Raw genomic sequence first — 57,671 nt, 5'->3', positions numbered from 1 at the left:
GTGATTGGTTTATTACCAAAAATGAGCTGGTCGGTTTATTATCTTTCTGATTCTAAATTGCCCAATCAGCAACCGAACATCTATAAAGTCATAAAAAATTGCCGTGATGGCTCACATAGTCATGCTAAAACCAATCAAGCGATTATTAGCAGTTATATGAGTTATAGCGACTGGCAAGAGGATTTGATTGCTTATAGTCAGGCTCATAACGCAGATGATACTTATGATAAGGATTCTCTGTCGATTGAAGATCATGATAAGCAGCCAAGTTACCATCATGGCTTGATAGGTTTTATTGGTTATGATATTGCCGCTTATGAGCTTAGCCCAGCCGCTAGGATAAAGCTAGCAGCGCAGCCTTGTGCCAGCTTAGGGCATTATGATATTTATCTAACGCCAAATGCTGAGCAAACGAGCTGGCAGCTCACTATAAAAGACAGCGTCACTGATACTGATGACGAACAAAAAGGCGTACTGGTTAAAGCGCTTATCTCATATTTAGATATAATGGATAAGGAATTATCTAACCAAACATTAGAAAAGTCAGTGCTCGAAGAATCATATAAAACAACGCCTTTATTATTAAATGCGCAATGGAGTAAGCGGGATTATCAGCAAGCCTTTGAGCAGACGCAAAGCTATCTGCAACAAGGTGACTGCTATCAAATCAATCTCACCCAACAATGGCAAGGCGCTTTTAATCAAAGCCCTAATGATAATGTTACACCGATGCTTATGGATTATTTACCTGCCTTGCATCGTAATACCCATGCGCCGTTTGCAGGGTATTTAGCGGTTAATGATTTTACTAGTGAAATCAGCGTTAATACGCCAGACCATCAATTTGAATTATTAAGCTGCTCGCCTGAATTATTTTTTACCTTTATTAAAGACGATAATACTGGCAAGCACCATATACGCACCAAACCTATTAAAGGTACGATGCCGCGTGGGTTAAATACTGAACAAGATAATGCTTATAAACAGCAGCTTATTGATAGCGAAAAAGACCGTGCCGAAAACGTCATGATTGTCGATTTGCTACGTAATGATTTGGGCAAATATGCCAAGATTGGCAGCGTCAAAGTGCCGCAATTATTTGCGATTGAGAGCTTTAGCAATGTACATCATATGGTCAGCACCATCACCGCTGAGCTAAAGACAGATACTCACCCGCTTGCCGTATTGTTTGGCAGTTTGCCCGCCGGTTCCATTACAGGTACGCCAAAAAAACGCGCCGTTGAAATCATTTCGGAGTTAGAAGGTGCAGCGCGCGGTGCTTATTGTGGCACATTAGGTTATATGAACTTTGATGGTAGCGGGCAATGGAATGTATTGATTCGTACTTTGCAAGCAAATACCTTATCAAATCATAAGCTAGGGAAAAAAGAAAGACATGTTAGCTTATGGGCAGGCGGTGGCATTACCATTGCTTCTAACTGTGATGCTGAATATCAAGAATGCCTTGATAAGGTTGGTAACCTTTTAGGCGTTTTAACTCAAGACAATAGCGATAAATAAACTTCAGCTTTATTTAAAAGATGAAGAAAAAACCAATAAAAAAGCCTGCTCAACATGACGTTAGCAGGCTTTTTTATTTATATATAGTAGACGCACTTTAAAACAGACACAGTGCGACTGTGATGAATTTTTCGTAGCCTCTGTGATAGCAGCAAGCAAGGAAAATTTATACCAGTCGCACCTAACTATTAACGTATCGATTTTATTTTGAGCTGACTATAACTTTACGATTCGAGGTTAGATTATCAAACTATAAATCGCAAGCCTCTTATCACTTAGCAACATTACTCAGTAACGCTTTCAGCTTCTGCTTGCAACACTTTTAACGCATCAATTAAACGCTGATTCTGCGCTGCTGTACCAACGGTAATACGTAGATACTCATTGATACGTGGTTTATCGAAGTGACGCACGATAATACCTTGCTCGCGTAACGTACTGGCTACCGCACTTGCCTCACCATCTTTTGGACGGGCAAATACAAAGTTGGCGTGCGATGGCAGCACCTCATAATCGAGCGCCGTCAGCTCGGCGGTGAGCGCTTGGCGTAAGTCGATGACTTGCTGGCAGGTCTGGGTAAAATATTCCACATCTAAGACACTGGCGGTCGCTCCTGCTTGCGCCAACTTATCGAGTGGATAGCTATTAAAGCTATTTTTCATACGTGTCAATGCTTCGATTAATGACGCATTACCAAACGCCATACCGACACGTAAACCGGCAAGCGAGCGTGATTTTGAAAAGGTTTGGGTCACGAGCAAATTATCAAACTCATTAATCAGGCTAACCGCTGACACTTCTGTATCCAAGCTACCCTCTTCTTTTTGCGCAAAATCGATATAAGCTTCGTCAATCACAATCACTGAATTTGAGTGCTCACCAGCAAGCTTACGAATATCAGCAAGCGATAATAACAAACCAGTTGGAGCATTTGGATTGGCGATAATAATACCGCTACAAGGTTGACGATAGGCATCGGGGTCGATACTAAAGTCTTCTTCTAGGGCAATTGGTACCAGTTCAATACCAAAAGTATTGGCATAAACAGGGTAGAAACTATAGCTAATATCAGGCGCTAAAACAGGGCGCTCTTTGAGGAAAAAGCTGGCAAATACCAACGCCAATACTTCATCAGAGCCATTACCGACAAACACTTGATTGATATCAAGGTTATATAACTCGGCCAAGGCAGCACGCAACTCATCAGACTCAGGTGCAGGATATAAACGCAGGTCATCCGCTTGCTGCTGTAAAACCTTTGCGATTGCCTCGCCGACTTTTGGTGAGGGCGGAAATGGATTTTCATTGGTATTCAATTTGCACAAATTTTCATGTTGAGGCTGCTCACCAGGAACGTAAGGTGACAAGTTACGCGCTTTAGAAGACCAAAGTCTGGTGTCTATCTTTAACTCACTCATAAATTATCCTACTATTAGCCATATCATTATTAGACATCTTTATTAAATATAATTTGTAAATATAGTTCTTAAAAATCAGTTGTTAAATCTATCTCGTAAATACAGTCATTAAACATACATGCTTAAAAAAGCTTCTCAAAATAGAACTCAAAAGCAAATCCTACATCAGTCTATAGCTGTTATTGATAACGATAACGGGCTGAGCGCGCATGGGCTTCTAAGTCCTCACGCTGCGCTAAAATATCGGCTGTTTCTGCCAGCGGCTTACTACCCGCCTCACTGCAATAAATAATCGATGATTTCTTTTGGAAGTCATAGACACCGAGCGGCGAAGAAAAACGCGCCGTACCAGAGGTTGGCAACACATGATTGGGCCCTGCACAATAGTCACCAATCGCTTCAGGCGTATGACGTCCCATAAAGATAGCACCAGCATGACGAATATCATCAAGTAACGCATCAGGGTTATCGACGGACAACTCTAAATGCTCAGGAGCGACACGATTAATCACCGCCATACCTTCCGCGCGGTCTTTAACCAAAATCAGCGCGCCACGATTTTTTAGGGAATCACGGGCGATATCAGCTTTTGGCAACTCTGCCAAGGCTTTTTCAATCTCAGCAGCGACTTCTTTAAGCTGCTTACTAGATGTAGTCACAAAGATAGCTTGGGCGATACGGTCATGCTCTGCTTGTGACAATAAATCCATCGCCAACCAATCAGCGCGATCTTGCGCCTCGCCTTCTGCATAGACCAATACTTCAGAGGGGCCGGCAATCATATCGATACCGACTTGACCAAATACTGCCCGCTTTGCCGCAGCGACATATTTGTTACCAGGGCCCGTGATTTTGTCTACAGCCGGAATCGTTTCGGTACCGTATGCCAAGGCAGCAACGGCTTGCGCACCGCCAATGGTAAAGACACGGTCAACTTGTGCCAAATGCGCCGCGGCCAATACCAATGGATTGAGCACGCCTTTTGGCGCTGGTACCACCATGATAACCTCGGCAACGCCAGCTACTTTGGCAGGAATCGCATTCATCAATACAGAAGACGGATAAGATGCCAAGCCGCCGGGCACATAAATACCGACGCGATCAAGCGGCGTGACTTTTTGACCTAAGCGATTGCCAAGCTCATCTTCATATTGCCAAGTTTCTTGCACTTGGCGCTCATGGAATGTTTGTACGCGTGTCGCTGCGGTCATTAAAGCCGTTTTGACGGTATCGTCAAGATTGGCAAACGCTGCAGCAAGTGCCTCTTTAGTCAGCTCTAGCTCTTGTATCGTCGTCGCTGGATGCTGATCAAACTGTTGGGTCAAGGCCAGTACCACGCTATCGCCACCATGACGTACTTTTGCAATGATATCGTCAACGGTTTTTAGTAATTCAACATCGTTCACGGTTTCAAAAGCAAGCAGTTGGGTCAGTTGACTGTCAAAATCAGCATCTTGAGTACTTAGTTGGCGCATGACTTAATCCTATAGTTGAGCATGAAATACGGCTATAAAGAATAGATGGGATAAAAGGGCAAATGGGAAAATAAAAAAGGCTGGTATCCCAGCGTATTTATGGATGGCTGACTCAGATTATACTGAGCTTTTATTTTCTGGCAAGCAAATACAACAAAACCAGTTTAGCACGCTATATCTATCCTAGAGCGCCAAACTGGTTTAAAATTTTGTATAACCGTGCTTGATATTATCAATGATTGCTAGCGTGTGATAAGCGCGTTGCATCAGTACCAAACAAGTATTGGTTTAAGAAGCGCTAGCAATACTGTTTTTAAAACTATCTAAAATCGGCTCAAGCAGGGCAAATTTACGCTTATAGCTGACTTGATTGACAATCAGGCGTGACGACACATCGCAAATATGGTCGCGCGCTTCAAGTCCATTGGCGCGTAGCGTATTACCAGTATCGACGACGTCAACAATCAAGTCACCCAAACCAACTAATGGTGCAAGCTCCATCGAACCATACAGCTTAATCACATCGACTTGCTGACCTTGGCTGGCAAAGTAAGCACGAGCAACATTGACGTATTTAGTCGCAATACGCAGACGACGATTTGGCAGCGGCGCACCTTTAACACCAGCGGTCATCAGCTTACACTGAGCAATCTGCAAATCTAGCAATTCATAAACGTGATTGGCACCATGCTCAAGTAACACATCTTTACCCGCCACGCCAAAATCAGCAGCACCGTGTTCAACATAGGTTGGCACGTCACTGGCACGCAAAATTAAGACACGTACATTTGGGTTTGAGGTTGGAAAAATAAGTTTGCGCGACGCTTCAGGGTCTTCTAATAATTCGACACCAGCAGCACGTAACAAAGGCATCGTCTCTTCTAAGATGCGACCCTTTGATAGCGCAAGTGTCAAACCTGAAAACTCATCATTTACTTCGTTTAATAAGCCGTCAGTTGGAAGGCTATTGCTTGCTTCAGTCATAATGACTCGTGTCCGTGTACAGTTAGTTGCCTTACTTAAAAGGCATTATTAAGTTTAATAAATAGACGTAAATACCAATAACAGCGGCTAATTAACCATTCTAGTCGTTGGTATTAATGCGTTCGATATTGACCCCAAGGGCGCGTAGTTTTTCTTCGACATGCTCATAACCACGATCAATATGGTAAATGCGGTCAATCAAGCTCTCGCCTTCAGCAGCAGCAGCAGCCATCACCAATGACATCGACGCCCGTAAATCCGTTGCCATGACAGGAGCAGCAGTGAAGCATTCAACCCCTGTGACGACAGCCGCATGACCGTCTACTTGGATAGACGCGCCCAATCGGTTAAGCTCAGGCACGTGCATATAACGATTTTCAAAGATATTTTCGATAAAAGTACTGGTGCCATCGGCAAGACAAGCAATCGCCATCACTTGCGCTTGCATATCGGTTGGGAAACCTGGATGCGGCTGGGTACGGATATTAACCGGTAATGGGCGACCTTTCATTTGTGCACGAATCCAATCATCACCGGTGGTAATAATCGCCCCCATGTCTTCAAATTTTTCTAACACTGGCGTTAATAAAAGTGCCGAGGTGTTTTTGGCCAATACATCACCGCGTGTCATCAAAGCGCCAGCAAGGTAAGAACCTGTTTCGATGCGGTCAGCTACCACCGAATACTCACAACCATGCAAGCGCTCAACGCCTTCGATGGTCATGGTTGCAGTACCAATACCGCTGATTTTAGCACCCATCGCTACCAACATATTGGCCAAATCGACCACTTCTGGCTCAAGCGCGCAGTTACCAAGCACTGTCGTCCCTTTGGCCAATGCGGCTGCCATAATAACGTTTTCAGTACCGCCAACCGTTATCATATCAAAAGAGAAGTTACAGCCGATAAGCTTGCCGCCTTTTGGCGCTTGCGCTTTGACATAACCATTCTCAACGCTAATCTCAGCACCCATGGCTTCAAAAGCTTTTAAATGCTGGTCAACAGGGCGTGAGCCGATAGCACAGCCGCCCGGTAATGACACTTCGGCTTCACCAAAACGTGCCAGCAAAGGGCCTAAGACTAAAATCGAGGCGCGCATGGTTTTCACCAAATCATACGGCGCATAAAAATTATCGATATTCTTGGTATCGCAGGTGACAGTATCGCCCTGCTTTTGAATATCAATGCCCATGCCACCGATCAATTCAATCAAGGTGCGCACATCTTGTAGCGATGGCACGTTATGCAATGTCGTTGGGGTCTCGGCCAAAATCATAGCGGCAAGTAAAGGCAAAGCGGCATTTTTGGCGCCTGAGATCGTGACTTCCCCTGCGATACGACTGCTACCGGTGATTAAAAATTGATCCATAAGGTGACAACCTAGCGATAAGTATAAAAATGATGAGAAACCAGAAATGATAAAACCCGCAATATAAAGTGCCGGTGCGACAATTTCAGGTCATAGATAAAAGTCATAGGTAAAAAGAATTAGCCTTGAGATTGAACGTCCCATTCGGCTGGCGTTAAGGCTTGAATATTGAGCGCATGAATATCACCGCTCGCAATCTTGTCGTTTACCAAAGCGTAAACAGCCTGCTGGCGTTGTACGGCGCGCTTGCCTTCAAAACTGGCATCGACCACCCGTACATCAAACTTGGTACCTTGATTGGCAGCTTGAATAAAAGCATCTGGGAAGTGAGTTTGTAGAAATGCAATCAAATCGTCAGCGTTCATGCTCATAGAATATTCTGCCTTAAAGTTTAAATAGGGTATAGGATTAAAGTAACGTCATTATAACAAGAGTTTGACCATCTTACAGTACTGTCTTACGCAACTGCGTTTAACTATTTATCATAGCGGCAAACGTACTGTAATCAATGAGCGCTAACTATTTGTGACATTAACTACTTAAGGGTTTTATCAAGATAGCTGAGCACTTGCGCGCGCACATCATTGACCCAGCGTAATGGCGGTGCCATCGCACCGATACTGGTCGCATGACTGGCGCCTGCGATTTCGCCTGTTTCCACTTTAACGCCCGCCGCTTTTAATGCCTGTGTCATTTTAGTGGTATTGGTCACATGGACGATTTTGTCTTTTTCGGCAGTCAATAATAAATACGGTGGCTGCGCACCTTTAATTTGGCGGTCTGGCATCACTGTCTCTGGCGTCGCATCTGATCCAAAGGCAGTTCTACTACTGAATTTACGAAAGTCATAGCTATAAGGGCCTGCAATGCCAATTACGGCGGCAATATCTTTTGGCTTTACCCTATAAGGTGCTAAAAAATCTTCATTGGCGACGGCAGCAACCGCGTTAAATGCACCCGCAGAATGTCCTATCACCGCCAAACGCTTGGGGTCAGCGTGGAGGCTCTTGGCATTGTTATAACTCCAAGCGATGGCCTGCGCGGCATCTTGCACGTAATCAGGATATACATGCTCAGGGGCTTTACGATAATTAATCACTGCGGTGACATAGCCCGCTTGCGCCAAGCTTTGACCAACAAAGGCGTACTCGTCTTTGTTACCACTTTCCCACGAACCGCCATGGACAAAAACCACCATCGGATAGCTGTCATTAATAGCGTTATCATCAGTCACGTTTTTTGACTTCATGGCTTTTGTTAAAGGTTTAGGATAATAGATATCTAAATCTTGGTTGGGCTCATCGCCATACAAAATATTTTTACTGACACCAACACCGCCATTTGAGGTGATACCATTCACGATAGCCAGCGCCGATAATGCCTGTACTTGCTGAGTTGCAAGCGCAATGCCGCCAACGGCCAATGCCGCCGTAACGCCCACGCTGATACGTTTAGGCTTGCGACTCTTTATTTTCCCCGTTTGCACAGTTTGCACAGTTTCTAAAGTCTCTTTATTTAAATCCGTCATCGCCAGCAGTCCTCTTATCGGTCAATCATTAATATAGCAGTCGTCGGTTTATACTTGATAATAAAACGACTGTTTTATTCAAGCTATCGTTTCTATTTTTACGGTCTATATCTTACTGGCTGGCTAGGGATTTATCGTGCTGTTCCTGTTATGACTGTTTAGGGTTCTTGTGCTTGTAATCGAAACAGCTAGTTAGGGATTTTTATAAAGGTCAATATAAGGACTCGATGACGGCTGATTGACGGGCGTACCATCTTCGTTGACGATAATCGGCGTGGCATTAATCGTTGGATCTACAGCTGCCGAACTTGCTAGTGCTGGCGCAGCGCCACTTTCAACGACTGGTATGGCCGCAGGATTGGCCAAATTATTTTCATACATGATGTCATCATCGCCTATCTTTACCCCTCTATCATCAACGACGGTGGTCAGTAGCACCAACTCTGTGATGCCGACGGTATTATTGGCAATATCAATCAAGTGGCTTTGCTGCGTTGGTGTCATACGCCCCATAATATAAACCACGCCATCATTGGTCACCGCCTTAATCTGCGAGGCTTTCACACCATTACTAGAGGCGACTTTTGCCAGTAGTTTAGAGGTAATATAACCATCGTGGACGGTTGAGCTATAGCCCCTTGAGGCACTGACGTTAAGCTCATTATAGACATGACGCACGTCTGGCATAGAGCTGACGACTTTTTCAATTTCTGCTTTGATGGCTTGCGTTGGCACTTCACCGGTGAGCAGTACTTCACTATTAAAGCTATCAATGCTCATACGGCTGGTTTGCTGTAAATTTTCTTGCAGACCATAGACGTTAATCTTGACGGTATGCTCAATACTGCGATCGAGCAGACGCTGCGGAATGGTGCGCTCTGTCATCGGTACGCCATACGTACCTTCTGTACTATTGGTTAAATAGTTGGTGGTACAGCCAGTCGCGGCGATGCTGGTCAGTAGCATCACGCCAATCGCCTTGCGGCGTGATGAGCCAAAAATAGCAGTGCGCAAATGCATCCGTGTCATGATTTACCTCTTAGAACATGATGTAATAATTAAATGATGAATAGTGCTAATAAGTCGTAGTGAGAGTAATACGACTTCGCTTCAATTAATAATTTTTAGTTCAGCTACTTTACTGAATTTTTACGCTAGGCGGTTAGGCTTTTGGTAACGACAGCGTGATGCTGGCATTTATTTTACCGTTTAATTCAACCTTTAAATCCATGTAACTTTAAATCCACTTAAGCTTTCAAACTACTTAAGCTTTTAAACTACTTAAATCCTCAAAAATCTTATTACTATGATTACCAAGCTGAGGCGATAAAAGCGCCTTGTAACCATTCTGCTTGCGTATTTATTAACGGTGCTTGATTGGTATCATTCATCTTATTTTTATTATTGGCATTAGTATTGGCATGGGTATCATAGGCAATCACATCAAACCGACAGTCATAGTCACTATATTGAGGATGCTGCTGCAAAAAATAACGCGCCGCTTTGATAATCTTATTTTGCTTATTTTTTGTCACGCTAAGGGCGGCATCACCAAATCCTGAACGCTGCCGTTGCCGCACTTCAATAAAGATAAGCGTCGACCATGCCTGCCCTTTTTCTAGCATAATTAAGTCAAGCTCACCCACTTTTGGTTGCTGCCAATTTTGCGCCACCAATATCAAGCCTTGCGCTTGTAAAAACTCACGCGCGTCGTGCTCAAAACGGCTGCCTTGACGCTGTGTCGGTGAAGTAAGGGTTAACGGTTTGTCATTTGCCATCACGTCTATGGGCCAGCTGAACATTTCAGAATTATCATAGCACATCATGCTAAACTAACCACTTTCGCGTTCTTATGCTGATTGACTTTTTATTTAAATCAGCCTTTTATAGCGCCACACATTTTTACTATTCGTTTTTAATACTCTTTCTTCATACTTTAATAGTCTTTCTTAATACTCAGAGGTTTTCATGTCTAGCCCTACCGCGATGCCAGCTTGTCTTTATATCGTTGCCACGCCGATTGGTAATTTGAGCGACATGACACCGCACGCAATCGATACCCTAAAGCAGGTTGCTATCATCGCCTGTGAAGACACCCGCACTTCAGGCAAGCTGTTATCACATTTTGGTATCCATACCAAAGATACGAAAGAAACTATTGCTAACGATAGCGATAGCGATAGCAATACCAGCACAACTGACACTGTAAAAGATGCTGATAGCGCTACCAAGCAAAAAGGTCATAATAAGCTTTGGGCCTATCATGAACATAATAGCGCCATTCAAACACCCAAAATTATTGAGATGATTCAGCAAGGTCATTCGGTTGCGCTGATTAGTGATGCTGGCACGCCGCTGATTAGTGACCCCGGTTATCAATTGGTACAAGCCGCCCATGCTGCTGGCGTTCGCGTCTCCCCTATTATTGGTGCCTCTGCTGCTATTGCCGCACTATCCGTTGCAGGATTGCCCTCAGACCGCTTTAGCTTTATTGGCTTTTTACCAGCCAAAACCCACGGTCGCCAAAAACAATTAACGGCTCTGAATGCACGTACCGAAACCTTGATATTTTATGAAGCGCCGCATCGTATTATTGCCAGCTTAGAAGATATGGCTGCTATTTTTGGGGCAGAGCGCGAAGTGACGTTTTGCCGTGAATTGACCAAAACCTTTGAGACCGTGCATAAAAGCACGCTTGGCGAATTGGTTGAATTTGTTAAAGCCGATGACAATCAGCAACGCGGTGAAATTGTCGTCGTCGTTGCTGGGGTAAATGTGGCGCAAGACGATGACGATATCAGTATTCATGATAAATTATTACAGCGCTTACTAGAGGATTTATCGGTTAAAAAAGCGGCTGCCTTAGCTGCCGATATCACAGGCGTCAAAAAGAATGCGCTCTATCAGCGCCTCCTTGAGCTACAAGCAGAATAATTTTTACTATAAAAAAATAAGCGGAGCACTGAAAAATTAAGTACTAATAAATTAGCAAAGCATTGATAAATTAAGCACTGAAAAATTCATTGAGGAGAGAGACATAATGTACGATGTGATGGCGATAGGTAATGCATTGGTTGACCACGAATATCTGCTGTCAGATGCAGCGCTAGAAGAAACTGACCTGACCAAAGGCAATATGACGCTGGCAGGACTCGAAGAGCAACAGCAATTATTGGCGTATTTTAAGCTGGCCGAGATTGCGCCATCAAAACAAGCGGGCGGCGGCTCAGCGGCCAATGCGATGTATACCTTTGCAAGTTTGGGCGGTAAACCTTTTTATGCCTGCCGCGTCGGCGATGATAAACAAGGCAAATTTTATCTAAAAGATTTGCATGAAGCAGGCGTTGCCACTTCCCCTCAGTCAATCCATGCAGGCGGTGTGACCGGTTCGTGCGTGGTGGCAGTGACAGAAGATGGCGAGCGTACCATGCAAACCTTCCTTGGGACTTCAAGCGATATTACCGCGGATAACGTCGACTTTGAGGCACTAACCCAAGCAGGCTGGTTATATTTAGAAGGTTATCTGGCGATGTCTGAAGGTATTCAGCCCGCGATGACCCAACTGCGCCAACAAGCAGGCATCCATGGTGCCAAAATCGCCGTCAGCTTTGCTGATCCTGCGGTGGTAAAGTTTGCCAAAGAAGGTTTACTTAATATGCTTGGCAATAAAGTCGCGGTAATATTCTGTAATAGTGAAGAAGCCAAATTATTCACCGATAAAAAACAGCATAAATCGGCGGCGCGAGCTTTACTTGAACATTGCCAAACGGCGGTTGTTACCGATGGTCCAAATGGCGCCATCATCGCCCATAAGCCAAATGATGAGTCTGAGATTGAGATTTATGAGATTCCGACGCCAGCTGTTGCCAATGTTATTGACACCAATGGCGCTGGTGATAACTATTCTGGGGCGTTTTTATATGCTTTATCACAGCATTATAGCTTGCCAGAATGCGGACGACTTGCCAGCGAAGTAGCCGCACAAGTGATTCAGCAGTTTGGTCCACGCTTATCATCACAAGAGTATCAAGATATCTCGCGCCGTGTTTTAACTGTTTAATCATCTAACTGTCTTAGACCAATCTTTCATAATAAGTCGCTTATAAAAAAGCCCATATCCTAAGATATGGGCTTTTTAGTATTCATTTACAAAGCAGAAGAAAGCAATTGCTTAACTAAGCAGCGGCAAGCGCTTGCTCTAAATCGGCTTTGATATCTTCAATGTGCTCAATACCAATCGATAGACGGACCATATCCGTACTGACCCCAGCATTCTCTAGCTCTTGCTCGTTAAGCTGACGATGGGTAGTGGTTGCTGGATGACAAGCGAGTGATTTAGCATCACCGATATTAACCAAGCGCGTAATCAGTTGCAGCGCATCAATAAAGCGCGCGCCTGCTTCCAAGCCACCTTTTACCCCAAAGGTTAAAATAGCGGATGGCGTGCCTTTCATGTATTTCTTAGCAAGCTCATGCTCAGGATGGTCTGGCAAACCGGCATATTTCACCCAAGCAACCTTATCATGGTCGCGTAGATATTCGGCAACCGCTTGAGCGTTTTGAACATGACGCTCCATACGTAAACCCAGTGTCTGTAAGCCCTGTAAAATACTAAAAGCATTAAGCGGGCTAAGTGCCGCGCCGGTATTACGCAGTGGCGCGACGCGAGCACGAGCGATAAAGGCCGCTGCGCCAACGTCCTTGACGAAATTTACGCCATGATAGCTTTCATCTGGGGTGTTTAATAGTGGGAAGCGCTCAGGGTAATCGCCCCAAGGAAAAGTTCCGCTATCAACAATCGCCCCGCCAATCGAAGTACCGGTACCGCTCATATATTTGGTTAATGAATGAATGACGATATCAGCGCCAAACTCAAATGGACGGCATAACGCCGGAGTCGCAACCGTGCTATCAATCACCACTGGTACGCCATATTCATGCGCGATATCACTTAGTGCTTGGATATCAACAATGTTACCTAATGGGTTACCGATACTTTCCGCAAAGACCATCTTAGTTTTATCATCGATTAAATCACGAATCGCTTCCGGGTTTTTATGGTCAAAAAAGCGGACTTCGATACCTTGACGCGGCAAAGCATGCGCAAATAGATTATAAGTGCCGCCATATAGCGTTGATACCGCGACGATATTATCGCCCGCTTCACAAATGGTTTGAATGGCATAAGTGATGGCCGCCATACCAGACGCTACCGCAAGTGCGCCAATACCGCCTTCAAGTGCCGCAACACGCTCTTCTAATACGGCGTTGGTTGGGTTCATGATACGGGTATAAATGTTACCAGCAACTTTTAGATCGAACAAATCTGCGCCATGCTGGGTATTATCAAACGCATACGAGCTGGTATGATAAATAGGCACGGCAACCGCTTTGGTGGTTGGCTCTACAGTATAGCCGGCGTGAATTGCCAAGGTCTCAAGACGCTGGGTATTTTGCTTAGCTGGTTGTCCATCACTCATAATGTGCTCCTATATATTCGTTAATTATTAAATCAAGATTTTATGATTAAAAAATGTTTTAAAAAATTCATACTAAGATATCTATCACTAAACGACAGTCATAATAAAAAAGCAACAATCATAAAAAAAGCTGAGTTAATCATAACCCAGCTTCTTTATTAAAAGAATAGCAAATTTCTCATCTCTTAATGACAAATATTCATAAGCAATATTTATAAGCAATGAAACTAATAAGCATATTCCTAGGTGATATCGGCGCTATTTTTATAACGATTCGTCAATTTTTATTTATAGTAAGCGTTTTCCGTACGGGTATGATCGGTCTCATCAATCACTTGCGTCAGCTCTGGAATCTGCTGTTTTAACTGTACTTCAACGCCTTGACGTAACGTCATATCAACCGCTGAACAGCCTTGGCAACCGCCACCGAACTTTAATACGGCGGTCAGACCAACGCCTTCTTCATCAATCAATTCAAGCAGCTGTACGTCACCGCCATGCGCGGCCAAGCTTGGGTTAATCTCAGACTGCAAGACATAGTTGATACGCTCTTCGACACTGGCATCGGCACCGACTTTTGGCACTTTTGAGTTTGGCGCACGGAATGTCAGCTGCCCACCGAAACGGTCTTTATTATAATCAATCACCGCATCTTCTAAATAAGGGACCGATGCCGCTTCAATAAATGCCGAAAAATTGTCATAAGTAAATTTCAAATCAGCGCTGTCTTCTTCGCCCGGCTGATTATAAGCCATGCAGCACTCGGCGCGCGGCGTACCTGGATGTTCAACAAAAATACGCACACCGATACCATCTGTATCTTGTTTCGCCAGTAAATCTGCCAAATAACCTTGCGCGGCTTCAGTGATGGTGATGTTACTTTTGGCTTCCGTTTGCTCAGTATCTAACGCTGACTCGTAATCGGCAGCAGGTTCTACTTGAGTATCAGTTGGATTGTGTTCACTCATAATGCTTCCTATGTGTTATGACACAAGCGTTATATTGGTCACGTCTACTGTGTCGTCAATGTCATGTGAGGGTGGGATAAATGAGATTATCCATCATCTTGGTATAGGGTTTTATTGCTTTAACCGTCATGACGGTTCGTATTTATTAACGGTTATTAGCAGTTATTGGCTCTATTATAGCGCACTTAACGCATAATTCCGACCGTGCTACTGCGATTTAGTAGTGGCCTGACTGCTACCTTAATAATCCATTTATCGTAACTGTCCATTCTATATTAAGACCGCAAGCCAACTTATCAAGTTTAAAGCGCTTATTTAATGATAATCAGCATTTTACATTTATTAGCCCTATCCATGTACTTGGTCAACAAAAACCATTTAAAGTTTTTCAAAAGCCATAGCCTCATGAACGCATCCGTTCAATTTTGACGTAAGCAAATCAAATAAGCCTCTTGATTTAATATATAATTTTATATATTATAATTAAATATAACAAAAACTTTCGAATTCAATACCTAGCCTATTGCATGATTGAAATAACCGTTCAAGAAAACGTAGCAGTTTTTACCTAAAAGTACGTTTGCATTGAACTCACATTCAATAAACCACACTTGCACTTTATAAGCGTTTTAATCCGGCATAAAGAGGAGCATCCATCCCATGACTAAATCATTTAAAGACATCACTAAACACGTTTCAACCAATATGGCAAAATTACACAAGCATATTCCTGAAACCAGCAGAGCCTTCTCGCAGCTCGGTGCAGCGGCAACCGCAGATGGCGTATTGGACAAAAAAACCAAAGAGCTGATTGCCCTCGCCTTAGCGGTTGGCGCGCGCTGTGATGCTTGTATCGGTTTTCATACCAAAGCATTGGTACAACTTGGCGCCACCGAGCAAGAAGTCGCTGAAACCTTGGGCATGTGTGTTTATATGGGCGGCGGTCCGTCAATGATGTACGCCGCCGAAGCCGTTGCTTCCTTTAATGAGTTTAGTAAAGACGCTTAAACCTTATTCTTAATTCGCTTCATTGTTAAAAAACTGCCAGTGATTAAATCCATCACTGGCAGTTTTTTTGTCTATACGATGCTGATAGCTCTCATATCCTAGATTCATACCTGTAGATTCATTCATGTCTGTAGACTCACAGTTATGGAAGCATAACTATAAATGGCTAAGTTGTGCTATAACTTAGCCATTACGGCATTTATATACTAATAAGCATGGCCCAAGTTTAAGAGAAAATCTTTATGATGACTGAGAATCTAACGTTAGTGACGACCAAAGATAAGGTGCAAATCGCTGTTTGGGAGATATTCGATAGTCAAAAAACCCATCAATGTTCTAATGTTGATACTAACAATGGCTCTGCTAGAAATGACACTGTTAAAAATAACACTGCTAATCAAGGGCAAAACATTTTCTTAACGCATGGTACTTTTTCAGATAAAAACACCTGCTTAAGAATCGCTGAATACCTAGCTGAGCTTGGCCATCATTGTTATATCATGGAGTGGCGCGGTCATGGCGCAAGCTCGTTATCAAAGGACAAATTCAACTTTGAAACCGTCGCAACCTACGATTTTGCTGCCACTTTCGATTATTTATTTAATGAATTAAAGCTCAGCAATTTACACTGCGTCACTCATAGCGGCGGCGGTGCTTGCTTAACGATGTTTTTAATCCAAAATCCGCATTACATCGCTAAAATCAATAGCCTCAGTATGTTTGCTTGCCAAGTTTATGGTGCAATAGTCAATCCGAAGAACTATTTTAAAATAGTCGCTGCTAAACTATTTACGCGTATAGTCGGCTATATACCTGCCAAAAAACTCAACATGGGACCCATTAACGAAAGCCATCACACCATGAATCAATGGTACGAATGGAATTTGCGTAAAAATTTTCACAGCAGTTTTATTAAGCAAAGTGATATAGATGCTGCTGGTGTCAAAGACAGCGCTTTTGATAATCATAACCGTCAAAAAAATGCTACTCAGTTAACGGATGATGACTGCTTTGATTATCGACAATATATGGCAAAGATTACTACACCGATTTATGCCATCAGCGCCAAGGGTGATACATTCATCTCGCCTTCTCAAGGCTGCCAGTCACTTTTTAACGATTTTAACAATCCTGATAACGTTTTTCGCGAATACTCAATTAATAATGGCAACTTAGACGATTACACCCATAGCCGTATCTTAAACAGCCGTCCTGCCGCCAAAGAGATTTGGCCAACGGTTACTGCGTGGATTGATAAGCATGCCAATTAAAAGAGTCTTATATTTATCTGTCTGAACAAACTTGAATACAGGTAATAGCCAATGGTGATACCCCTCTAAACATCTTTGCACTTGTCAGCAACTCCCATGCTGTGTCAGTATTGGCGGCATTACTTTTTTTAATCAATGAAATATCAGTAGTAGGAAAGTGGCGTATATGAGCGATTCAGCAGAGCAGCATGCAGATAAAAACAAACACTATCGTTATTTGGTATTTATTGGGCGCTTTCAGCCGTTTCATTGCGGTCACAAAGCGGTGGTCGATGAAGCCTTAAAACGTGCCGATAACGTCATTATGCTGATCGGTTCTGCCAACCTACCACGTAGTCTGCGTAATCCGTTCAGTGTCGATGAGCGCGCGACGATGATAAAAAACGCCTACTCGCCAGCAGAAGCGGCACGTATCCACTGCGTTGCACTCGACGATGCACTCTACAATGACACGCGCTGGCTGCAATATGTGCAAGCGGGTGTCAAATCGGTCACTAGCGACTTACAGACGGATATTGGGCTGATTGGTCATTCAAAAGACAGCTCATCGTATTATTTGTCATTATTCCCAAGTTGGGCGTCGGTCTCTGTGCCCAATTATCACAATTTATCCGCCACCCCTATTCGTGACAGCTACCTAATGGGTGCCACGCCAACGCCTGAGCGCACCCCTGAGTCGACCCGCAACGTCCTCAATGACTTTAAAAAGACTGATATTTATCAAAACCTGCATGAAGAAGCGGATTTTGTCGATAAATATAAAAGACAATGGGAATCTGCGCCCTACCCACCAACCTTTATGACTGCTGATGCCTTGGTCGTCCAATCAGGGCATATTTTATTGGTTGAGCGCCGTAGTATGCCAGGGCGCGGGCTGTGGGCATTACCGGGTGGCTTTTTGAATCCAAAAGAAACTTTATTTGATGCCTGTATCCGCGAGCTACGCGAAGAAACTCGCCTTAAAGTCCCTGAACCGGTGCTACGCGGCTCTTGTCATAGTCAGCATACCTTTGACGACCCGTACCGCTCGGCACGTGGGCGCACGATTACTCAAGCCTTTTACTTTCAGCTTAAAAACGACCCAAAAGGCTTACCAAAAGTAAAAGGCGGCGACGATGCTGCCAAGGCTTTTTGGCTACCGCTTGCTGAGCTTGATGCGACTATGATGTTTGAAGACCATTATGCAATTATTACTAAAATGGTTGGTTTATAGAATTTCATCAGACGGCTATTCAATCTTTTATTGACAATTTTTCACGCCAGCGCCGATAGACGGCAATGGTTTAGCGCCGCAACTGTTATTTAAAAAACAGCTACGGCATCTCAAAGCAGAGGAGTTCTGTGATGTATACCAGCAATTTAAACAATTTAATCTTAAATAGCGACAGCTATAAAACCTCACATTGGGTGCAATATCCAAGCGGTAGTGAGTATCTGTCTAGCTATATCGAGGCGCGTAAAGGCGATTACGATGTGGTGTTTTTTGGCTTGCAAGCCTTTATTAAAGAATACTTCAGCACGCCTATTACCCATCAAGATATCGATGAAGCCGAAATGGTCATTCAGGCGCATGGCTTGACCTTTAACCGTGCTGGTTGGGAGCTGATAGTCGATAAGCATGGCGGCTATCTGCCACTGCGCATCGAAGCCATTCCTGAAGGCAGCGTCGTTCCGGCATCCAATGTGGTCTGCCAAATCATCAATACTGACCCTGAGTTTTATTGGCTACCAAGCTATATCGAAACGGCGCTATTACGGGCGATTTGGTATCCTTCAACGGTTGCGAGCGTCTCGCACTATTGCAAAGGCATCATACGTCAGGCACTAGAAAAATCTGCGGATAATACCGAGTCGCTGATTTTCCGTTTGCATGATTTTGGTTCACGCGGTGCTTCGAGCCAAGAATCTGTGGCACTTGGCAGCCTTGCGCATTTGGTGAACTTTGCTGGTACTGATTCGATGACGGCTTTGGTTGCCGCTAGCCGTTGGTATCACATGGATAAAGAGATGCCAGCCTTCTCTATTCCTGCCGCTGAGCACAGTACCATGACCGCTTGGGGCCGTGATGGAGAAACCGCCGCCTTTGCCAATATGATTGAGCAGTTTGGCGGCGCTGGTAAGAGTTTTTCCGTGGTATCTGACAGCTATGATTTATGGAATGCCATTGATAATATTTGGGGCGGCAGCCTAAAAGAAGACGTCAAAAATATGGGCGGGACTTTAGTTATTCGACCTGACAGTGGCGATCCTGCTAAAGTGGTTCGCGAAGCCTTGGAGCGCTTGGCAGTAAAATTTGGTACGACCATTAATAGTAAAGGTTATAAAGTGCTGCCTGATTATGTACGGGTCATCCAAGGTGATGGTATCAGCCCGCAAAGCTTGGGCAAAATCATCGATGTGATATTGAAGGCAGGTTTTAGCGCCGACAATATCACCTTTGGCATGGGCGGCGGGCTACTACAGCAAGTCAATCGCGATACCATGAGTTGGGCGATGAAAGCCAGCGCCATCTCTATCGACGGCGTGTGGACCGACATTTATAAAGACCCCGTCACTAGCCACTCAAAACGCTCGAAAAAAGGCCGTTTGGCGCTGATAAAGAACAGCAACGGAACGTTAGAAACTATTAAAGCTGATAATTTATCGACAGCAGAAGATAACCTATTACGTGATGTATATATCGATGGTAAATTACTTATTGAAGACAACCTCACCGCTATTCGGGAGCGAGCAGGATGGTAGCTACTAAGAAAATGCAGAATAAAATAGCTTCGGTTGCAAGAGACGTGCTGTTCGCCCCTGTGTACCTGTATCAAGGGCACAAAATCAAGCGCGATACCGTGCGCCTGCCCGAACCGAATGGCGAGAGGCATGGTCAAGTTCAATTAAACAATGCAAATAGCAGCGCTGCCAATACCTCAAAAGATAATACACAGCAAACGCTAAACTTGATGGTCGTTGGCGATTCGGCAGCGGCTGGCGTCGGTAGTCAGACCCAGCAAGAGGCGCTTGTCGGCAATTTGATTCCCATTTTGACCCAGCAGCCTGTTATTCAGAGCGCATATCATACATTAAACTGGTCGTTGCAAGCGACGACTGGTCATACCAGCTTTGATATCTTGCGCAGGCTTTATGTGTTGCCTGCGCCAAGCCAGCCTATCGATGTGATGGTATTAAGTGTCGGCGTTAATGACACCACTTCCAACGTCTCTGTTAATCAATGGCAACAGCAAATCGAAAATATCATTGCTATTGCCCAGCGCAAATTTGGTGTGCGAGAGCTGATTTTTTTAAGCTTACCGCCGATGGCGCAGATGCCGGCGATACCTGCACCGTTGAATAACTTCGTCGGTGCCAAAGCCTCTATCCTTGATAACACCTTACAGCAAATTTGTGCCGCTCACGATAGTGTCACCTACATGGCAACCGACTTTGCCCGCATGATAGACGAGCATTCTAATGGCATCCCAATCGATATCAGGGTGATGTTTGCCAGTGATGGCTTTCATCCTAGCAGCCTTATGTACGGTTATTGGGCGCAGCAGTTGGCAGAATTGATTGTCGATTTGCTTGATTCACCAGCACTACCTTCTAAATAATAACAGCTAAAAACTGACTTTCTAAACACTGGCAGCTTAAAATTTAACGTTAAAATTTAAACAAAAAAAACCGCTGAATGTTCAGCGGTTTTTTATGGCTTAGCAAAAGACTGCTTAGCGAAATACATTTATACCATAAGTATAAATTACTCAGCAGCGTCAGTATCAGCAGCTTTCTTACGGCCACCAAACGCACCAAAGCGTTTGTTGAAGCTTGCAACACGGCCTTCAGTAGAAGTTTTACGTTGTTCGCCAGTATAGAATGGATGCGACGCACTTGAGATATCAAGTGGGTAGTATGGATATTCTGTGCCTTCGTATTCACGAGTGGCTTTGGTTTTAACGGTTGAACGAGTTAAGAAAAACACGTCAGCGTTAGTGTCATGGAACAAAACTTCTTGGTAATTTGGATGGATATCTTTACGCATAATAAACTCTCTATGTCCGATGTATGTACAGCGCTTTTGATTAACGACGTTTTTGACTATTAATCACACTAACATACGTAACTGAGGCACTAAGGACATCTTCTGGTCTGGCAACTGCGTCACTGGCTTATTCCAGCACCCAACACCACACCGCTGCTCACTTAGCCTTTCCCCAGCGGGAAAATCAAACCGCGATTTTAACGGTTTTTGTCGCTCGATGCAAGCAGCTTCTACGATAAGAGCTCGTCTTAAAGCCATCCTGCTATGTTAAAAAACCGCGTAAATAACCAAAAAAAAGCAGCCGCACTGGCTGCCTTTTTATGGAAAGCTTATTTTTGGAAAGCTTATTTTTGGAAAAATGGAAAGTTATTTGGTTTTTACAATGTGCCAAACGCCAAGTTTATTATCGCCATCTTTATCGCCAACCTTTGTGTCATTGGCATAAAAGTATAAAGGTTTACCATTCATTGCCCATTGATATTTGCCATCTTCGCGTTTAAAGGCGGCGAACTGCCCTGACGCTTTGGCATTACTCGGTGCCATAAATGCAGGCCAAACGAGCAGACAGGCGCTGCCACATTCTGACTTATTCATAGAATCTTTATCAAAAGTATATAAGGTCATATGGTTGCTAGCATCGACAAGCATGCCGTTTTTACTAGCGACAGGAGCCGTGTTTTTATTGGTCGCTTGCACATCGTGCATGCCCGAATCGTCATTGCCGACCATATTATTTAGGGTTGAGCAACCACTGAGCGCTAGCATGCCACTAAGAGCAGATAATACCAGTATGTGTTTCATAATAACTTCCTTGTTAATAGTGAAAAATTTTTTATTGGATTTCTTCTTGTCGTCGGCTGCCTTTAACCATAATACGTATAATGATTGAGATACGTGAAATGTTTTAGCGCTGACTTCAAGTGTTTTTAATATAGCATAGGCATCAAAGCGCACGTTTCTCTCAGCATATAAATTTACAAAAGCGCCTAAAGTTTACAAATAACGCAAAATTAAATACTTAACTCTATAAATACGCTTAGCAGCGCTCAGGCTTTAACCTACCGCCCCAGTGCTATTCATTGACAAAACTGATGCACGTACTTACCTATTTATCCTTATATAAGTAGCCGTTTTTCGTAGAATAACGCTATAGAAATTAGGAATGACTGCACAATGGCAAATATGACCATCGCGGCTTAAGATACGTATTGAACTTGGCTGCCCATGCACGCATATCGTCTGTATGCATATCGATAGCGACACCCTCTATAAAACATAAGCGGTTTAAAATAAAAATAGTTAGACCTCGATTATTTAAAAGCACCTTGGTATTTAAAAGTAACTTGGTATTTAAAAACATTTTATCTAAAAACAAATCATTTCACGAATACGCCGAGCAGCTCCTGATGACAGGAATGCGATTAAGGATATAACAACGACAATGACTCATTCTTTTACGAACAATCAAGCGCCTGCTACCAAACGGGTTGGTATTCTCGGTGGCGGTACAGCTGGGGCAACCATTGCAATTCGTCTGGCAGCCTTAGGGCTTGAAACCTATCTATTTGAAAAAAACACCTCGCTTATCGATGGTCCACCGATGTGTCATTTGCATGCTGGCGGCAATCTATACCGTGAAATTCCTGATGAAGATTGCGTCGCTCTGCTCAAACAATGCATCGATATTTTACGCCTTTATCCTTATACCATCGATGTACGCCCGACGGTATTTGCTGTGCCTACCCGCGATGAAGGCTTGCCCGAAGACTTGCTACCGCGCCTTGATATCTTGACTGACGCTTATCGTGAGCTTATCGCTGAAGATGCCAATAATAAAGTACTCGGCGAACCTGAAAATTACTATCAGCTCTACAGCCATGAGCAACTGATTGCATTGTCTGAGCGTGAGCAAGTAATGGTGCCGCGGTCAGTTGACGAATGGATGATACCGGTCGCTAAGTATTTGGATTTAAATAAAGTCAAATTTCCGCTGATTGTCGTACAAGAATACGGCTGGAATATCTTTCGCTTGGCGGCGTCTGCGCAATTGGCTTTAGAAGGCTATGAGCATGCGCATGTCTTTACCGATACACAAGTTAAGCAAGTGATGCCTGTTGATTGTGAAAACTGCTCAAACGCTGATCACCATGTGACTAAATGGCGTATCGATTATCAGCAAGGTGCTAGTTTAGACCCTGAAGCGCAATCTAACGGCAAAATCGAATCTATCGAAGTCGATTACTTAATCAACGCTTGCGGTTTTCGTACCGGCGTCATCGATGATATGGTCGGCGTCAAAGTCACGCGTATGGTCGAGTTTAAATCCTCTTATATCACCCATTGGGATGACACCGGCGGGCAGATACCAGAGATTATCGTCTATGGCGATCGCGGTACGCCAGAAGGCATGGCACAGCTAACACCTTACCCCGGTGGCTATTTTCAAATACATGGCATGAGTAAATTTATTACCTTATTTGATGATGGTTTGGTCGCCTCCAACAAAGACAGCGCCCAACCTGAATTGCCGTCGCAATATTTGCACTATATCGAAGATGGCTGGGATAAAGCGCCGCTGCAAGCGCGTAGCCAACAAGCGATTGATTACGTCGCTGAGTTTGTGCCAACCTTTCATAGCGCGCGTACGGTCGGCAATGCGCTATACGGTGGGCAGCAAATACCCGGTCAAGACGATACTTTGCGGGTTGCCGATGTGAGCTTATACTCTAATATTCGCTATGCGCGCGCGGAAAACGTCAAAGCCTCATCGACGCTGATTGCTGCCGATCAAATCGTTGATGAATTGACTGAGCTGGGTTTAATTGATAGTGATATGCCAGAAAATAGTCAGCGTTATGCCCATGAATGGGCGTATTTAGCGCAAAATGATAGTGTAGCGATTGATAAAGTTGCCCGTCATTTGGCGCAAGAACGTGGCTTTCCATTAGCAATGGCAGGCGTAAATCATAGTATTTGTGAGACAAATTAAAATGATTTAAATGTTAATAACATTAAAACAAAAAAGGAGAGAAAGGCTAATGATAAGCCCTTCTCTCCTTTTTTATGTAAAGGCAGTATATATTAGCGCCTAATTAGCTTAGTGCGCTTAGTTACCGGCCATTTTTTCGGTATCGACCGAACCTTCTATGGTTACCACTGTTTTTAGCATGTCAATCGCTTCACTAATGCTATTACATACGACCAAACGCTCGAGGTCTTCTTGCTTCATAAAGCCTTGGTCAGCGGTATATTTTAAATGCTCAATCATACGGTCGTAGAAGCCATTGATATTCAGAATAATCATCGGTTTTTCGTGCTGATATAACTGACGCCACGTAGCGATTTCCATAATTTCTTCCAGCGTCCCAAGCCCGCCCGGTAAGGTAATAAAGGCATCGGCATATTCTGCCATCACCGTTTTACGGGTATGCATGGTATCCGTCAAATGCAGACGGGTCAGCTGCTCATGAGCAATTTCGTGCTTGAGCATAAAAGTTGGAATCACACCAACCGCTTGCGCGCCACCTTGGATGACTTCATCTGCCACTGCGCCCATCAGCCCGATGCTCGCGCCACCGTAGACCAAACCCATGCCATTATCGGCCAGCTCACGGCCAAGCTCGCGCGCTGCCTGCTCGTAGACTTCATTATTGCCCAAACGCGAACCACAATAAACCGCTACTAATGGCATCGTCAACGCTGATTTATCCACTGCTTTTTCAATATTGGTAATATCTTGACTGGTAATGACTTCATAAGTGTCATTATTAATTTTCATTTGCATAAAGCTTCCTTAATTTTCATATCGACTTTTTATTAAATATATAGCTATTAAATTCTTAGCTATTAAAACACGTTTATTCATACCTGGTGGTTTGTTGATGTGTGTTGATTGGTCAAAATAAATACTGATTAATTTTTTTGGTTAATATTGTGCAAAACAAGCCGCATAGAACTCGCACATAGAACCTGCTTATAGAACTTAGAAGTCATTTTCGCCTACCTTCCTACCTAAGATTTATTTTACCATAAGCGGTGTTGTAACTCGGTCATCATGCGATTATCGCAGAGTTATGCCATAGATTAAATTAATCGCAGCTCAATGACGATATGATTAACATTGATTATTAAACGCTCAGCGCATCTTAAGCATTTTTATTTACCCAAAGCACTTACTGATAAAAAAGCACCTACTCATAAAAATGACAAAAATATATTAAGGTTAAACCATGGAAAATACGCAGAATCAAACGGATACTTACTCACTAAGCATCATGACTGAGCGCAATCGGGCATTGGCAGCGACTGTCTATCGCCCTAAAGATGAGGTGAAAGCAGCGGTCATGATCGCGCCAGCGACCGGTATCAAACGCCAGTTTTATCACAATTTTGCCACTTATTTAGCAGCCAGTGGCTTTGGTGTCCTAACCTTTGATAATGAAGGTATCGGTGAATCGCTATCGTCTGATTTGGCTAAATGTGATGCCTCTTTAATCAGCTGGGGTCGCCATGATATGCCAGCCGTGCTTGATGCCTTACAAGACGAATTTACCGATGCGACTTATCATTTAATTGGTCATAGCGCCGGTGGTCAGCTGATAGGTTTAATGCCAAACTACCAAGCCATTACGTCGGTATTCAATGTCGCTTGCTCATCAGGCCGTATCAAAAATATGGACATGCCTTATAAGCTCAAAGCGATGGGTTTTATGGATGCCTTTATCCCACTCACTAACTTAACGTTCGGTTATACCCCAGCGGATAAAATCGGTATGGGCGAGCCGCTACCACGCGGCGTCGCTCGTCAATGGCGCGAGTGGTGCAATGGCGCAGGCTATATCAAGACCGCTTTTGGCAGAAGCATTCATACTCACTTCTATGATGAGCTTGATATGCCAGCATTGTGGCTTGGCTTTAGCGATGATGAGATTGCCAATAGCAAAAACATGGATGATATGATTCGCGTCTTTAGCAAAATGCCAGTCGAAAAACGCTTTTTTGAGCCAAAAGAGTTCGGCTTAAACAGTATCGGTCATATGCGCTATTTTAGTAGCAGAACCAATGCTAAAGCCCCACAGCTTTGGCAAATGGCAGTCGATTGGTTAGCTAAGCAGCAATAAGTTCTGTTGAGTTAATCCATTTAAGCGCAAGTCTATTTAATCTTGCGTGTTTTTTGCTGCCTGTTCTGCTTTAACACGCTTGGTCAAAGCAGAATAAAGCGACGGCTGCATATTATGGACGTTACCCAGCATCCATTTTACGTAGCTGATAGGTACGTCTTTAATCGGCATGCCTTTATGTTTACCAAAGGGCATTTTGCTCACCGGATTGGCTTTATTGGCGATAGCGTGGGCCGCCGAAAAATCTGTCGGTGCAATCTCTAAACGCTCGCAGCAGGCCTGATAAAGCAGATAACACATGCGCGCATCGCCTAGCGCATCATGAGCGGCAATCGTCATCCTACTTGCTTCGCCTTTACCTAATAACTGCTCGATGCATTTGGACTGACCATAGGCGCTCCACTCTGGAAAGGCGACGCGCGCCAGCCGCACCGTACATATTAGCTTAGCAGACGGACTGCCAATCACCCGCCAATCAAAGCGCACATTATGCCCAATCAAATACTGCGGCAACTCAAACGCATCCAACTCAAAGCGCTCAAGACCGGCGACATCATCATCGGTGATGCCATGGATTTTAATGACGACTGGCGATATCGAACGCCCACTATTAAAGTATTTCATCCACTCAAATCCCGTCGCTACATTAATAGTCGCCACTTGAATCGGACGCGGATCACGACCTTGATCGGTTTCGGTATCGATAATCAGCGCAGTATCAGTCATAAAGATTTAGCCATCATTATTTAAGCATAGTTGTTTAAACATAGTTATTTCGCTATAGGTAACAACATTGGTGTTTTAAGTGCAATTGTAAAAGCTAGGTAAATTTAAAAGCCGCGTGAATTTTAAAAACTACGTTATATTTATGGGGATAAAAACCAGAAATAACAATGGCATACAAAGAATAGAGACGTTAACTCTTATACTACCCATTAGAGTTAACTCAAAAAAAATAAAGAGATATCGATGCTAGCAGATGGTAATAAGCTTCCGCCAAATCCAAATTCAAAACCAACCTTTTTACGCCGTGTAATAAGTGTATTCATCAAGGCAGCTGTATTATTGATGCTGTTATTTGTATTTGACAAGCTCTTACCGAGTATCAGTCAACGGACTCAGTCGTTTGTCATAGCAAAATGGCAACAGCTCAGTTTATTACAACAACCACTGCCCACAGAAAACAGTCTGCCCTCGCCATTACTAGCACAGCACCTAACCGATACATGGGGCGCTGCGCGCAGCCAAGGTCGCTCTCACGAAGGCATCGATATATTTGCCAAGCGAGGTACGCCGATACAAGCAACGACACAAGGCATAGTCAGTAAAGTCGGTGAAAATACGTTAGGCGGTCGCGTGGTGTTCATCATTGGACCGGGCGGCGCAGGACATTATTATGCGCATCTAGAGGATTATGCCGATATTAGCCCGAACGACTGGGTCAATGCCGGCGATATCATCGGTTACGTCGGCGACAGTGGTAATGCCAAAGGTACGCCGCCGCACGTCCATTACGGGATTTATATCAATGGCAGCGCGGTCAATCCTTATCCTTTGCTGCAAAAGCCTGACAGCTAGCCTTTAAAACTTTAGTGCAAAAAATTAAGCTTGTAAAAATCAAGCTTCTAAAACGTTAAACCTCTAAACTTCCAATAAAAAATTTAACGGTCCATCGTTGATACTTGCCACTTGCATATCAGCGCCAAACTCACCAGTTGCTACATTAGGATGCTGGGTTTTGGCGTAATTTACCAGTTGTTCAAATAAGGCTTGCGCGGCATCGGGTGCCATTGCTCCGCCAAAGTCAGGACGGCGACCCTTATCGGTTTTCGCCATCAAGGTAAATTGTGAGACCAATAATAAGCCACCGCCTACTTGCTGGACATTTTTATCCAATTTACCAAACTTAGCAGGGTCATCATCATTATCAAAAATGCGATAAGTGAGAATTTTATCAATCATGCGCTGCGCACTTTGCAGATTATCATCATGACCTAAGCCAATATAGGCCAATAGGCCATGCTCAATCTCACCAACGCAGTGCGCATCGACAGTGACACTCGCACGGTGCACCCTTTGTATCAGTGCTCTCATTTACGGCCTTCCTTATTTATAAATAGCTTACAGTTTATGGCCATACAACAATACCCTGACCATGATAAAATACCGCCATTAACTTGCCTAATTAATTATTACATCAAACCCTATTTTGGTAGCCTCATTATGAATTTATTTGCCACCCTTCAACAATTTGTGCCGCAGCAGCAGTTGAGTAAAGTCGCTGGACGTTTGGCCGCCAGCCGCCATCCTTATGTTAAGCGCACCTTTATTCGCAGCTTTGCCAAAGCTTACAATGTGAGCTTAGATGAATACGAGCGCCAAAGCTTTAACGCTTATGAAAGCTTTAATGACTTTTTTACCCGTGAGCTAAAAGACGACGCGCGTATCATTGATAGCAGCGCAAATGGCATTGTCAGTCCTGCTGATGGCGTCATCTCCCAGCTCGGGCAAATACGCGACCATAAATTGCTGCAAGCCAAAGGTCGTGACTATGACATCGGACAATTACTGGCCAATAGCGAAGAGGGCAGCTATTTTGCTGATGGCAGCTTTGCGACCGTATATCTAGCGCCGAGCAACTATCACCGCGTGCATATGCCATTTGCTGGTACCTTGACCAAAACCCGTTATGTACCGGGTACGCTATTTTCTGTTAATAATACCACGGCAGCAAATGTCCCTGATTTGTTTGCCCGTAACGAGCGTTTGGTGTGTTTATTTGACACAGAATACGGCAAAGCGGCGGTGGTCATGGTGGGTGCGATGATTGTCGCTGGTATCGAAACGGTAGCCACCGGCAAAATCAGCCGCACTGAGGATATCCAAGAAGTAGATCACGACATGAGCTTTGCAAAAGGCGATGAGCTTGGACGCTTTTACTTAGGTTCAACGGCGATTGTCGTTTTGCCAAAAGCTGCAAAAGCGGATTGGCAGGACAGCATGAAAGCCAATAGCGTGGTACAAATGGGACAGTTATTGGGTGTTGCTAACGCTAAATAAACCGCTGTTTCATGATAAAAATATAAGCCCAATTAAGTGTGAATCATCATGCTTAATTGGGCTTTTTAATGGACTTTACAGCTCATTGCCCTAACTATAAATGGTAAATTATAGTTCTATTTATCTAAGCATCAATCAACCATCCTTGCTTAGTCGCATAGTCAATCTGTTTTGCTAGCCAATCATGGATACTAGGAAAGCTGTCTTTAATAAATTCATGCGCGCCAGCCACTTGCGAGCGTGTAACGTTAGCATCAATCCAGGTTTTTCCATTGGTATTTAAATTAAGCAAAAACGGTAACAAGCGATCAACCACTCTCAGCAGCTGGGTTTCTTTACTATGACCCGTTTCCTGCTTTTCCCAAACCTCACTTAAATCAGCAATCCCATTTCCACGCTCGCTCTGTAATCGAGCAATTCCGGCACGCTCATCAACGTGCGCATCACCACGGCTATCGGCGTATAGAAAAGTATCGCCAGCATCAATCTCACCCAAATCATGTATCAATGCCATCTTGAGCAATTTTTCGTGATTAACATCAAGCTCAAACAACTCAGCGATTGACCAACATGCCATCGCCAAATGCCAAGAATGCTCGGCAGAGTTTTCCAATCGAGGCGTGCCCGTCACATAGCTGCGCCGATTGATACATTTAAGGGCATCAAGCTCTAATAAAAAATGCGTCACGTCATCGATATCGATATTTAAGGCGAGCTTTGGATTGGGTAATGGTGTTTGTCTGGTTGATAATGTGGCGTTTGCTGAAATGGTTTCTAACGGCATGGCTTGCTCTGCTTTAATCGGTGAATGGTTAGCGCTTTATCTAACTCTAATCTTTATGCAAAGGTGCTTATTATAGTAGATATTTTACGCCTACTGCTAACCATCTATTTTTTTCGACGGGCGATAATGGCAAGTGTCTTAATTTTTTATTGTTTAAAACTAAACTAATGCTCATAATAAGGCGAAAGGCGATGCATAAGACTATGGACAATGCTATGCAAAAAATAATGGATAATAACCTGCACCAGACAAGGATATGTCGATGCCACCCACCACTGACGCCACAACGCGTGCTAATTCATCAACTGCAACTTCAGCACGTATTCAGAAAAAACCGCCCAATAAATGGCTTATCATCGCAGGCTTCTCTCTTTTACTGGGGGTCAATCAGTTTTTATGGCTGACCTTTGCGACCATCGTAATTAGCACCGAGGCACATTTCGGCGTTAATGAATTTTTTGCCAATCTCTTAACCTTGATGTTCCCTATCGTCTTTGTGCTACTAGCGATCCATTCTGGCAAGGTACTCGATAACATTGGCTATAAAAAAATCGTCAGCTTAGCGGCGCTGCTTATGCTGATAGGCTCAATAATACGTTGGTTGGGCGCTGATTATTATTGGCTAGTATTTGCAGGGCAATTACTGATTGCCATCGCTCAGCCGTATATCACCAATGCTATCAATCAAGTGACATCCGACTGGTTTGATAAGTCGCAAATCGCCACCGTAACGGGCGTGATTATGGGTGGGATGTTTTTGGCGACTGCCCTTGGCGCTTTTGCCCCTGCCCCATTAATCGAGGCATTTGGCTTCTCTGGTATGCTACTCATCAATGTCATTATTACGGCAGTGGCGGTAGTAGGGTTTTTATTAGTGGTCGCTGAAAAACCCAAACAACAAGATAGCGCTATCTCACTGCACGAAATCGAATCGCTATTAAAAAACAAGCGCCTATGGTTTATCTCATTAGCGGTGTTTATTGCGATGGGCTATTTTAATGGATTAAGTAACTGGATTGCGCCTATTCTTGCGCCGCGCGGTATTGATGAAGCGACGGCGGGCATCATTACTGCCATGCTAATCGTCGGCGGTATTTTAGGCGCGCTGCTGATTCCACTATTATCTGACTATCTGCAAAAACGGCGCATTTTTTTAATATTGGCAACGCTAATTGGTGCTAGCGCCACCTATCCCTTGTTATATTTAACGACAGGAACCACAACATTATTGCTGAGCTTTATATTAGGATTTTTCTTGCTGGCAGGTTATCCATTACTGATTGCCGCCGCTGAAGATACCGTACACGCTTCACAAGCGGCTAAAGCAGTTGCCATGCTAATGATGATGGGCAATCTAGGTGGCGTTATGATGGTGTTGCTGATGCAGGGCGTGAAAGGACTGACAGGCAGTTGGACGCCGACTGGTTGGGTACTGATTATTGCCGTTGCTTCAGCTACTTTTTTAGTCTTAAAAATACAGGATAAGCCAGCAATTAAATCTACTGTTAAACCAAGTTCAAACGTTGTTTAAAAGCGTTATTTCAAATCGTTACTTAAAAGCGAAAAAAGTTAGTATTGAAAAAAAATAGCGCCTAAGTCTTAAGCGCTATCTTTTTTATTAATGATTAAAAATTGTTTTATAACCAATCAATCCAGCTAATTAAGCTACTTGATTAAATTGCTAATTGTCTTAAAGGCAGGGTCTTTACTACTGCGACAAAGCTCAAAAAGAATGGATTCTACCGTACTAATCACGCCACCAGCGCGGCGAATACGGCGAATCGCTTGCTTCTTATCATAAGGAAAGCGCGAGCCAACCGCATCACCAATAATAACCGGCTGCATGCCATTATCGAGCAAATCAAGCGCCGTTTGCATGACGCAGACATGCGCTTCCACCCCAAATAATAGAACAATGCTACGATTCTGCTGCGCTAAATAATGCCACGAATCGTCATTATCACAAGCGCTAAAAGTGACTTTTTCAAAGCTTTTGGCATTATCACCTTCTAGCACATCACGTATCTCAGGCAGGGTATCGCCAAGTCCCTTTTTATATTGCTCATTGAGCATAATAGGAATATCAAGCGCTTGCAGCCCTTTGATTAGCGTGACGGTCTTTTTGACAATATTTTCATGGTCATAGATATGCGGCGTTAAGCGTTCTTGAACATCGATAATCATCGCTTGGGTATTTTCACGGGCGATACGATAAGTGCGATCGGTAATCATGGTAGACATAGTACACTCCTTGTACGACTGATATTAATAGGTAAAGGCGACGCTATATTTGGCCTCTATATCATTATTATTAAACCTAGCTCTTATTTAGTCATAGTTTGCTGAGGGCGTCAATGGAGATAATTTTTATTAACAACTTATGAACGTTGCGTCATAGATACCTCGTTATTTTTTATAAATAAAAAAGCCCCCAATCGCTTGATTGGAGGCTTCTTTTAAAATGCTAAAATATTGCAAAGCTAATACAGTCTAAAAATTACACACGCTCAATAATGGTCGCGATACCTTGACCAAGACCGATACACATCGTTGCTAGACCAATTTCAGTATCTGACTGCTCCATGGCATTTAGCAAAGTCACTGTGATACGAGCACCTGAACAACCTAGTGGATGACCTAGTGCAATCGCGCCACCATTGATATTGACGATGTCTTGCTTGTCCGATAAGTTCAAGGCTTTTAGTACTGACAAGCCTTGCGCTGCAAACGCTTCGTTTAGCTCGATGGTTTGCATATCGTCGATGCTCATGCCAGCGCGCTTAAGTGCTTTTTGGGTAGCCGGTACAGGACCGTAACCCATGATAGCGGCATCACAACCAGCAACAGCCATGCTACGAATACGAGCACGAGGCTTAAGACCTAAGTCTTTGGCTTTTTGTGCGCTCATGACTAACATTGCTGACGCACCGTCAGATAATGCAGATGAGGTCGCAGCAGTGACCGTACCGCCTTTAGGATCAAAGGCTGGACGTAACTTTTGCATTTGCTCCATCGTTGCATCTGGACGAATCACTTCATCAACGGTACATAGTTGCAAGCGACCAGCAGCATCATGACCTTCGATACCGATGATTTCATTGTCAAAACGACCCTCTACCGTTGCAGCCCATGCGCGGCGATGTGACTCAAGACCGAAAGCATCTTGCTCTTCACGAGTGATATTATTCATACGACCAAGCATTTCAGCGGTCAAGCCCATCATGTTTGAGGCTTTTGCATAGTGCTTTGACGCTTCAGGGTTGAGATCAACGCCATGCATCATGCCAACGTGACCCATGTGCTCAACACCACCGATGATGAATACTTCACCTTGGTTGGTCATGATTTGCGCGGCAGCAGTGTGTAGCGCCTGCATAGATGAACCACATAGACGGTTAACCGTTTGGCCGCCAGCAGTCTTTGGAATACCAGCCAGCAGACCGATGTTACGACCGATGTTCAAACCTTGCTCTAAAGTCTGGTTTACACAGCCCCAGATGATGTCTTCGACGTCACGTGGGTCAAAGTCGTTACGCTCAACTAAGGCACGTACCAGCTCAGCTGATAAGCTATCAGCGCGAACGTGGCGGAACATACCGTTTTTAGATTTACCCATTGCTGAGCGTACGCCATCTACGATGACCACGTCTTTTGGACTTAAAATTGTCATACTATCTTCCTTTTCAATTTTTATTGTCAGTGTAGTCAGTTCATTTTAGGCTATGACTGCGTCAATCCCGCTTAAAGTACAATAGGTACCTCTGCGCTCGATTTTCTTGTACTAGCCTAAATTTAACCAACTATAATCGTACGTCTGCTATTAAAGAATATTGGCATTAAAGAGCATAAATAACTAACTTGCTCTCAGCCTCAATAGTAAACGTACGGCACTTCATCCTAGTAATGACTGCCCATTACGCCGTGGCGTAAAAGGTCTCGCCTGCTGCTGCCATATCGCGAATCTTTTGCGGGGCTTCATAGGCTTTGCCAAGGTATGCGTATTTTTCACACAGCGCCAAGTAGTTATCTAGACCCATTTGGTCGATATAACGGCAAGGGCCACCGCGGAATGGTGGGAAACCAACGCCCATAATCATCGCCATATCGGCTTCAGATGGCGTGCTGACGATATTGTCTTCTAGGCAACGTACAGTCTCATTACAGAAAGCCAGCATGGTGCGGTCGATAATCGCTTGATCATCAAAGGTCTGCTTGTCGCTATCAGTAGTGGCTTTTAATAGCTCATAAGTCGCTTCATCAGCAACTTTTTTAGGCTTGCCGCGCTTGTCCATCTCATATTTATAGAAACCAATGCCGTTTTTCTGACCTAGGCGTTTGTTTTCATATAAATGCTCGATAGCACCTTTATAATCAGGCTTCATGCGGTCAGGGAAACCTTCTGCCATGACTTCTGCGCCGTGTACGCCAGTATCTAAACCAACGACGTCGATTAGGTAAGCAGGACCCATCGGCCAGCCGAATTTTTCCATGACTTTATCGACATGAGCAAAGTCCGCACCTTGCTTAAGGAGCAAGTCAAAGGCACCAAAGTATGGGAACAACACACGGTTTACCAAGAAACCTGGGCAGTCATTCACGACGACAGGCACTTTACCCATTTTTGTGGCCAAAGCAACGGTCGTTGAAATAGCTTCTTCAGAAGATTTTTCACCGCGAATAACTTCTACTAGCGGCATACGGTTTACTGGGTTAAAGAAATGCATACCAACGAAGTTTTCTGGACGCTCTAGTGCTTCCGCTAGATAAGTAATAGAAATCGTTGAGGTGTTTGACGCTAGGATACAGTCGTCTTTTACCAAGCCTTCGACTTCTTTTAGTACCGCACGCTTCACGTTTGGATTTTCTACGACGGCTTCGATAACGATATCAGTCTCAGCAAAGTCACCATAGTTCAAAGTCGGACGGATACGGCTTAAGGTTTCACCCATTTTTGCTGGGGTCATTTTGCCACGTTCAACCATTTTGCCAAGTAGCTTGCTGGCTTCGCCCATACCAAGGTCTAATTGCTCAGACTTGATGTCTTTCATAATGATTGGCAAGCCTTTGCTGGCTGCCTGATAAGCGATACCGCCGCCCATGATACCCGCGCCAAGTACGGCCGCTTCATTGATTTCATGTGCTTTTTTGCTGTGCTGCTTAGCTAATTTTTTGACCAACTGATCGTTTAAGAACAGACCAACCAAGCTTTCTGCTTGTGGCGTTTTCGCCGCTTTTGCGAAGTAAGTCGCTTCCACTTCGATTGCTTTATCACGTGGCAGATTTACATGCTTTTCAATTGCTTCAATAGCGATTGCTGGCGCTGGGTACTGCTTAGGATTGGCTTTGGCAAAAATCATACCTTTTGCGCTGTTAAATGCCATCGCTTGCTCAAGCTGGTTTAGCTTAACAGGCGCAAGCTTCTCTTCACGCTTCGCTTGCCAATCAAGCTCACCTGAGATACATTTTTTGACCAAATCAATCGCTGCATCTTGTAAATCATCGGCAGGAACAGTCGCATCCACTAAGCCAAGTTTTAACGCATCAAGTGCTTTCTTTGGTGTACCAGTAGCAATCAATTCAAGCGCATTGTCGATACCAATGATACGCGTACTACGAACCGTACCACCAAAACCTGGGAAAATACCCAATTGGGTTTCTGGTAGACCGATGATGGCTTTGTCGCTCATGACGCGGTATTCACAAACCAAGGTCATCTCACAACCACCGCCAAGCGCTGCGCCATTGATAGCGGCTACTTTTGGAAACGGCAAATCTTCAAAACGGTTAAAGGCGTCGTTGATGTTAACAACCCAGTCTTTGATTTCGCTTTCTGGCTTTTTAAAAGAGCCGACGAATTCTGTGATATCAGCACCAGCGATAAACACGCCTTTGCTCGACGTCACGATAAGACCCTTTACGTTATCCGCTTTTTCTAAAGCAGTAACCGCTTCGCCAAATTGCTTATTGGTTTCAGCATCAAACTTGTTCACGCTCTCATTTTCGGCGTTGTACTGCATGTTGGCGATGCCATCCTCTAGCATTGTCACCGTGATGCGATTTCCTTGGTATACCATTTGAAACTCCTTGCTATATAACGAAAGCTACGTTTTAAAATTAAAAGTTTTAAAATTAAAGCACATAGCCAGTTATTGTTAGTAAAACGAGTAATAACACTGCCAACCTACTGCCTTATAAAGTCAGCATAAAGTAAGCAGTGCAGATGTCTTTATTATCCAGCGCTCATGCTTATATATTCATGTTCTATGCCGAATGTTACCGCGTTAGCACAACTGAATACGGCGCTTTATTTATATACGATTGTTGCCGGTATGCTGTGATAAATCCTAATGGTGCGAATACCCGTCGTATAAATACTGACTGAATATTGAGCTGATATGTCACATAGATAAGGGCTAAAAACCCACCTGCTAAGCACCAGACCATTTTCACGCCAATTAGTGTAGGGGATTATGCCCCCGACTGTCACAAGCTAATACCATACTCGCAAGTCACTCTTAAGTCGATACTAGCCCTTTACCTTGCTGCCAAGGTGCTTTAAGTGACTGCTTGTATACTGAGATTATATACTGACAATCATGCTTTTAACGCTTATAAATACCGCTTATTTATCGATAAGCGCTATCCCTTATCAAAACATATCCAACCGCCAAGATACATCGCCCATACGTAACGAGGGCTTGTTGTATTATTTCCAGCTTTTTTAAGCCAATTTTTTAACATTAAAGCGCCAAAAATGCGTCATTGATGATACCCGCTCGCTAAGGAATATAATCTATCATGCTACACTAGCACTATTTTTATTATTCACCTGATAGATGGTTGGGTTATGACTGTTTCTACTTCTTCTACTAATACGCCAAGCCTGATGCCTACAAGACTCGTATCTTTTGCTGGCTTCGATAACAACACCGAGCAATTTCATAGCGCCGTGCGCGCGCAACTGTCGCAAGATATCGAAGTGCTATTTGCTTACGCTGAGCTGCCAAGCCCACTGATTGATGCTTGCCGTTATGTGATGACCGGTCAAGGTAAATTGGTACGTCCGTTATTGGTCGCCAGCGCCTTTGATAGTGTCAATCAAAGCAATGCTAATGCCAATGCCAATGCCAATGCCAATGAAAATACAGATAAAAGCACTGATGATAAAAACAGTATGGCTAACGCTGACGGTTTGGAAGCTCTGTTAGAAAACGACTCAGATTATGATATGTGTCGCCGTGCGGCGTTGGCAGTAGAGCTGCTGCATACCTATTCATTGGTGCATGATGACTTGCCATGTATGGACGATGACGACCTGCGCCGTGGTCAGCCAACCGCCCATATCGTCTTTGAAGAATCAACCGCACTGCTGGCAGGTGACGTGCTACAGACCTTAGCTTTTGAAGTATTGACGGCAGAGCTGCCAACCTTTGCGCCGTTTGACTCAGCTATCGCAAGCCAGCTCATCGCGATATTTGCGCCGCGTGCCAGACGTATGGTTTCGGGTCAAATGCTCGACCTTAATGCCGAAGCTACTACAGGCATTTCACAAAGCGATTTAGAAGCTATCCACCGTGATAAAACCGGTGCGCTCATTGAAGCGGCGATGCTAATGGGCGGGATTTGCGCTGGCGCGACCGCTCCACAGCGTATGGCTCTACAAGAGTGTGCGCAGCATATTGGACTCGCCTTTCAGGTACAAGACGATATTTTAGACGTCACCACCAGCACCGATACGCTTGGCAAACCTGCTGGCAGCGATGAAAAGTTAGACAAATCTACCTATGTAAAATTGATGGGCGTTGAGCAGGCAACCACCTATGCGCAATCGCTATTTAATGACGGACGCGCAGCCATTATTCGCGAGTTGAGCAGCCGTGAGCTGAGTGGCAAAAAAGACAGTGCAGACAACAACGCACTATTGGCACTCATTGAATGGCTATGGTCACGTAAAAAATAAGCTTATTAATGATAAATTAAAAATAGCAAAGGGTGGTCAACATGGACAGTACCCCTACTCCGCGTATTTACCTTGGCACCGGCGGTTATAGCGATACCGACTTACTTGGTACGCTATATCCCACTGGTACCAAAAAGACGGATTTCTTACGCGAATACGCCACGCAATACGGCGCGGTCGAGATTAATAGCACTTTCTACGCGCCCATCGGACAAAAAGCCTTTGCTGGTATGGTCGATAAAGCCTACGTGCAAGCAGACAGTGAGTTGAAGTTCGCGGTCAAACTGCATCAAGACTTTACTCATGCACGTAAAGGCACAAGCGATCACGCGCAAGCATTTATTACTGCCCTCACGCCACTGATCGAAGCCAACGCTCTCGCGCCACTACTACTACAATTCCCACACGGCTTTGATCGTACCCGCGAGCATCGTCTATATCTGGCAAACCTTGTCAGTTGGTTTCAAGACTATCCACTAGCCGTTGAGTTTCGCCATAATGGTTGGCATACCCCGCAAGTGGTTGATAGTTTTGTCAAACAAGGGCTGATTTGGTGTAGCGTCGATTACCCCAAAGTCAGCGGTCTACCACCGTCACGATTGATATTTACCGAGCGCACTGGCTATCTGCGGATGCATGGTAACAATCTAAACTGGTGGGATGCGATGAGTGCCGCTGACCGTCATGATTATCGCTACAGCGAGGCGGAAATGCAGGATTGGGCGCAAGCAATTGCCAATCAGCATCAGCATTTTGATACGCTCTATATTTTCTTTCAAAATACCGTTAATGCGCATGCTTATTATAATATTGCGATGTTGAGGGAAGCGTTGGGTAAGTTTGGGTTTGAGGTGTTGTAGCACTACTCCCCACGCTGTATATCAGAGGGTTTAACTAACTCTAGTTTAGATGAAAATCTATATTTTTAGGTTATTGTAGCTTCTTAGAAACATAGTAGAAAAGTTAGCTTGGGAACTTAAATCCACCCTTTTACTGCTGTAAAAAGCTGCCATTTATCACTATAGTAAAGAGTCGTTCTTATGAGAAAAAACCTTATAGTGTTTTTAGGATTAGGTACAATTTCTTTTATTCTTATTATATATTTATTTCTGATAAACCCTAATGTAGCGAATATTATCGACGTAGATAGTGAAAATAATCAGCAAAAAGCCTACAAAGCTTTTGGTTTAGAAGAAGAGGATATGGGCATACACTACATCAAATTATCTAACCTAATAGAATCTGAAAGAAACGAAGCCTTAACTGCATTAAAAAATTTGAAAACTACTGGCAGCCTTAGTGGTGGCATACAGACAACAGAGTTTGATGAGACAATGATTGGTGAGGCTAAGAATAACTTCCAAGCCCTAGATGAAGATATCAATAAAGCTAAATATAAATTAACATTCGAGCCAGTTCTCTTAGATAATTTTTATAATAGTAAGTTGGTAGGTTTGAATAGCTCTGGCATATTAGCTAATAACAAATACAATATATTTTATCAGGTCTACGATATCAATAATGGTCAATCTGTTATTGAGCTCACAGAACATTATATACCTAAAAACGGTTCCGTCAGGCTAACAGTGATTGAGGATTTCTTGAACGATAAAGTCAATGATAAGCCTGCAAGACTAGAAAGCCTATATTCTGATAGACAAGAGCTTTTATACAATTTTAGCTGGCAAAATAACCAACGCTATTATGAATTAAATACTAAAAAGCTATCATTAATTTCTGTAAGAGAAATCGCAAACTTCATTGATTTAAGTTCCACTAAAATACAACTATTAGATGAGAAAGAACCTAACTAATTAGACAATCCCAAAAGAGCCATTTTTTATATAAATCCAAACCAAAAAAAGGACGCCTCTCAGCGTCCTTTTTTATCAATCAAATACTTAGTCGTTAAAGATTACTCTTCAACACCAGCATCTTGACCTTTATATTTAGCGTTTGCGTAGTCCCAGTTCACTAGCTTGTCTAGGAACGTGTCCACATAGTCAGGACGACGGTTACGATAATCGATGTAGTACGCATGTTCCCACACGTCACAAGTCAATACTGCTACTTGGTCATGTGCAAGTGGCGTATCAGCGTTAGCTGTTTTGGCGATTGATAGTTTGCCACCGACTTTATCAGCCACTAGCCAAGCCCAACCTGAACCGAACTGAGTCAATGCTGCGTTTTTGAACTCTTCACGGAACTTGTCATAGCTGCCGAAGTCTTCTTCGATTTTCGCTTTCAAGTCACCAGTAGGTTCGCCGCCGCCATTGTCTGGCGTCATGCAGTTCCAGTAGAACGTGTGATTCCAAACTTGTGCTGCTTGGTTAAACATACCTTGTTTGCTGTCATCTTTAGCGGTTGCTACGATGATTTCTGACAAAGTTTTGTCTTCTAGACCAGAACCTGGTAGCAATTCGTTTAACTTAGTCACATATGCGTTGTGATGCTTGTCATGATGGTATTCTAGCGTTTCAGCACTGATATGTGGCTCTAGCGCGTCTTTTGCATACGGTAGTTCTGGTAATGTAATCTTTGACATATTATTTTATCCTTGCTGGTTTAGCCATTAGTATTAGGTATAGCTTAAAACAAACGCTATAAATTATGAGACTAAATTGGCTTAGTTTATTGTTAGAGAAATTTAACACTCACTAGGCTAACACATAATGCGGTAAACCTAAAAAAGCGCTAAATTTGAAAGTTATCTTAAGCGAGCAACACTCAATAGTTATTATATCGTTAAATACGAGAAATTTTAAACACTCAAACTTTTTAAATGCCAAGTCATTAAACATCAAAACCGTCAAATGCCAAAACAGGGACTTAAAAACCATTGTTAGCGTTTAAAACTATTTACTAACGATTAAAGCTATTATTAACTTTAAGTTCACAAGCTATAAGATATAATTCACTGTAGCTTGTTGCCTATTATAGCAATAGTGACGACAAATATCAGTTACCAAATGTTATGAATCAGCGATTCGTTATGCTAATTGGTAATTTAGCCGATGCTAGCCTAGAATATGCGCGTATAAGCGACTCAATTACGGACAAAGAATATGAATCAAGCCAGCGCCACAGAGACTCATCAACAAGCATCCACCTTAAATGATTCAAATCCAGACACACCACAAAGCCAATGGGTGCTCGCCAGTAACAATAAAGGCAAACTTGCTGAGTTTACCCGCCTATTTGCTGAGGCAAATCTAGATGTGACGATTGTCCCGCAAGGTCAGCTTGATATCGACGATGCAATCGAGGATGGATTAAGCTTCGTTGAAAACGCCATTATCAAAGCCCGTCATGCCAGCCGAGCAAGCGGATTACCGGCGATTGCTGATGATTCAGGGTTATGCGTGCCAGCATTGGGCAATGCACCCGGTATCTACTCTGCCCGCTATGCAGGCGAGCACGGCAATGACAGTAAAAACAATGCTAAGCTTGTTGCCGACTTGCAGCCTATTCGCGCAGCACAGCCTGATGAGCCTATTAAAGGCATGTTCGTTTGCGTATTGGCAATGGTACGTCACGCAGATGACCCGTTACCAATTATCGCCCAAGGTTTATGGCACGGTGAGATTTTGACGGCGCCGCATGGTGATGGCGGTTTTGGTTATGACCCGCTGTTTTGGTTGCCAGAGTTGCAAGCAACGGCGGCAAGCCTCAGCGCTGCTGATAAAAACAGCATCAGTCATCGCGGTCAGGCGATTGAGCAATTATTGGCGCAGTTGCCTTTATTGTCTTTATAAAAGCAATTCTGCCTTATAAAAGCAATCCGAATAAAAGCAGTCCTACCTTATCGTCGATCCATAGCGTTTACTGCTTTGCTATGTTATTAATACCGATAATAGTTAATACCGATAATACCGATAATACGACAATATTAACCCAGTAATTTTATTTGAACGGACGATAGCAGCGCTGCCCTATTTAGACCGCAAACAGATAATTTTTACTTTGATAAACAGATGGATTATACTGTTCTACTTTTAAAATTTTGTTGAAAGCCGTTATTTGTCTGTATAATTGCGCAAAAAGCGTTATTATGCGACCTATTTACGGTTAATATTGATATCAGATAGCGTCTATTCAGATAAAGCGTTTCACATTTTTGTGTCAGTAGCGATTGCTACGGGCACGGACTGCGAAATTGCGCGCTATCAATATCCCCTATTTATTCCAACGGCAATCGGTCACACTCGCCCGTATTTTGAGGCACGGTTGTCTATTACTATTTAACCCTAAGTACTATTTAATCAAACGTACTATTAAATCCTAAAGGTGTAATGAACATGGCTACAGATTTACAAGTTACAACCAACAAGCTATCTAACAAAGAAACTCAGCTAACGGTTAAAGTACCCGTTGAAAAAATTCAAAACAAAGTTGAAGGCCGTATTCGCCAAGTTGCGAAAACTGCCAAGATTGATGGTTTCCGTAAAGGTAACGTCCCTATGTCACATATCCGTTCACAGTACGGTGCTGGCATTCAACAAGAAGTTATCAACGATGTGATCCGTGATACCGTTTTTGAAGCGATCAAATCGGAAGACATCCGCGCCGTTGGCATGCCTAACATCGATGATGTAAAACTTGAAGATGATTTCTTGGTATATCAAGCCACTGTTGAAATCTTCCCAGAAATCGACGTACAAGGTATTGATGAAATCGAAGTTGAGCGTCACACAGCGACGGTTAGCGACGAAGACGTTGACACCATGATTGAAAACCTACAAAAACAACGTGAAGAATTCGTTGAGAAAAAAGGTAAAGCGGCCAAAGACAACCAAGTAACGTTTGACTTTGAAGGCTCAATCGACGGCGAAAAATTCGAAGGCGGTTCTGCTGAAGACTTCAAACTGGTTATCGGTAGCAACCAGATGATTCCAGGCTTTGAAGATGGTATCAAAGGCATGAAAGCTGGCGAAGAAAAAGTCATTGACGTTACTTTCCCAGAAGATTACCAAGCTGAAAACTTGGCTGGTAAAGAAGCCCAGTTCAAAATCAACGTAAAATTGGTTGAAAAATCAAAACTACCTGAAATCAACGAAGAATTCCTAGAGCTATTCGGTGTTAAAGAAGGCGGCGTTGAGAAATTAAAAGAAGACGTGCGTAAAAACATGGAACGCGAAATCAAAAATGCGGCGCGTAGCCAAGTAAAACAAGCGACCTTTGATGCGCTACTAGAAAAGAACGAGTTTGACGTACCAAACGCCATGCTAGAGCAAGAAATCGAGCGTCAACGCAACATGATGATGCAACGTTTTTCTCAGCAGTTCGGTGCCAATGCTGATAGCTTCGATAAAGACATGCTGCCAAATGAGCTGTTCGAAGAGCAAGCGCTACGTGCTGCCCGTCTTGGCATCATCGTTGCTCGCGTTATCGACACCAAAGGCTTAGAAGTCGACCAAGAGCGTGTTGAAAGCTTTATCAAAGAAGCCGCTGAAAACTACGAAGATCCAAGCGAGGTCATCGAGTACTACACCAATGACAAGCAGCAACGCGCTAACATTGAGTCTGTGGTTCTAGAAGACCAAGTGGTTGACTATCTAATCGAGCAAGGTAAAGTAACTGACAAAGAAGTCAGCTACCAAGACTTGCTAGCTGCTCAGCAACAACAGCAGCAAGGTATGTAATTTAGTAAGAGATAACTTGGCAATTTGCTATTAATAGCAAATTGCTACTCTTATTGCAAAAATGCTAAACACAATGCCAATGCCCTAACAATTTGTTAGGGCATTTTTATTGCGAGCTTATAAATTACTGGCTTATTAGCTACTTTTATCTGGTGTTTATTGCTACTGCCCTTGATAAATGGGCACAGACGCCTTATTAATAGGGAGTCATTTATCATTTGTCACATTAAAAAGTTACTATTGCCGCAATAAAAAAGTTACCATTAGCTCAATTATTTTTAGCGGCTACTATTTTTGACAGCTGCTATTTCTAGCAAGTAGATGGAATAACTTTTAAGCGCCGTCTTAAATCATGAATATGATTGGCTACTTGCTAGCGATATTTAAAGCATTTAATTGAACCGAATAGGTTTTATTAGCAGATAGCTTTTATTAACAGGCAGCTTTTATTCATAGGCGGCAATGTTTACAATGATAACCACCATAAAAATTTAGCCAACAGCTAGCCTATACCTCTTTACTTTATGTACTTATAAACAGGACATCTTTATGACAGATTATGATCGCATCACTGCTAACCCGCATTTTGATATGTTGATGAGTGCGCACACCACTGCCCAAAGCGCACAATATAACCAAAGCGCGCCCCAAGCTGCATTGGTTCCAATGGTGGTTGAGCAGTCAGCGCGCGGTGAACGCTCGTTTGATATTTTCTCACGCCTATTACGTGAGCGGGTTATCTTTTTGACCGGTCAAGTTGAAGACCACATGGCCAATCTTATCGTCGCCCAGTTATTATTCTTAGAAGCAGAAAACCCTGATAAAGACATCCATTTATATATCAACTCGCCAGGTGGCTCAGTCAGTGCTGGTTTGGCTATTTTTGATACCATGAACTTTATCAAACCTGAAGTTTCGACCATTTGTATGGGCGGCGCTTATAGCATGGGCTCATTTTTGCTCGCAGCTGGCGAAAAAGGCAAACGTTATGCCCTAGCCAACTCTCGCGTAATGATTCACCAGCCTTCAGGCGGCGCGCAAGGTCAGGCAACTGATATCGAAATTAATGCGCGTGAAATTCTAAAAACGCGTGCTCGCTTGAACGAGATTTTGGCTGAGCGTACCGGTCAACCCGTTGAAAAAATCGAAAAAGACGTTGAGCGTGACTATTGGTTAGATGCCAAAGAAGCTAAAGAATATGGTTTGGTTGATGAAGTATTAGAGCGTCGCCCGACTTCTCTATAAGCGCTTTAATAGCAGCCGTCTAAGAGACTTTAAAACATCAGATGCCTAAGCGCGATAGGGTAAGAGAAAATATATTAAGTGCCCTGCGCTTTTGCATCGATGTCCATAATCAGAATATTGATCAGTATTAAATTTTAGGAGTGCCTGTATATGGCAGAAGATAACACCCCGCAGTGTTCGTTTTGCGGCAAAGAAAAAAGTGAAGTAAAGCAGCTGATTGCCGCTGACGACGCCAATATTTGTAATGAATGTATTGAGCTATGTACAGACCTGATTGCCGATAGCGCCGAAGATGGTGACGACGACAGCGACATTGATACCTCTTGGGTCAATAAAAAGCTGCCAACACCAAAAGAGCTGCGTGCCAAGCTTGACGAATATGTCATCGGGCAAGATGCGGCGAAAAAAGCCTTGGCGGTGGCGGTTTATAACCATTATAAACGCCTAAAAGTCAGCCAAACTTTGGCTAATGACAGCAAAAAAGCTAAAATCGGTGCTGATGATGCCATGGTAGAATTGGCAAAAAGTAATATCTTGCTGATTGGTCCAACCGGTTCTGGTAAGACTTTACTGGCGCAAACTTTAGCGCGCCTGCTTGATGTGCCATTTGCGATGGCAGATGCCACGACCTTAACCGAAGCTGGTTATGTCGGTGAAGATGTTGAAAACATCGTGCAAAAGCTATTGCAAGCATCAGATTATGATGTCAGTAAAGCTGAGCAAGGCATCATTTATATCGATGAGATTGATAAAATCAGCAAAAAAGGCGACAACCCATCTATCACGCGTGACGTGTCAGGTGAAGGTGTCCAGCAAGCCTTGCTTAAGCTTATCGAAGGCACGGTTGCCGCTATTCCGCCACACGGCGGTCGCAAGCATCCACAGCAAGAGCTTATCCAAGTTGACACCAGCAATATCCTTATCATCGTTGGTGGCGCGTTTGCCGGTCTTGATAAAGTGATTCAGCAGCGTACTGAAAAAACAGGCATTGGCTTTAATGCCGATGTCAGCTCAAAAGACGATAGTAAACGTAGCTCAGAGCTACTACAACAAGTAGAGCCGGAAGATTTGATCAAGTTTGGTCTTATCCCTGAGCTTATCGGTCGTCTTCCTGTGCTTGCTGCGCTCACAGAGCTTGATGAAGATGCATTGGTGCAAATTCTCACAGAGCCTAAGAATGCGTTGGTTAAGCAGTATAAGTATCTGTTTGATATGGAAGGCGCTGACATTACCTTTACTAAAGAAGCGCTTGATGCGATTGCTAAAAAAGCAATGGCACGCAAAACAGGTGCCCGTGGTCTGCGCTCTATCGTAGAAAATGCCCTACTTGAAACCATGTATGAGCTGCCTTCAATGGAAAATGCTAAGACTGTACTCGTTGATGAAGCAGTAATCAACGACGGTAAAATCCCTGAAATCACCTTCTCTAACGGTGACTCAGAACAGATAGCGATAGACGCTTAAAAGCTCTTATCTGCTCTATTGAAGCGGTAATTAAAGTAAAAGTGTCTAGTGTGAATTATACTAGACACTTTTTTTATGTCCGCTTACTTCTCATTTTATTTCTTGCAGCGAATGTAGTGGGTAAAAATGACAGCCGCGTTTATCAATTGCTATCAGCGCTTATCATCAATCATGCTAAAGTAGAAATACCAATACAATTAATGATACAAAGGACTGTTTATCATGCTTAACACTGTTTCTGGAAATGTCTCTGCAATAGCAAATTCACTACGCCAACATCTGCATTTTTCCTCGCAGCAAGACCTTGACATTACCTCCTATTACCGCAACCATGTCGCCGCTATCACTGGTGCTGGCTCTGGCATGGGGCGCGAGCTTACCATTCATTTAGCAAAAATGGGCTGCCATGTGGCGCTATCAGATATCAATGCTGAGCAATTGGCACAAACCAAAGAGTTACTGGTCGGCTATGATGTCAAAGTCACCACCACGGTACTCGATGTCTCAGATAATAAAGCCGTCGAAGCGTGGGCGGATAGCGTGATGGCGGAGCATGGTAAAGTAAACTTTATCTTTAATAATGCGGGCGTGGCGCTTTATTCAAGCGTAGAAGGTAGCAGCATTAGCGAGCTTGAATGGGTGATGGACATCAACTTTTGGGGCGTGGTTTACGGCACCAAGGCATTTTTGCCATTGATTAAAAACAGCGTGAAAGAAAGCGAAATTGATGGTGGTAAAAAAGACAGCAAAGCACGTAAGTTTAACGAACATGGTCATATCATTAACATCTCAAGCTTGTTTGGTTTGACCGCGCAGCCGTCACAATCTGCCTATAATGCTAGCAAATTTGCCGTACGCGGCTTTACTGAAAGTCTGCGTCAAGAGCTAGATATTCAGCGCTGCGGCGTCTCAGCGACCTGTATTCATCCCGGTGGCATCAAAACCAATATCGCCAATAGCGCCCGTGGTAACGACAGTATCAGCGACCTTGGTATGCGTAGCGGCCGCAAAGCCATCAGTAGTTTTAATAAATTTTTAAAATTTGATGCCAGCGCCGCCGCTTGGATTATTTTGCAGGCTGCCGCGACCAATCAGCCACGCTGCTTGATTGGCAATGATGCCAAAATGATAGATGCTGTCCAGCGCGTATTCCCAGCACGCTATAGCAAGGTATTGAATGACGTCAATAAGCTATCACGTCAATTAAAAGGCAAAAAACGCGCAAAAACGGCTAACCGCAAAGCGGCGATTGCTAATTAATATAGCGGCAGATAAACAATAATAAGTTAAACAGCTGTCGTCTATTCGATCTAAAACCGATACAAAATGCTAATGGGGTGAGTTTTTTGCAGCCTCTGTTACGCCTGCGAACAGCAAGCAAGAAAAATCTATCCCATTAGCACAAGAATACTAACGTATCGATTTTATTTTGCAATTACTATATAAAAACATCTTCATCAAAAAAAGCGCGTAAATATTTTCATATTTACGCGCTTTTTAGTAAAAACAGTATGCCTTGCTATTTAGAACGTTCACCATCTGTTGGCATCATTTGTCGCTTTAGTGCCGTCAGTATGGCCGGCTGTAGTAATAGCAATGAGACCAAAGCCGTTGACCGTTTGGAAGAAGCAGAAGCCTTGGCTCGCGTTAAAGCCCTCGAAGCCCGTGCCGAAACGCTAAAAGGTAATATGCCAGCTGCCAGTGATATGAGCGCTAGCGCAGGCGGCGGTGATGCGGCAGGCGCAGCTGAAGGCAAACCAGCGATTAATATGCCAGACGAATCTACCATCCCAGATGACGAGCGCGGTGCCGCCATTCGTCGAGGTTTACAGATTGTCAATCATACTTATAAAGAGATGCCAAATAACGTTGGTAACCAGCTCAACTGTACCAGTTGCCACTTAGGTAACGGCTCAGAAGCGTTTGCGGCGCCATGGAATGGTCTGCCGGGCATCTTCCCTATTTATCGTTCGCGCGGTGGTCGTATCAACTCCTTGCAAGAGCGTGTCAATGGTTGTTTTGAGCGCTCAATGAACGGTACAGCGCTTGATTTGGGCTCCGATGATATGAACGCCATTATCTCTTATATGACTTGGCTGTCGCAAGATATGCCCGTCGGCGTATCTCCTGAAGGTCGTGGATTTGTCAAAGTAAATAAAGAGTTAGAGCCAAACCCTGAAACGGGTGAAAAGCTATTTGCAGAAAAATGTAGCGTTTGTCACGGTGATAATGGCGAAGGTCAATATAATGACGATGGTACTTATATCTATCCTGCGGTAGCTGGCGATAAATCCTTTAATGATGGCGCAGGGATGGCACGTACTTATACTGCCGCCGCCTTTATCAAAGGTAAAATGCCATTTGGACAAGGTAATACGCTAAGCGACCAAGAAGCCGTCGATATTGCCGCCTACTTTACCCACTTGCCACGCCCTGTAAAAGCCAATAAAGACAAAGATTGGCCGAACGGCGATGCACCAAAAGATGTCCGTCGTTAATTAAAAAAGCTTATAAGTTATATAATATAAAAGCCCAGCTCCTTAAGTAGCTGGGCTTTTTTATAATTATTGATGCTTAGTATAATTTGATTAATTTAAGGCAGTTTCATATCGCCATCGACCAACCAACCAAGGCGGCGCATCACATAAGCGACCACCCCAGCGATAAGCGCAGGTAAAATAAACATCAATAAAATAATCGCCGTCCATAATTGAGCGCTACTCATAATTCCTTGTGATGCTTCAATGACGCCAAACACCCCAACCAATCCTGCCGTACCCATACCAGCACCAGTTGCCGTACAAGCCAGCCCAAAGCCAACAGTTGCGATAGGACCAACAATAGCACTGGCTATCACAGCAGGTAATAAAACAATAGGTTTTCTAAGGACGTTAGGGATTTGTAGCATACTGGTGCCAAGTCCTTGAGATATGACGCCACTGACGCCGTTATCTTTAAAACTGGCCACCGCAAAACCAATCATATGCGCCGCACAGCCAACGACAGCCGCCCCGCCCGCTAAGCCGCCAAGCCCAATAGCGATACAGATAGCAGCGCTTGAGGTCGGTAGTGTCAATAGAATCCCAACGACGACTGCTATCACGATACCCATTAATAATGGCTGCAATTCAGTTGCGGCTTGAATGCCTTGACCAATTGCATTGACCGCAGCAACGACAGGAGGATTAAGCAGCGCACAGACGATTAGGGCCACCGTACATACTACTAACGGTATCAGCAAAATATCGAGCTTGGTTTTGCCCGCGACCCAAGTACCAGCACGATAAGCAAATACTGAGGTCAAATAAGCACCAATCGGATTACCGGGCACGGCAGCAAAGGTTGCTGGACCGGCCTCTTGCGCGATAAATAAGTTACCTGCCATCAAAGCTTCAGAATGCGCACCAAGCATCCCTGCAACCAAGCAGCTTAGCATCACTAACGTTGGCGCTTTAAGATAATAAGCGATACCGACACCGATACCCGCACCCATTAATACTGAGGCCAGTTTTCCAACCGCAACCAAGGCGGGCAAGTTTAACCAGCCACCGATTTGCGAGATGATAAGACCGGCAATAAGGGTAACAAACAGTCCTAACGCCATCCCAGTAAAAGCATCGATAAAATACTTTTGGAAAAAAGCTCGAATCATACCGACGGGTGCAGTTTCTGAAGGTGTCACAGTCATCATGATGCTCTTATGTTAAGTTTGATAAAAGATGCCAAAAAATATATCAAAAAAAAGGGATAAAAAAAGCGCCACCGTGACGCTTTTTTTATCAATACTGTAGGTCTAACGACGCTGTTCGACAATGATAGAATCTATACCATTGTTTTGTAGGCGCTGCTGAGCAGTGGCAACCGCTTGACGGTTATTCATCGGGCGTGAGATAACCTGATAGATAGGCAAACCATTACCCGTGGTATTTTTTACCACTCGAGCGTCCACACCCGCCATCAAGACTTGAGCACGGCGACGATCTGCTTCGTCGGCATCACCAAAGCTGTTGATTTGCAAAATATAAGTAGCAGGTTTGGCCGCTTGAATGCTTGCAGTACCAGCGCTGGGTTTGTTCGCAGCCGCGCCTGTATTCGCGCCTGTATTGTTGGCAGCTGGTGTGCCATCGTAAGTCGCATCTTCTTCAACGATGACAATATCGTCGTCATTATTGCTGGTGGCTGCATTATTAGCATTGTTGCCACGATTCGGCTCAATAGTGGTATTTTCAGAGATGCCAAAGTTACCTGCATCAGTAGCGGGCGTCGTACTTTGAGGCTGATTAACGACTACATCTGGCTCGAAGTCAGTGATTTGACCTGCTTGGCTATCATCGCCTTCCCCAAAGTCTTCATCAGGAATCGTTGCCATCTCTTGATTGGGCAAAATATCATAAAACTCATAATCACCATTATCGGTGTCGGTATCGACTCGTTGCTGAACTTGTCTATCAGGATCGGTACCGTCTTCGCTGCCCGCAGGACTAAAATTAAACAATGGTGAGAGGTATAAAAACACCCCAATCATGAGTGTCAACACCGCCCCAACAAACATCCATAATAAGCCTGACACACTACTTGTTTTGCGTTTTTCAGTGGCACCTTTTGGTTTTTTGGCTAACATGGATCTCGTTCTCCCTACTGAATATATCTATCGTTGTCGAATTATCAATGTTGAACTGTCATTGTCGAATTATCATTTTCGAATTGTTATTGCCAAATAGTCGTCGGCGAATGATGGCTAGCAGCCGTCTCTCTTTATACTACATACTAGACGGCGCAGACAAGCCTAATAAGCTAAGCCCATTACTCAATACCTGCCTAACCGCCTTAGATAAGCGTAGGCGAGCTTGCATCATATCCATCTCATCTTGGCTTGGCGTCTCACCCGAGGTTAGGCTGACGGGCAAGATGCGATTGCTATCGTACCAACCATGAAATAACGCCGCCAACTCTTTTAGATAGTTGGTTAAGATATGCGGCTCATAGCCTGTCGCTGCACGTAGCAAGGTTGCCGGATAAGCGCCCAGTAATTTAATCAATTCTTCTTCGCTCGGTGCGGTTAATAACTCTTGCTTTTCAGCGCCAGTAATATCGTCTACTTGCAGACCACTGGTTTCTAGTTTTTCTAACACGCGGCAAACCCGTGCATGCGCATACTGAATATAGAAAACCAAGTTGTCTTTACTTTGCGATTTGGCAAGCTCTAAGTCAAAGTCAACGTGTACTTCAGGCTTACGGGCGACGTAATAGAAGCGCGCGGCATCGTTACCGACTTCATGACGCAGCTCACGTAAGGTGACAAATTTGCCCGAGCGCGACGACATTTGCACTTTTTCACTACCGCGCCATAAGGCGACAAACTGTACTAGCACCACATCAAGACGGTCGGCATCGATACCAAGCGCCGTTAACGCCGCTTTCACCCGTGGGACATAGCCATGATGGTCAGCGCCCCAAACGTTGATGACTTTATCAAAACCGCGATCGAACTTGTTTTTATGATACGCGATATCAGAGGCAAAATAGGTGCTTTGACCATTGGCACGGCGAACGACACGGTCTTTTTCATCACCAAAATCGGTCGATTTAAACCAAATATTGCCATCTTTTTCGTACAAATAGCCTTTTTCATCTAGGATTTGTAAGACAGGTTCAATCTCGCTATCGATTGATCTTTCGCTAAACCAGCATTCATAGCGGACGCCAAAGTCATTTAAGTCGTCTTTGATATCAGCCAAAATACTACTAAGCGCTGCATTTAAAAACAGCTCATAACCATCACCAAGCAAGGCTTTACTATTAGCAATCAGTCCGTCGATATGGGCTTCTTTATCGCCCGATAGCAGCACTTTTTCGCCGTCTGCATTTATCTCAAACTGCGCATCTGCTGGTACGTCTTTGGCAATTTCTGCAAAACTATGCACATAACTATCAGCGTGCTGGGTTTTTAGTGTTTGAGCAATATCACTGACATAATCGCCTTGATAGCCATTGACTGGGAATGTGACTGGCTCAGCGTTGGCTTCTAGATAGCGCAAATAAGTACTGGTCGCTAAGATATCCATTTGGCGACCGGCGTCATTGACATAATACTCACGCGTGACATCATAACCAATGGCTTCAAGCAAGTTTGCCACGCTCATGCCAAAGGCGGCACCGCGACCATGACCGACGTGCAAGCTCGACGTTGGATTGGCCGAGACAAATTCAACTTGGATTTTTTGACCTTTAAACTGCTTGCTTAAACCAAAGCGTTCTTGCAAATTAAAGATATCGTCTAACACGGCGAATTTGGCTTCGGTATTTAAAAATACGTTGATAAAGCCAGGACCCGCGATTTCTACTTGGCGAATATTTTGGTTTTCAGGCAAGGCGTTGACAATTTTTTCAGCAAGCTGGCGCGGATTGGCTTTCGCAGCTTTGGCGGCCGTTAGCGCGATATTGCTCGCAAAATCACCATGACTGGTGTCTTTTGTCCGTGTAATTTGGCTGTTGTTTTGCCAATCAGCCGGTAGTTCGCCGTCATTTTTTAGGGCTTGGATGGCACTATCAAATAGTGAGGCGAGCGTATCAATTTGGGCTTGTGACATAGGACTATAAACTCAGATAAATGAACAAAAAAATTGGTGAAATATAAGATAATACAAAAAAAATAAGTAACCTATAAATATAACAACCTTTAGGCGCTATTGCACTATTTGAACCAAAAATAGCGTTAAAATTACCACTTTTATACTGGATAGGCATAGCTTAGGAGATGATGGCTATTATAGGCTGCAAATACAGGGTTGTTTAGGCTGATTGTAGCGTTACTGTTGCCTGACGTTAGCGAAATATTTATAGCGGCTCTATTCCGCGTTATAATGAAAAACAGTTATCGCCTGCTTTTTCTATACATTATCGTCTCATTTATAAAAAATCATAAAAAAAGCCTCAGAGCGTGCGCCACTTTACACTTTCATCTATAGGATAAAACCATGTTTGCTATTGCCGCCAGTACCGTCACCAGTTGGGGTATGTATATTTTATTGCCCATTTTTATTGCCTTTTTATTCTTTATCATTTGGGACTTATCAAAACAATCTGAAGCGGGTCGCGCGGGTACTTTTTGGATGTTTTTAGCTCTTGGTGCAGGCTTTATTGGTTTTATCCTCAAAGTTTTAATAGAAATGGCATTCAAACGCTGGTTTATTTAATCGGTATTTGCCATAGCTATTTCTCAAAACACTGCTCATTTTAGAAACATCGCATTTAAAAGTAATGACAGCCTTGTGCGAGATTGATAACTCTAATCTTCTGTTTGCAGTCTAATCCCTTCTTTGCAATAGTTATTTTTTTGCAATAAGGGTCGCACGTTTCGGTGCTGGATAGCCTTCGATGGTTTTGCTGGCATCATTAGGGTCTAAAAAATCTGCCAACGAATGATAAGTCATCCATTCAGTTTTGCGCTGCTCAGCGGTAGAAGTCACGGCGATATCGACGCAGCGTACTTCGGTAAATCCTGCTTTTTCTAACCAACCAATGAGTGCATCGACCGATGGCAGAAAATAGACATTATTCATCTGCGCATAGCGGTCGTGCGGCACGAGTACGGTATTGGCATCGCCATCGATAACCAAGGTTTCAAGCACCAGCTCGCCACCTTTAACCAGTTGCCCTTTTAGCTGTTGTAAATGCTCAAACGGCGACTGGCGATGATAGAGCACGCCCATACTAAATACGGTATCAAACAGCTGGCTATGCTCCGGCAAAGCTTCAAGCGGTACGGGGATATAATGCGTTTTATAATGATCAGCGGCGCCGACAAAATGACGAATGGCCATAAATTGATGATAAAACAAGCACGATGGGTCAATGATAATAACTGTCTCCGCCCCTGCGCCTGCCATCCGCCAACCGTGATAACCCGAGCCACCGCCTACATCCAATACGCGCCGACCTTTTAAATTGCCTAAATGCGGCAACACTCGCTGCCATTTCCAATCGCTATGCCATTCAGTATCGATTTTTATAGCGGACTCGTCACTACCAATCCGACCACCAATCTGAAAAGGCCCTTTCCGCCACGGCATTAGCTGCTTTAACAGTGCCATTGTTTGTTTACGCTCAGAGTCGCTAAGATTAGCGGCAACCGTCAAGACATCGTTGTCTAAATCGACATTATTGACTGTTATTTCTGGCAATCGTGCTACCGACGCTTGATAAGCGGGTGCGTGAGCGTAGTTGGCTTTGTCTTTTATGTCATTGAGCCATGTCGGTAACCGCGTTAGCCACTCATAAGCGCTCGGCTGCTGCTGCGCCAGTGCTAGCAAGGTTAGATATAATTCGCGTTCAGCGTGGGTGATGGTGTCATTAAGCATAAAGGGCGGCTACCGTATTGATAAAGCACTGATAAAAACTTCGATTTGGCGAAAAATTTGCGCTGATTAAGTGTTATTTAAACGCCACAATAGAGACAAAGTTTAAAAACTGAAACCACGTCAGATGACGCTCAAAACCCACTTGCGCTAGACGCGCATGATGCTCATCCAAGGTATCAGTAATCAAAACGTTTTCTAGCGCATTACGTTTGCCGCTGATTTCCATCTCGGTATAGCCATTGGCACGTTTAAAGTCGTAATAACGCTCAACCAACCACGCATCATACTGCTCATCAAAAGCATGGGTTTTTTCGGTTAATACTAAAATCCCACCTTCACTTAATGCTGCATAAATTTTCTCTAATACCGCCACTCTATCGGCAGCGGGCAAAAACTGCAGCGTCAAATTAAGAATAACCATATCGCATGGCTCAAACTCAACATCACGAATATCAGCGGTGATCACTTCAATATTATGCGTTGGATAATTTTCCGTTAATAAAGCACTCGCTTCCGTGGTCATCGCTGGTGAGATATCAATCGCTTTAATCTGTAAATCTTGCGGCTCAAACTCGCCTGCCAATGCCATACTTGCCGCACCCAATGAGCAGCCCAAATCATACACACGGCTAACACGTTGCCCATTATTGCCCTGTTGGCGGTATTTGCAATGGCGACGGGCAAATATCGGCAACATCGCTAGCACCTGACCATAACCGGGTACACTACGGCGAATCATATCGGGAAAACAAGCCACCACTTGCTCATCAAAAGAAAAACGCGCCGCTTTATCGAGTGGCGTGGTAAATAAGGTGTCATGTTTAATGATGTCGTTTTTAACGGTGTTATTAACAACAGTAGCTGGTTTGGTATGGCTCATGGGGTGGCTCGTTTTTTGATGGTGGCTCGTTTTTTGATAATGTAACTTTGACTTTTGATAACGGAACTATAATGAAAGAGTATGGCATTAATAGTTTTTAAGACATTTTTAGATAGCAAAAGCCCATTATAACATTACTGTTTGTTACTTATCGCGGGCAACTGCCCTGCTAAGCTAAATGTATATTGCTAAATAGCGAATTTTTTAATCAAATACCTTTAAGATAAGGGCTATTTATTAAACACACTATTTAGCGCATATTTTATCGTTAGAATAATAGGAACAATTATGCAAACCATTATATTAGGCGGCGGCTGTTTTTGGTGCACCGAATCGGTATTTTTATCGGTAAAAGGCGTCCAATCTGTCGTTTCAGGTTATATGGGCGGTGATGCCGTTTCTGCCAACTACGAAGCGGTCTGTGGTGGTGATACAGGCCACATTGAAGTAATTAAAGTTGCATTTGATGAGTCTATTGTACCCTTAGAAGTGGTACTCGATGTGTTTTTTGCTACTCACGATCCCACCACCATGGACCGCCAAGGCAACGATGTCGGCAGCCAATATCGCAGCGTGGTTTTCTATACCGATGAAGCGCAAAAACCAACGGTCGACCGTACCATTAATAAACTACGTGACATGGGTCTCAATGTGGTCACAGAGGTTCATCCTGCTGTTGAATTTTATAAAGCCGAAGAAACCCATCAAGACTTTTTTAACCGCAATCCGGGGCAAGCTTACTGCAACTTTGCCATACCGCCAAAACTTGCTAAGCTGCGTAAAGAATTTAGTCAGTATATGGTGAGCTAAACGATTACCGTAATTTTTAGACGCTATAAAAGCCAAGGGTTGATACGCTTGGCTTTTTTATTGCGTTTGGCGGTATGATAATGTTAAACCTTTAAAGCATTGATAGGCTAGGAATAATGGTATGAATTCTAAATTTTGGCAACAACGCTGGCAGGAAGGACGTATTGGCTTTCATAAGTCTGACGTCAACCCTGAGCTAATCAAACACTTTTCTACATTGGCGTTGCCCATCGGTAGCCGAGTGCTGGTACCTTTATGCGGTAAATCGGTTGATATGGTGTGGCTGGCTCACGCAGGCTATGACGTCGTTGGCATTGAGCTGGTCGAATCAGCCGTACAAGCGTTCTTTATTGAACAAAATATCACCCCTACCATTACTGAGTTTACTAGCGCTGCTGATGGCTCAACTTTAAAGCGCTATCAAGGTCAGCTGGCTGGTCAAACCATTAGCTTATGGGTAGCAGATATTTTTGCACTGAGTCCTACAGCTATTGGCGACATTGATGCCGTTTATGATAGAGCAGCATTAATAGCCTTGCCAGAAACTATGCGCCCTGATTATAGTAAGCAAATATATAAGCTTAGCAATAATGCGCCACAGCTATTAATTACCCTGAACTATGAGCAAAGTAAAAAAGACGGCCCACCTTTTTCGATTAGTCAGGAACAATTACAGCAGTATTATAATGCTAATTATGAAATTATTGAGCTTGAAAGCCAGTCATCAACCCTTAATTCTGCAGCCGAACTATCGGTAACTGAGCATGTTTGGCTATTGAATAAAAACCAAGATTAATTAGCACAGCAAGTAAGGATAAAATAAGCAGCGACCAAATAATAACGGAGAGAGCCGATGAAAGTCTTAGTGAGCCTTGTCAGTTTAAGCGCTTTTTTACTGGTGGCTTTACCCGGTCCACTTTATAAGTATGGTGTCGTCGACTTAGGTACCGCATTTACGGGTTTTAAGTTTGGGGTGTTTGCGGGTATCGCCACCCTTATCTTGCTGGTGTTGCAAATCCTATTTAAACGCAAAACAGTGACGCTTGGCAGTACGATAATGGCGCTGCTACTGTCTACTATTGCTATTGCAATACCGCTTAGCATGCTGAATAAGGGCAAAAGTGTGCCGCCCATTCATGATATTTCGACCGATTTGGTAAACCCGCCTGAATTTGTAGCCATTGCCCCACTACGTGCTGATGCACCAAACCCAGTTGAGTATGCAGGTGTAGAAGTAGCAACCCAACAGCGCGCCGCCTACCCTGAACTACAAACATTAAATTATCCCCAATCAAAA

The 57,671-nt window shown here is 43.8% G+C and carries 51 protein-coding genes and 1 pseudogene (1 of these 52 running past the window's edge); 27 read left to right on the top strand and 25 right to left on the bottom strand.

The annotated features are described in order from the left end of the window. Positions 1-1,521 carry the 3' portion of an anthranilate synthase component I family protein gene (locus tag B3Q63_RS13050; RefSeq protein ID WP_296177525.1) on the top strand. The gene continues 186 nt to the left of window position 1, outside the view, so the window shows 1,521 of its 1,707 coding nt (coding positions 187-1,707); the start codon falls outside the window, past its left edge; it ends in the stop codon at positions 1,519-1,521. A 284-nt stretch (positions 1,522-1,805) separates the two neighbouring features. Here the strand turns inward: B3Q63_RS13050 and hisC are convergent, their stop codons facing one another. The 8 genes from hisC to B3Q63_RS13010 form a co-directional block, all read right to left on the bottom strand. Continuing rightward, positions 1,806-2,939, bottom strand: a complete 1,134-nt coding sequence (hisC, locus tag B3Q63_RS13045) for a histidinol-phosphate transaminase (protein ID WP_296177522.1) — start codon at positions 2,937-2,939, stop codon at positions 1,806-1,808. Positions 2,940-3,118: 179 nt separating this feature from the next. Beyond that, the gene (gene hisD, locus B3Q63_RS13040) at positions 3,119-4,414 is read right to left on the bottom strand and encodes a histidinol dehydrogenase (RefSeq protein WP_296177519.1); all 1,296 of its coding nucleotides are present in this window, start codon (positions 4,412-4,414) and stop codon (positions 3,119-3,121) included. A 288-nt stretch (positions 4,415-4,702) separates the two neighbouring features. Continuing rightward, a complete protein-coding gene (hisG, locus tag B3Q63_RS13035) occupies positions 4,703-5,398 on the bottom strand; it encodes an ATP phosphoribosyltransferase (RefSeq protein WP_201619273.1) in 696 nt (231 codons plus the stop codon). A gap of 100 nt (positions 5,399-5,498) precedes the next feature. Next, positions 5,499-6,767: a UDP-N-acetylglucosamine 1-carboxyvinyltransferase gene (gene murA / locus B3Q63_RS13030; RefSeq protein ID WP_201565732.1), complete on the bottom strand. Its 1,269-nt coding sequence runs from the start codon at positions 6,765-6,767 to the stop codon at positions 5,499-5,501. Between the two features lie 119 nt (positions 6,768-6,886). Next, the gene (locus tag B3Q63_RS13025) at positions 6,887-7,138 is read right to left on the bottom strand and encodes a BolA family protein (RefSeq protein ID WP_011514505.1); all 252 of its coding nucleotides are present in this window, start codon (positions 7,136-7,138) and stop codon (positions 6,887-6,889) included. A gap of 164 nt (positions 7,139-7,302) precedes the next feature. Further along, positions 7,303-8,295 (bottom strand): alpha/beta hydrolase, encoded by a 993-nt coding sequence (locus B3Q63_RS13020; protein ID WP_296177512.1) that lies wholly within the window; start codon positions 8,293-8,295, stop codon positions 7,303-7,305. Positions 8,296-8,487: 192 nt separating this feature from the next. Further along, on the bottom strand, positions 8,488-9,324 hold the full coding sequence (locus tag B3Q63_RS13015) for a BON domain-containing protein (RefSeq protein WP_296177511.1): 837 nt from the start codon (positions 9,322-9,324) through the stop codon (positions 8,488-8,490). A gap of 281 nt (positions 9,325-9,605) precedes the next feature. Next, positions 9,606-10,121 carry a YraN family protein gene (locus B3Q63_RS13010; RefSeq protein ID WP_296177508.1) on the bottom strand — a complete coding sequence of 172 codons (516 nt, stop codon included), beginning with the start codon at positions 10,119-10,121 and terminating at the stop codon, positions 9,606-9,608. 142 nt (positions 10,122-10,263) lie between these two features. Between B3Q63_RS13010 and rsmI the strand changes: the two genes are divergently transcribed. Together rsmI and B3Q63_RS13000 are read left to right on the top strand one after the other, a co-directional pair. After that, the gene (gene rsmI / locus B3Q63_RS13005; RefSeq protein WP_296177505.1) at positions 10,264-11,229 is read left to right on the top strand and encodes a 16S rRNA (cytidine(1402)-2'-O)-methyltransferase; all 966 of its coding nucleotides are present in this window, start codon (positions 10,264-10,266) and stop codon (positions 11,227-11,229) included. 106 nt (positions 11,230-11,335) lie between these two features. Further along, positions 11,336-12,355 (top strand): adenosine kinase, encoded by a 1,020-nt coding sequence (locus B3Q63_RS13000; RefSeq protein WP_296177502.1) that lies wholly within the window; start codon positions 11,336-11,338, stop codon positions 12,353-12,355. A 115-nt stretch (positions 12,356-12,470) separates the two neighbouring features. Here B3Q63_RS13000 and B3Q63_RS12995 read toward each other — a convergent pair whose 3' ends face one another. Both B3Q63_RS12995 and nfuA read right to left on the bottom strand, forming a co-directional pair. Then, positions 12,471-13,775: an O-acetylhomoserine aminocarboxypropyltransferase/cysteine synthase family protein gene (locus B3Q63_RS12995; protein ID WP_201565740.1), complete on the bottom strand. Its 1,305-nt coding sequence runs from the start codon at positions 13,773-13,775 to the stop codon at positions 12,471-12,473. A 284-nt stretch (positions 13,776-14,059) separates the two neighbouring features. Further along, the gene (gene nfuA / locus B3Q63_RS12990) at positions 14,060-14,743 is read right to left on the bottom strand and encodes a Fe-S biogenesis protein NfuA (RefSeq protein WP_183621311.1); all 684 of its coding nucleotides are present in this window, start codon (positions 14,741-14,743) and stop codon (positions 14,060-14,062) included. 660 nt (positions 14,744-15,403) lie between these two features. Here nfuA and B3Q63_RS12985 point away from each other — a divergent pair. The 5 genes from B3Q63_RS12985 (at position 15,404) to B3Q63_RS12965 (ending at position 20,621) form a co-directional block, all read left to right on the top strand. Beyond that, on the top strand, positions 15,404-15,751 hold the full coding sequence (locus tag B3Q63_RS12985; RefSeq protein WP_201565742.1) for a carboxymuconolactone decarboxylase family protein: 348 nt from the start codon (positions 15,404-15,406) through the stop codon (positions 15,749-15,751). A gap of 242 nt (positions 15,752-15,993) precedes the next feature. Next, a complete protein-coding gene (locus B3Q63_RS12980; protein WP_296177492.1) occupies positions 15,994-17,022 on the top strand; it encodes an alpha/beta fold hydrolase in 1,029 nt (342 codons plus the stop codon). A 166-nt stretch (positions 17,023-17,188) separates the two neighbouring features. Next, positions 17,189-18,235 (top strand): bifunctional nicotinamide-nucleotide adenylyltransferase/Nudix hydroxylase, encoded by a 1,047-nt coding sequence (locus tag B3Q63_RS12975; protein WP_201565746.1) that lies wholly within the window; start codon positions 17,189-17,191, stop codon positions 18,233-18,235. Between the two features lie 131 nt (positions 18,236-18,366). Beyond that, positions 18,367-19,764: a nicotinate phosphoribosyltransferase gene (locus tag B3Q63_RS12970; protein WP_296177490.1), complete on the top strand. Its 1,398-nt coding sequence runs from the start codon at positions 18,367-18,369 to the stop codon at positions 19,762-19,764. Then, complete coding sequence (locus B3Q63_RS12965) at positions 19,758-20,621, top strand: SGNH/GDSL hydrolase family protein (RefSeq protein ID WP_296177488.1); 864 nt, start codon at positions 19,758-19,760, stop codon at positions 20,619-20,621. The genes B3Q63_RS12970 and B3Q63_RS12965 overlap by 7 nt, the downstream gene beginning before the upstream one ends. 146 nt (positions 20,622-20,767) lie before the next feature. Here the strand turns inward: B3Q63_RS12965 and B3Q63_RS12960 are convergent, their stop codons facing one another. Together B3Q63_RS12960 and B3Q63_RS12955 are read right to left on the bottom strand one after the other, a co-directional pair. Beyond that, positions 20,768-21,049, bottom strand: a complete 282-nt coding sequence (locus B3Q63_RS12960; RefSeq protein ID WP_149491046.1) for a type B 50S ribosomal protein L31 — start codon at positions 21,047-21,049, stop codon at positions 20,768-20,770. A 366-nt stretch (positions 21,050-21,415) separates the two neighbouring features. Further along, entirely contained in the window at positions 21,416-21,850 is a 435-nt protein-coding gene (locus B3Q63_RS12955) for a hypothetical protein (RefSeq protein WP_201565752.1), read from the bottom strand. A gap of 640 nt (positions 21,851-22,490) precedes the next feature. On the opposite strand from B3Q63_RS12955, the gene B3Q63_RS12950 reads away from it, so the two are divergent. Further along, positions 22,491-24,038 carry an FAD-dependent oxidoreductase gene (locus B3Q63_RS12950; protein ID WP_296177485.1) on the top strand — a complete coding sequence of 516 codons (1,548 nt, stop codon included), beginning with the start codon at positions 22,491-22,493 and terminating at the stop codon, positions 24,036-24,038. Positions 24,039-24,155: 117 nt separating this feature from the next. Here the strand turns inward: B3Q63_RS12950 and B3Q63_RS12945 are convergent, their stop codons facing one another. After that, a complete protein-coding gene (locus B3Q63_RS12945; protein WP_201629594.1) occupies positions 24,156-24,833 on the bottom strand; it encodes a TIGR00730 family Rossman fold protein in 678 nt (225 codons plus the stop codon). A gap of 445 nt (positions 24,834-25,278) precedes the next feature. Here B3Q63_RS12945 and B3Q63_RS12940 point away from each other — a divergent pair, with 445 nt between their 5' ends. Beyond that, positions 25,279-26,169: an alpha/beta fold hydrolase gene (locus tag B3Q63_RS12940; RefSeq protein ID WP_296177479.1), complete on the top strand. Its 891-nt coding sequence runs from the start codon at positions 25,279-25,281 to the stop codon at positions 26,167-26,169. A 36-nt stretch (positions 26,170-26,205) separates the two neighbouring features. Here the strand turns inward: B3Q63_RS12940 and B3Q63_RS12935 are convergent, their stop codons facing one another. Beyond that, positions 26,206-26,895, bottom strand: a complete 690-nt coding sequence (locus B3Q63_RS12935) for a putative quorum-sensing-regulated virulence factor (RefSeq protein ID WP_296177477.1) — start codon at positions 26,893-26,895, stop codon at positions 26,206-26,208. 243 nt (positions 26,896-27,138) lie between these two features. Here B3Q63_RS12935 and B3Q63_RS12930 point away from each other — a divergent pair, with 243 nt between their 5' ends. After that, positions 27,139-27,747: a M23 family metallopeptidase gene (locus B3Q63_RS12930; protein WP_296177473.1), complete on the top strand. Its 609-nt coding sequence runs from the start codon at positions 27,139-27,141 to the stop codon at positions 27,745-27,747. Between the two features lie 63 nt (positions 27,748-27,810). On the opposite strand, the gene dtd is transcribed toward B3Q63_RS12930, so the two are convergent. Next, a complete protein-coding gene (dtd, locus tag B3Q63_RS12925) occupies positions 27,811-28,263 on the bottom strand; it encodes a D-aminoacyl-tRNA deacylase (RefSeq protein ID WP_201565761.1) in 453 nt (150 codons plus the stop codon). A 129-nt stretch (positions 28,264-28,392) separates the two neighbouring features. Here dtd and asd point away from each other — a divergent pair, with 129 nt between their 5' ends. Further along, positions 28,393-29,229 (top strand): archaetidylserine decarboxylase, encoded by an 837-nt coding sequence (gene asd / locus B3Q63_RS12920; RefSeq protein WP_201625341.1) that lies wholly within the window; start codon positions 28,393-28,395, stop codon positions 29,227-29,229. A 124-nt stretch (positions 29,230-29,353) separates the two neighbouring features. On the opposite strand, the gene B3Q63_RS12915 is transcribed toward asd, so the two are convergent. After that, positions 29,354-30,013, bottom strand: a complete 660-nt coding sequence (locus tag B3Q63_RS12915) for an HD domain-containing protein (protein ID WP_296177470.1) — start codon at positions 30,011-30,013, stop codon at positions 29,354-29,356. Positions 30,014-30,275: 262 nt separating this feature from the next. Here B3Q63_RS12915 and B3Q63_RS12910 point away from each other — a divergent pair, with 262 nt between their 5' ends. Next, entirely contained in the window at positions 30,276-31,544 is a 1,269-nt protein-coding gene (locus B3Q63_RS12910; RefSeq protein WP_296177467.1) for a CynX/NimT family MFS transporter, read from the top strand. 134 nt (positions 31,545-31,678) lie between these two features. On the opposite strand, the gene B3Q63_RS12905 is transcribed toward B3Q63_RS12910, so the two are convergent. The 3 genes from B3Q63_RS12905 to fadB all read right to left on the bottom strand — a co-directional run bounded on the left by B3Q63_RS12905 (position 31,679) and on the right by fadB (position 36,087). Beyond that, positions 31,679-32,254: an isochorismatase family protein gene (locus B3Q63_RS12905; RefSeq protein WP_173239808.1), complete on the bottom strand. Its 576-nt coding sequence runs from the start codon at positions 32,252-32,254 to the stop codon at positions 31,679-31,681. A gap of 256 nt (positions 32,255-32,510) precedes the next feature. Continuing rightward, positions 32,511-33,683, bottom strand: a complete 1,173-nt coding sequence (fadA, locus tag B3Q63_RS12900) for an acetyl-CoA C-acyltransferase FadA (protein ID WP_296177460.1) — start codon at positions 33,681-33,683, stop codon at positions 32,511-32,513. 244 nt (positions 33,684-33,927) lie between these two features. Further along, entirely contained in the window at positions 33,928-36,087 is a 2,160-nt protein-coding gene (fadB, locus tag B3Q63_RS12895) for a fatty acid oxidation complex subunit alpha FadB (protein ID WP_296177458.1), read from the bottom strand. 773 nt (positions 36,088-36,860) lie between these two features. On the opposite strand from fadB, the gene B3Q63_RS12890 reads away from it, so the two are divergent. The 3 genes from B3Q63_RS12890 (at position 36,861) to B3Q63_RS12880 (ending at position 39,787) form a co-directional block, all read left to right on the top strand. Continuing rightward, positions 36,861-37,973: a polyprenyl synthetase family protein gene (locus B3Q63_RS12890; RefSeq protein WP_296177455.1), complete on the top strand. Its 1,113-nt coding sequence runs from the start codon at positions 36,861-36,863 to the stop codon at positions 37,971-37,973. Between the two features lie 41 nt (positions 37,974-38,014). Continuing rightward, positions 38,015-38,833: a DUF72 domain-containing protein gene (locus tag B3Q63_RS12885; protein ID WP_296177453.1), complete on the top strand. Its 819-nt coding sequence runs from the start codon at positions 38,015-38,017 to the stop codon at positions 38,831-38,833. 180 nt (positions 38,834-39,013) lie between these two features. After that, complete coding sequence (locus B3Q63_RS12880; protein ID WP_201603085.1) at positions 39,014-39,787, top strand: hypothetical protein; 774 nt, start codon at positions 39,014-39,016, stop codon at positions 39,785-39,787. A 101-nt stretch (positions 39,788-39,888) separates the two neighbouring features. Here B3Q63_RS12880 and B3Q63_RS12875 read toward each other — a convergent pair whose 3' ends face one another. Next, positions 39,889-40,518: a superoxide dismutase gene (locus B3Q63_RS12875; RefSeq protein WP_183621288.1), complete on the bottom strand. Its 630-nt coding sequence runs from the start codon at positions 40,516-40,518 to the stop codon at positions 39,889-39,891. A 520-nt stretch (positions 40,519-41,038) separates the two neighbouring features. On the opposite strand from B3Q63_RS12875, the gene rdgB reads away from it, so the two are divergent. The 7 genes from rdgB to B3Q63_RS12840 all read left to right on the top strand — a co-directional run bounded on the left by rdgB (position 41,039) and on the right by B3Q63_RS12840 (position 48,822). After that, complete coding sequence (gene rdgB, locus B3Q63_RS12870; protein ID WP_296177444.1) at positions 41,039-41,728, top strand: RdgB/HAM1 family non-canonical purine NTP pyrophosphatase; 690 nt, start codon at positions 41,039-41,041, stop codon at positions 41,726-41,728. Between the two features lie 364 nt (positions 41,729-42,092). Beyond that, a complete protein-coding gene (locus B3Q63_RS12865) occupies positions 42,093-42,218 on the top strand; it encodes a hypothetical protein (protein WP_265089023.1) in 126 nt (41 codons plus the stop codon). Between the two features lie 53 nt (positions 42,219-42,271). Then, positions 42,272-43,615: a trigger factor gene (gene tig, locus B3Q63_RS12860; protein ID WP_201554876.1), complete on the top strand. Its 1,344-nt coding sequence runs from the start codon at positions 42,272-42,274 to the stop codon at positions 43,613-43,615. Between the two features lie 549 nt (positions 43,616-44,164). Further along, positions 44,165-44,860, top strand: coding sequence for an ATP-dependent Clp endopeptidase proteolytic subunit ClpP (gene clpP / locus B3Q63_RS12855; RefSeq protein WP_406947536.1), 696 nt, complete (start codon positions 44,165-44,167; stop codon positions 44,858-44,860). A gap of 150 nt (positions 44,861-45,010) precedes the next feature. Next, positions 45,011-46,324 (top strand): ATP-dependent protease ATP-binding subunit ClpX, encoded by a 1,314-nt coding sequence (clpX, locus tag B3Q63_RS12850; protein WP_201612622.1) that lies wholly within the window; start codon positions 45,011-45,013, stop codon positions 46,322-46,324. Between the two features lie 222 nt (positions 46,325-46,546). After that, entirely contained in the window at positions 46,547-47,584 is a 1,038-nt protein-coding gene (locus B3Q63_RS12845) for an SDR family NAD(P)-dependent oxidoreductase (RefSeq protein ID WP_296177434.1), read from the top strand. Positions 47,585-47,835: 251 nt separating this feature from the next. Then, positions 47,836-48,822: a c-type cytochrome gene (locus B3Q63_RS12840; RefSeq protein WP_296177432.1), complete on the top strand. Its 987-nt coding sequence runs from the start codon at positions 47,836-47,838 to the stop codon at positions 48,820-48,822. Positions 48,823-48,917: 95 nt separating this feature from the next. On the opposite strand, the gene B3Q63_RS12835 is transcribed toward B3Q63_RS12840, so the two are convergent. The 3 genes from B3Q63_RS12835 to argS form a co-directional block, all read right to left on the bottom strand. Beyond that, positions 48,918-50,015: a PTS transporter subunit IIC gene (locus B3Q63_RS12835; protein WP_296177429.1), complete on the bottom strand. Its 1,098-nt coding sequence runs from the start codon at positions 50,013-50,015 to the stop codon at positions 48,918-48,920. A 102-nt stretch (positions 50,016-50,117) separates the two neighbouring features. After that, positions 50,118-50,945, bottom strand: coding sequence for an SPOR domain-containing protein (locus B3Q63_RS12830; protein WP_201565183.1), 828 nt, complete (start codon positions 50,943-50,945; stop codon positions 50,118-50,120). 139 nt (positions 50,946-51,084) lie between these two features. Continuing rightward, on the bottom strand, positions 51,085-52,914 hold the full coding sequence (gene argS, locus B3Q63_RS12825; protein WP_296177426.1) for an arginine--tRNA ligase: 1,830 nt from the start codon (positions 52,912-52,914) through the stop codon (positions 51,085-51,087). 387 nt (positions 52,915-53,301) lie between these two features. Here argS and B3Q63_RS12820 point away from each other — a divergent pair, with 387 nt between their 5' ends. Next, positions 53,302-53,520, top strand: a complete 219-nt coding sequence (locus B3Q63_RS12820; RefSeq protein ID WP_201565181.1) for a DUF2788 domain-containing protein — start codon at positions 53,302-53,304, stop codon at positions 53,518-53,520. A 132-nt stretch (positions 53,521-53,652) separates the two neighbouring features. Here B3Q63_RS12820 and cmoB read toward each other — a convergent pair whose 3' ends face one another. Both cmoB and cmoA read right to left on the bottom strand, forming a co-directional pair. Continuing rightward, positions 53,653-54,684 (bottom strand): tRNA 5-methoxyuridine(34)/uridine 5-oxyacetic acid(34) synthase CmoB, encoded by a 1,032-nt coding sequence (gene cmoB / locus B3Q63_RS12815; protein WP_296177422.1) that lies wholly within the window; start codon positions 54,682-54,684, stop codon positions 53,653-53,655. Between the two features lie 73 nt (positions 54,685-54,757). Beyond that, positions 54,758-55,564: a carboxy-S-adenosyl-L-methionine synthase CmoA gene (cmoA, locus tag B3Q63_RS12810; RefSeq protein WP_296177419.1), complete on the bottom strand. Its 807-nt coding sequence runs from the start codon at positions 55,562-55,564 to the stop codon at positions 54,758-54,760. Between the two features lie 288 nt (positions 55,565-55,852). Here cmoA and msrA point away from each other — a divergent pair, with 288 nt between their 5' ends. The 3 genes and pseudogenes from msrA to B3Q63_RS12795 form a co-directional block, all read left to right on the top strand. Further along, the gene (gene msrA, locus B3Q63_RS12805) at positions 55,853-56,374 is read left to right on the top strand and encodes a peptide-methionine (S)-S-oxide reductase MsrA (protein WP_271133401.1); all 522 of its coding nucleotides are present in this window, start codon (positions 55,853-55,855) and stop codon (positions 56,372-56,374) included. Between the two features lie 121 nt (positions 56,375-56,495). Beyond that, positions 56,496-57,170 (top strand): thiopurine S-methyltransferase, encoded by a 675-nt coding sequence (gene tmpT, locus B3Q63_RS12800; protein ID WP_296177417.1) that lies wholly within the window; start codon positions 56,496-56,498, stop codon positions 57,168-57,170. Positions 57,171-57,227: 57 nt separating this feature from the next. Then, positions 57,228-57,671: pseudogene (locus B3Q63_RS12795) on the top strand (DUF1499 domain-containing protein); the annotation flags it as partial.

The sequence above is a fragment of the Psychrobacter sp. UBA2769 genome, from assembly GCF_002352555.1.
Lineage (GTDB): Bacteria > Pseudomonadota > Gammaproteobacteria > Pseudomonadales > Moraxellaceae > Psychrobacter > Psychrobacter maritimus.
The sequence above is the reverse complement of the archived record's forward strand: the minus strand, read 5'-3'. Positions and strand labels throughout refer to the sequence as shown.

Bases quoted from the DNA above. Each gene is read 5' to 3' on its own strand.
- hisD (WP_296177519.1), bottom strand. From the start codon at position 4,414: ATGCGCCAACTAAGTACTCAAGATGCTGATTTTGACAGTCAACTGACC.
- B3Q63_RS12915 (WP_296177470.1), bottom strand. From the start codon at position 30,013: ATGCCGTTAGAAACCATTTCAGCAAACGCCACATTATCAACCAGACAA.
- asd (WP_201625341.1), top strand. From the start codon at position 28,393: ATGAATTTATTTGCCACCCTTCAACAATTTGTGCCGCAGCAGCAGTTG.
- B3Q63_RS12955 (WP_201565752.1), bottom strand. From the start codon at position 21,850: ATGAAACACATACTGGTATTATCTGCTCTTAGTGGCATGCTAGCGCTC.
- B3Q63_RS12980 (WP_296177492.1), top strand. From the start codon at position 15,994: ATGATGACTGAGAATCTAACGTTAGTGACGACCAAAGATAAGGTGCAA.
- B3Q63_RS12965 (WP_296177488.1), top strand. From the start codon at position 19,758: ATGGTAGCTACTAAGAAAATGCAGAATAAAATAGCTTCGGTTGCAAGA.
- B3Q63_RS12880 (WP_201603085.1), top strand. From the start codon at position 39,014: ATGAGAAAAAACCTTATAGTGTTTTTAGGATTAGGTACAATTTCTTTT.
- tmpT (WP_296177417.1), top strand. From the start codon at position 56,496: ATGAATTCTAAATTTTGGCAACAACGCTGGCAGGAAGGACGTATTGGC.
- B3Q63_RS12845 (WP_296177434.1), top strand. From the start codon at position 46,547: ATGCTTAACACTGTTTCTGGAAATGTCTCTGCAATAGCAAATTCACTA.
- B3Q63_RS12890 (WP_296177455.1), top strand. From the start codon at position 36,861: ATGACTGTTTCTACTTCTTCTACTAATACGCCAAGCCTGATGCCTACA.
- cmoA (WP_296177419.1), bottom strand. From the start codon at position 55,564: ATGAGCCATACCAAACCAGCTACTGTTGTTAATAACACCGTTAAAAAC.
- B3Q63_RS13015 (WP_296177511.1), bottom strand. From the start codon at position 9,324: ATGACACGGATGCATTTGCGCACTGCTATTTTTGGCTCATCACGCCGC.
- B3Q63_RS13020 (WP_296177512.1), bottom strand. From the start codon at position 8,295: ATGACGGATTTAAATAAAGAGACTTTAGAAACTGTGCAAACTGTGCAA.
- B3Q63_RS12910 (WP_296177467.1), top strand. From the start codon at position 30,276: ATGCCACCCACCACTGACGCCACAACGCGTGCTAATTCATCAACTGCA.
- B3Q63_RS12905 (WP_173239808.1), bottom strand. From the start codon at position 32,254: ATGTCTACCATGATTACCGATCGCACTTATCGTATCGCCCGTGAAAAT.
- B3Q63_RS12940 (WP_296177479.1), top strand. From the start codon at position 25,279: ATGGAAAATACGCAGAATCAAACGGATACTTACTCACTAAGCATCATG.
- B3Q63_RS13010 (WP_296177508.1), bottom strand. From the start codon at position 10,121: ATGATGTGCTATGATAATTCTGAAATGTTCAGCTGGCCCATAGACGTG.
- B3Q63_RS12935 (WP_296177477.1), bottom strand. From the start codon at position 26,895: ATGACTGATACTGCGCTGATTATCGATACCGAAACCGATCAAGGTCGT.
- B3Q63_RS12840 (WP_296177432.1), top strand. From the start codon at position 47,836: ATGCCTTGCTATTTAGAACGTTCACCATCTGTTGGCATCATTTGTCGC.
- B3Q63_RS12970 (WP_296177490.1), top strand. From the start codon at position 18,367: ATGTATACCAGCAATTTAAACAATTTAATCTTAAATAGCGACAGCTAT.
- rdgB (WP_296177444.1), top strand. From the start codon at position 41,039: ATGAATCAAGCCAGCGCCACAGAGACTCATCAACAAGCATCCACCTTA.
- B3Q63_RS12875 (WP_183621288.1), bottom strand. From the start codon at position 40,518: ATGTCAAAGATTACATTACCAGAACTACCGTATGCAAAAGACGCGCTA.
- B3Q63_RS12950 (WP_296177485.1), top strand. From the start codon at position 22,491: ATGACTCATTCTTTTACGAACAATCAAGCGCCTGCTACCAAACGGGTT.
- B3Q63_RS12930 (WP_296177473.1), top strand. From the start codon at position 27,139: ATGCTAGCAGATGGTAATAAGCTTCCGCCAAATCCAAATTCAAAACCA.
- tig (WP_201554876.1), top strand. From the start codon at position 42,272: ATGGCTACAGATTTACAAGTTACAACCAACAAGCTATCTAACAAAGAA.
- hisC (WP_296177522.1), bottom strand. From the start codon at position 2,939: ATGAGTGAGTTAAAGATAGACACCAGACTTTGGTCTTCTAAAGCGCGT.
- fadA (WP_296177460.1), bottom strand. From the start codon at position 33,683: ATGACAATTTTAAGTCCAAAAGACGTGGTCATCGTAGATGGCGTACGC.
- argS (WP_296177426.1), bottom strand. From the start codon at position 52,914: ATGTCACAAGCCCAAATTGATACGCTCGCCTCACTATTTGATAGTGCC.
- B3Q63_RS13025 (WP_011514505.1), bottom strand. From the start codon at position 7,138: ATGAGCATGAACGCTGACGATTTGATTGCATTTCTACAAACTCACTTC.
- rsmI (WP_296177505.1), top strand. From the start codon at position 10,264: ATGTCTAGCCCTACCGCGATGCCAGCTTGTCTTTATATCGTTGCCACG.
- B3Q63_RS12995 (WP_201565740.1), bottom strand. From the start codon at position 13,775: ATGAGTGATGGACAACCAGCTAAGCAAAATACCCAGCGTCTTGAGACC.
- cmoB (WP_296177422.1), bottom strand. From the start codon at position 54,684: ATGCTTAATGACACCATCACCCACGCTGAACGCGAATTATATCTAACC.
- msrA (WP_271133401.1), top strand. From the start codon at position 55,853: ATGCAAACCATTATATTAGGCGGCGGCTGTTTTTGGTGCACCGAATCG.
- B3Q63_RS12835 (WP_296177429.1), bottom strand. From the start codon at position 50,015: ATGATGACTGTGACACCTTCAGAAACTGCACCCGTCGGTATGATTCGA.
- B3Q63_RS12885 (WP_296177453.1), top strand. From the start codon at position 38,015: ATGGACAGTACCCCTACTCCGCGTATTTACCTTGGCACCGGCGGTTAT.
- clpP (WP_406947536.1), top strand. From the start codon at position 44,165: ATGACAGATTATGATCGCATCACTGCTAACCCGCATTTTGATATGTTG.
- B3Q63_RS12820 (WP_201565181.1), top strand. From the start codon at position 53,302: ATGTTTGCTATTGCCGCCAGTACCGTCACCAGTTGGGGTATGTATATT.
- murA (WP_201565732.1), bottom strand. From the start codon at position 6,767: ATGGATCAATTTTTAATCACCGGTAGCAGTCGTATCGCAGGGGAAGTC.
- B3Q63_RS13000 (WP_296177502.1), top strand. From the start codon at position 11,336: ATGTACGATGTGATGGCGATAGGTAATGCATTGGTTGACCACGAATAT.
- B3Q63_RS12960 (WP_149491046.1), bottom strand. From the start codon at position 21,049: ATGCGTAAAGATATCCATCCAAATTACCAAGAAGTTTTGTTCCATGAC.
- B3Q63_RS12830 (WP_201565183.1), bottom strand. From the start codon at position 50,945: ATGTTAGCCAAAAAACCAAAAGGTGCCACTGAAAAACGCAAAACAAGT.
- B3Q63_RS12985 (WP_201565742.1), top strand. From the start codon at position 15,404: ATGACTAAATCATTTAAAGACATCACTAAACACGTTTCAACCAATATG.
- B3Q63_RS12975 (WP_201565746.1), top strand. From the start codon at position 17,189: ATGAGCGATTCAGCAGAGCAGCATGCAGATAAAAACAAACACTATCGT.
- clpX (WP_201612622.1), top strand. From the start codon at position 45,011: ATGGCAGAAGATAACACCCCGCAGTGTTCGTTTTGCGGCAAAGAAAAA.
- dtd (WP_201565761.1), bottom strand. From the start codon at position 28,263: ATGAGAGCACTGATACAAAGGGTGCACCGTGCGAGTGTCACTGTCGAT.
- B3Q63_RS12945 (WP_201629594.1), bottom strand. From the start codon at position 24,833: ATGCAAATGAAAATTAATAATGACACTTATGAAGTCATTACCAGTCAA.
- nfuA (WP_183621311.1), bottom strand. From the start codon at position 14,743: ATGAGTGAACACAATCCAACTGATACTCAAGTAGAACCTGCTGCCGAT.
- fadB (WP_296177458.1), bottom strand. From the start codon at position 36,087: ATGGTATACCAAGGAAATCGCATCACGGTGACAATGCTAGAGGATGGC.
- hisG (WP_201619273.1), bottom strand. From the start codon at position 5,398: ATGACTGAAGCAAGCAATAGCCTTCCAACTGACGGCTTATTAAACGAA.